Annotated in this window: 59 protein-coding genes and 1 riboswitch (1 of these 60 running past the window's edge); of the genes, 32 read left to right on the top strand and 27 right to left on the bottom strand. The window is 68.4% G+C overall.

Translation table 11 applies throughout. The features are described 5' to 3' along the window. From AB0F41_RS14630 to AB0F41_RS14570, 13 genes are all read left to right on the top strand, one after another. A protein-coding gene (locus tag AB0F41_RS14630; RefSeq protein ID WP_357423806.1) for a SulP family inorganic anion transporter crosses the window boundary here: on the top strand, nucleotides 1-484 show its 3' end. The gene continues 1019 nt to the left of window position 1, outside the view; only the last 484 of its 1503 coding nucleotides appear in the window; the start codon falls outside the window, past its left edge; it ends in the stop codon at nucleotides 482-484. Nucleotide 485: 1 nt separating this feature from the next. Then, nucleotides 486-905, top strand: a complete 420-nt coding sequence (locus AB0F41_RS14625; RefSeq protein WP_357423804.1) for a MerR family transcriptional regulator — start codon at nucleotides 486-488, stop codon at nucleotides 903-905. Between the two features lie 44 nt (nucleotides 906-949). Further along, nucleotides 950-1990, top strand: coding sequence for an aldo/keto reductase (locus AB0F41_RS14620; protein ID WP_357423802.1), 1041 nt, complete (start codon nucleotides 950-952; stop codon nucleotides 1988-1990). Nucleotides 1991-2285: 295 nt separating this feature from the next. Further along, nucleotides 2286-2861 carry a hypothetical protein gene (locus AB0F41_RS14615; protein ID WP_357423800.1) on the top strand — a complete coding sequence of 192 codons (576 nt, stop codon included), beginning with the start codon at nucleotides 2286-2288 and terminating at the stop codon, nucleotides 2859-2861. A gap of 3 nt (nucleotides 2862-2864) precedes the next feature. Next, complete coding sequence (locus AB0F41_RS14610; RefSeq protein ID WP_357423798.1) at nucleotides 2865-3992, top strand: SRPBCC family protein; 1128 nt, start codon at nucleotides 2865-2867, stop codon at nucleotides 3990-3992. Next, nucleotides 3989-4381 (top strand): gas vesicle protein GvpJ, encoded by a 393-nt coding sequence (gene gvpJ, locus AB0F41_RS14605; RefSeq protein ID WP_357423796.1) that lies wholly within the window; start codon nucleotides 3989-3991, stop codon nucleotides 4379-4381. The genes AB0F41_RS14610 and gvpJ (AB0F41_RS14605) overlap by 4 nt, the downstream gene beginning before the upstream one ends. Then, nucleotides 4381-5163 (top strand): GvpL/GvpF family gas vesicle protein, encoded by a 783-nt coding sequence (locus AB0F41_RS14600; protein ID WP_357423794.1) that lies wholly within the window; start codon nucleotides 4381-4383, stop codon nucleotides 5161-5163. Before gvpJ (AB0F41_RS14605) ends, AB0F41_RS14600 begins: the two co-directional genes overlap by 1 nt. Nucleotides 5164-5166: 3 nt before the next feature. Continuing rightward, nucleotides 5167-5421 (top strand): gas vesicle protein GvpG, encoded by a 255-nt coding sequence (locus tag AB0F41_RS14595; RefSeq protein ID WP_357423792.1) that lies wholly within the window; start codon nucleotides 5167-5169, stop codon nucleotides 5419-5421. A gap of 5 nt (nucleotides 5422-5426) precedes the next feature. Continuing rightward, nucleotides 5427-5726, top strand: coding sequence for a gas vesicle protein GvpO (gene gvpO, locus AB0F41_RS14590; protein ID WP_357423790.1), 300 nt, complete (start codon nucleotides 5427-5429; stop codon nucleotides 5724-5726). Next, nucleotides 5723-6112: a gas vesicle protein GvpJ gene (gene gvpJ / locus AB0F41_RS14585; protein WP_357423788.1), complete on the top strand. Its 390-nt coding sequence runs from the start codon at nucleotides 5723-5725 to the stop codon at nucleotides 6110-6112. The genes gvpO and gvpJ (AB0F41_RS14585) overlap by 4 nt, the downstream gene beginning before the upstream one ends. Before the next feature lie 16 nt (nucleotides 6113-6128). Next, complete coding sequence (locus tag AB0F41_RS14580) at nucleotides 6129-6893, top strand: GvpL/GvpF family gas vesicle protein (protein WP_357423937.1); 765 nt, start codon at nucleotides 6129-6131, stop codon at nucleotides 6891-6893. Then, nucleotides 6890-7111 (top strand): gas vesicle protein, encoded by a 222-nt coding sequence (locus AB0F41_RS14575; RefSeq protein ID WP_357423786.1) that lies wholly within the window; start codon nucleotides 6890-6892, stop codon nucleotides 7109-7111. The genes AB0F41_RS14580 and AB0F41_RS14575 overlap by 4 nt, the downstream gene beginning before the upstream one ends. Then, nucleotides 7104-7397, top strand: coding sequence for a gas vesicle protein K (locus tag AB0F41_RS14570; protein WP_357423784.1), 294 nt, complete (start codon nucleotides 7104-7106; stop codon nucleotides 7395-7397). Before AB0F41_RS14575 ends, AB0F41_RS14570 begins: the two co-directional genes overlap by 8 nt. Before the next feature lie 22 nt (nucleotides 7398-7419). Here the strand turns inward: AB0F41_RS14570 and AB0F41_RS14565 are convergent, their stop codons facing one another. Further along, nucleotides 7420-8118, bottom strand: a complete 699-nt coding sequence (locus AB0F41_RS14565) for a TetR/AcrR family transcriptional regulator (RefSeq protein ID WP_357423782.1) — start codon at nucleotides 8116-8118, stop codon at nucleotides 7420-7422. Between the two features lie 130 nt (nucleotides 8119-8248). Here AB0F41_RS14565 and AB0F41_RS14560 point away from each other — a divergent pair, with 130 nt between their 5' ends. From AB0F41_RS14560 to AB0F41_RS14550, 3 genes are all read left to right on the top strand, one after another. After that, nucleotides 8249-9340: a homogentisate 1,2-dioxygenase gene (locus AB0F41_RS14560; RefSeq protein WP_357423780.1), complete on the top strand. Its 1092-nt coding sequence runs from the start codon at nucleotides 8249-8251 to the stop codon at nucleotides 9338-9340. A gap of 97 nt (nucleotides 9341-9437) precedes the next feature. After that, the gene (locus tag AB0F41_RS14555; protein ID WP_357423778.1) at nucleotides 9438-10613 is read left to right on the top strand and encodes an alpha/beta hydrolase; all 1176 of its coding nucleotides are present in this window, start codon (nucleotides 9438-9440) and stop codon (nucleotides 10611-10613) included. 96 nt (nucleotides 10614-10709) lie between these two features. Beyond that, the gene (locus AB0F41_RS14550) at nucleotides 10710-11921 is read left to right on the top strand and encodes a CoA transferase (RefSeq protein WP_357423776.1); all 1212 of its coding nucleotides are present in this window, start codon (nucleotides 10710-10712) and stop codon (nucleotides 11919-11921) included. Nucleotides 11922-12013: 92 nt separating this feature from the next. Here AB0F41_RS14550 and AB0F41_RS14545 read toward each other — a convergent pair whose 3' ends face one another. Further along, nucleotides 12014-13183, bottom strand: a complete 1170-nt coding sequence (locus tag AB0F41_RS14545) for an acyl-CoA dehydrogenase family protein (RefSeq protein ID WP_357423774.1) — start codon at nucleotides 13181-13183, stop codon at nucleotides 12014-12016. A gap of 127 nt (nucleotides 13184-13310) precedes the next feature. On the opposite strand from AB0F41_RS14545, the gene AB0F41_RS14540 reads away from it, so the two are divergent. The 4 genes from AB0F41_RS14540 to AB0F41_RS14525 are packed head-to-tail and all read left to right on the top strand — an operon-like array spanning nucleotide 13311 to nucleotide 17969. Beyond that, the gene (locus tag AB0F41_RS14540; RefSeq protein WP_357423772.1) at nucleotides 13311-14093 is read left to right on the top strand and encodes a hypothetical protein; all 783 of its coding nucleotides are present in this window, start codon (nucleotides 13311-13313) and stop codon (nucleotides 14091-14093) included. 8 nt (nucleotides 14094-14101) lie between these two features. Then, a complete protein-coding gene (locus AB0F41_RS14535; protein WP_357423770.1) occupies nucleotides 14102-15196 on the top strand; it encodes a hypothetical protein in 1095 nt (364 codons plus the stop codon). Then, nucleotides 15193-16671, top strand: a complete 1479-nt coding sequence (locus AB0F41_RS14530) for a hypothetical protein (RefSeq protein WP_357423768.1) — start codon at nucleotides 15193-15195, stop codon at nucleotides 16669-16671. Before AB0F41_RS14535 ends, AB0F41_RS14530 begins: the two co-directional genes overlap by 4 nt. Further along, a complete protein-coding gene (locus AB0F41_RS14525) occupies nucleotides 16668-17969 on the top strand; it encodes an AAA domain-containing protein (RefSeq protein ID WP_357423766.1) in 1302 nt (433 codons plus the stop codon). The genes AB0F41_RS14530 and AB0F41_RS14525 overlap by 4 nt, the downstream gene beginning before the upstream one ends. A 7-nt stretch (nucleotides 17970-17976) precedes the next feature. Here AB0F41_RS14525 and AB0F41_RS14520 read toward each other — a convergent pair whose 3' ends face one another. After that, a complete protein-coding gene (locus AB0F41_RS14520) occupies nucleotides 17977-18405 on the bottom strand; it encodes a hypothetical protein (RefSeq protein ID WP_357423764.1) in 429 nt (142 codons plus the stop codon). A 110-nt stretch (nucleotides 18406-18515) separates the two neighbouring features. Here AB0F41_RS14520 and AB0F41_RS14515 point away from each other — a divergent pair, with 110 nt between their 5' ends. The 4 genes from AB0F41_RS14515 to AB0F41_RS14500 all read left to right on the top strand — a co-directional run bounded on the left by AB0F41_RS14515 (nucleotide 18516) and on the right by AB0F41_RS14500 (nucleotide 23410). Then, complete coding sequence (locus AB0F41_RS14515) at nucleotides 18516-19829, top strand: S8 family serine peptidase (protein ID WP_357423762.1); 1314 nt, start codon at nucleotides 18516-18518, stop codon at nucleotides 19827-19829. Nucleotides 19830-19838: 9 nt separating this feature from the next. Next, nucleotides 19839-20087, top strand: coding sequence for a hypothetical protein (locus AB0F41_RS14510; RefSeq protein ID WP_357423760.1), 249 nt, complete (start codon nucleotides 19839-19841; stop codon nucleotides 20085-20087). Between the two features lie 92 nt (nucleotides 20088-20179). Beyond that, nucleotides 20180-21760 carry a serine/threonine-protein kinase gene (locus AB0F41_RS14505; protein ID WP_357423758.1) on the top strand — a complete coding sequence of 527 codons (1581 nt, stop codon included), beginning with the start codon at nucleotides 20180-20182 and terminating at the stop codon, nucleotides 21758-21760. A gap of 471 nt (nucleotides 21761-22231) precedes the next feature. Next, nucleotides 22232-23410: an FAD-dependent oxidoreductase gene (locus tag AB0F41_RS14500; RefSeq protein ID WP_357423756.1), complete on the top strand. Its 1179-nt coding sequence runs from the start codon at nucleotides 22232-22234 to the stop codon at nucleotides 23408-23410. Between the two features lie 36 nt (nucleotides 23411-23446). On the opposite strand, the gene AB0F41_RS14495 is transcribed toward AB0F41_RS14500, so the two are convergent. From AB0F41_RS14495 to AB0F41_RS14455, 9 genes are all read right to left on the bottom strand, one after another. After that, nucleotides 23447-24973: a polyamine aminopropyltransferase gene (locus AB0F41_RS14495; RefSeq protein WP_357423754.1), complete on the bottom strand. Its 1527-nt coding sequence runs from the start codon at nucleotides 24971-24973 to the stop codon at nucleotides 23447-23449. 157 nt (nucleotides 24974-25130) lie between these two features. Next, on the bottom strand, nucleotides 25131-25556 hold the full coding sequence (locus tag AB0F41_RS14490) for a DUF350 domain-containing protein (RefSeq protein WP_357423752.1): 426 nt from the start codon (nucleotides 25554-25556) through the stop codon (nucleotides 25131-25133). Nucleotides 25557-25596: 40 nt separating this feature from the next. Beyond that, the gene (locus tag AB0F41_RS14485; RefSeq protein ID WP_357423750.1) at nucleotides 25597-26025 is read right to left on the bottom strand and encodes a DUF4247 domain-containing protein; all 429 of its coding nucleotides are present in this window, start codon (nucleotides 26023-26025) and stop codon (nucleotides 25597-25599) included. A 50-nt stretch (nucleotides 26026-26075) separates the two neighbouring features. Further along, a complete protein-coding gene (locus tag AB0F41_RS14480; RefSeq protein ID WP_357423748.1) occupies nucleotides 26076-26720 on the bottom strand; it encodes a DUF4178 domain-containing protein in 645 nt (214 codons plus the stop codon). Between the two features lie 63 nt (nucleotides 26721-26783). After that, entirely contained in the window at nucleotides 26784-29195 is a 2412-nt protein-coding gene (locus tag AB0F41_RS14475; RefSeq protein WP_357423746.1) for a hypothetical protein, read from the bottom strand. Between the two features lie 39 nt (nucleotides 29196-29234). After that, nucleotides 29235-29555, bottom strand: a complete 321-nt coding sequence (locus tag AB0F41_RS14470) for a hypothetical protein (protein ID WP_357423744.1) — start codon at nucleotides 29553-29555, stop codon at nucleotides 29235-29237. A 69-nt stretch (nucleotides 29556-29624) separates the two neighbouring features. Next, complete coding sequence (locus AB0F41_RS14465) at nucleotides 29625-29966, bottom strand: hypothetical protein (protein ID WP_357423743.1); 342 nt, start codon at nucleotides 29964-29966, stop codon at nucleotides 29625-29627. Nucleotides 29967-30003: 37 nt separating this feature from the next. Next, on the bottom strand, nucleotides 30004-30345 hold the full coding sequence (locus tag AB0F41_RS14460) for a hypothetical protein (RefSeq protein ID WP_357423741.1): 342 nt from the start codon (nucleotides 30343-30345) through the stop codon (nucleotides 30004-30006). 148 nt (nucleotides 30346-30493) lie between these two features. After that, on the bottom strand, nucleotides 30494-31162 hold the full coding sequence (locus AB0F41_RS14455; protein ID WP_357423739.1) for a methyltransferase domain-containing protein: 669 nt from the start codon (nucleotides 31160-31162) through the stop codon (nucleotides 30494-30496). Between the two features lie 101 nt (nucleotides 31163-31263). Between AB0F41_RS14455 and AB0F41_RS14450 the strand changes: the two genes are divergently transcribed. After that, nucleotides 31264-31788 (top strand): TetR/AcrR family transcriptional regulator, encoded by a 525-nt coding sequence (locus AB0F41_RS14450; RefSeq protein WP_357423737.1) that lies wholly within the window; start codon nucleotides 31264-31266, stop codon nucleotides 31786-31788. A gap of 70 nt (nucleotides 31789-31858) precedes the next feature. On the opposite strand, the gene AB0F41_RS14445 is transcribed toward AB0F41_RS14450, so the two are convergent. Genes AB0F41_RS14445 through AB0F41_RS14430 form a run of 4 tightly spaced genes read right to left on the bottom strand, consistent with a single transcriptional unit; the run spans nucleotide 31859 to nucleotide 35644 of the window. Next, nucleotides 31859-32830, bottom strand: a complete 972-nt coding sequence (locus AB0F41_RS14445; RefSeq protein ID WP_357423735.1) for an LLM class flavin-dependent oxidoreductase — start codon at nucleotides 32828-32830, stop codon at nucleotides 31859-31861. Further along, entirely contained in the window at nucleotides 32827-33582 is a 756-nt protein-coding gene (locus AB0F41_RS14440) for an ABC transporter ATP-binding protein (protein ID WP_357423733.1), read from the bottom strand. Before AB0F41_RS14440 ends, AB0F41_RS14445 begins: the two co-directional genes overlap by 4 nt. Beyond that, on the bottom strand, nucleotides 33582-34619 hold the full coding sequence (locus AB0F41_RS14435; RefSeq protein WP_357423731.1) for an iron ABC transporter permease: 1038 nt from the start codon (nucleotides 34617-34619) through the stop codon (nucleotides 33582-33584). The genes AB0F41_RS14440 and AB0F41_RS14435 overlap by 1 nt, the downstream gene beginning before the upstream one ends. After that, nucleotides 34616-35644 (bottom strand): ABC transporter substrate-binding protein, encoded by a 1029-nt coding sequence (locus AB0F41_RS14430; protein ID WP_357423729.1) that lies wholly within the window; start codon nucleotides 35642-35644, stop codon nucleotides 34616-34618. Before AB0F41_RS14430 ends, AB0F41_RS14435 begins: the two co-directional genes overlap by 4 nt. A gap of 1 nt (nucleotide 35645) precedes the next feature. Continuing rightward, nucleotides 35646-35795: riboswitch (adenosylcobalamin (AdoCbl) riboswitch) on the bottom strand. A 146-nt stretch (nucleotides 35796-35941) separates the two neighbouring features. Between AB0F41_RS14430 and AB0F41_RS14425 the strand changes: the two genes are divergently transcribed. Then, nucleotides 35942-36136, top strand: a complete 195-nt coding sequence (locus AB0F41_RS14425; protein WP_357423727.1) for a helix-hairpin-helix domain-containing protein — start codon at nucleotides 35942-35944, stop codon at nucleotides 36134-36136. Between the two features lie 124 nt (nucleotides 36137-36260). On the opposite strand, the gene AB0F41_RS14420 is transcribed toward AB0F41_RS14425, so the two are convergent. From AB0F41_RS14420 to AB0F41_RS14410, 3 genes are all read right to left on the bottom strand, one after another. Then, a complete protein-coding gene (locus AB0F41_RS14420; protein ID WP_357423725.1) occupies nucleotides 36261-36560 on the bottom strand; it encodes a hypothetical protein in 300 nt (99 codons plus the stop codon). Next, nucleotides 36557-36985 carry a VOC family protein gene (locus tag AB0F41_RS14415; RefSeq protein ID WP_357423723.1) on the bottom strand — a complete coding sequence of 143 codons (429 nt, stop codon included), beginning with the start codon at nucleotides 36983-36985 and terminating at the stop codon, nucleotides 36557-36559. Before AB0F41_RS14415 ends, AB0F41_RS14420 begins: the two co-directional genes overlap by 4 nt. Before the next feature lie 156 nt (nucleotides 36986-37141). Then, a complete protein-coding gene (locus AB0F41_RS14410; RefSeq protein ID WP_357423721.1) occupies nucleotides 37142-37360 on the bottom strand; it encodes a DUF4287 domain-containing protein in 219 nt (72 codons plus the stop codon). Nucleotides 37361-38007: 647 nt separating this feature from the next. Here AB0F41_RS14410 and AB0F41_RS14405 point away from each other — a divergent pair. Next, nucleotides 38008-38610 (top strand): hypothetical protein, encoded by a 603-nt coding sequence (locus AB0F41_RS14405; protein WP_357423719.1) that lies wholly within the window; start codon nucleotides 38008-38010, stop codon nucleotides 38608-38610. Nucleotides 38611-38806: 196 nt separating this feature from the next. Here AB0F41_RS14405 and AB0F41_RS14400 read toward each other — a convergent pair whose 3' ends face one another. Both AB0F41_RS14400 and AB0F41_RS14395 read right to left on the bottom strand, forming a co-directional pair. After that, a complete protein-coding gene (locus AB0F41_RS14400; RefSeq protein WP_357423717.1) occupies nucleotides 38807-39733 on the bottom strand; it encodes an EamA family transporter in 927 nt (308 codons plus the stop codon). Between the two features lie 219 nt (nucleotides 39734-39952). Next, nucleotides 39953-40321: a cupin domain-containing protein gene (locus AB0F41_RS14395; RefSeq protein WP_357423715.1), complete on the bottom strand. Its 369-nt coding sequence runs from the start codon at nucleotides 40319-40321 to the stop codon at nucleotides 39953-39955. Between the two features lie 295 nt (nucleotides 40322-40616). Between AB0F41_RS14395 and AB0F41_RS14390 the strand changes: the two genes are divergently transcribed. Further along, nucleotides 40617-41561 (top strand): MerR family transcriptional regulator, encoded by a 945-nt coding sequence (locus AB0F41_RS14390; RefSeq protein ID WP_357423713.1) that lies wholly within the window; start codon nucleotides 40617-40619, stop codon nucleotides 41559-41561. Between the two features lie 362 nt (nucleotides 41562-41923). On the opposite strand, the gene glnA is transcribed toward AB0F41_RS14390, so the two are convergent. After that, on the bottom strand, nucleotides 41924-43360 hold the full coding sequence (gene glnA, locus AB0F41_RS14385) for a type I glutamate--ammonia ligase (protein ID WP_357423711.1): 1437 nt from the start codon (nucleotides 43358-43360) through the stop codon (nucleotides 41924-41926). A gap of 259 nt (nucleotides 43361-43619) precedes the next feature. Between glnA and AB0F41_RS14380 the strand changes: the two genes are divergently transcribed. Continuing rightward, complete coding sequence (locus AB0F41_RS14380; protein ID WP_357423709.1) at nucleotides 43620-44075, top strand: RDD family protein; 456 nt, start codon at nucleotides 43620-43622, stop codon at nucleotides 44073-44075. 77 nt (nucleotides 44076-44152) lie between these two features. On the opposite strand, the gene AB0F41_RS14375 is transcribed toward AB0F41_RS14380, so the two are convergent. Further along, nucleotides 44153-44890 carry a DUF4191 domain-containing protein gene (locus AB0F41_RS14375; protein WP_357423707.1) on the bottom strand — a complete coding sequence of 246 codons (738 nt, stop codon included), beginning with the start codon at nucleotides 44888-44890 and terminating at the stop codon, nucleotides 44153-44155. Between the two features lie 135 nt (nucleotides 44891-45025). On the opposite strand from AB0F41_RS14375, the gene AB0F41_RS14370 reads away from it, so the two are divergent. Then, the gene (locus AB0F41_RS14370; RefSeq protein ID WP_357423705.1) at nucleotides 45026-46519 is read left to right on the top strand and encodes a M20/M25/M40 family metallo-hydrolase; all 1494 of its coding nucleotides are present in this window, start codon (nucleotides 45026-45028) and stop codon (nucleotides 46517-46519) included. A gap of 77 nt (nucleotides 46520-46596) precedes the next feature. Next, the gene (locus tag AB0F41_RS14365) at nucleotides 46597-47457 is read left to right on the top strand and encodes a lysophospholipase (protein WP_357423703.1); all 861 of its coding nucleotides are present in this window, start codon (nucleotides 46597-46599) and stop codon (nucleotides 47455-47457) included. 44 nt (nucleotides 47458-47501) lie between these two features. Here AB0F41_RS14365 and AB0F41_RS14360 read toward each other — a convergent pair whose 3' ends face one another. The 4 genes from AB0F41_RS14360 to AB0F41_RS14345 all read right to left on the bottom strand — a co-directional run bounded on the left by AB0F41_RS14360 (nucleotide 47502) and on the right by AB0F41_RS14345 (nucleotide 55203). After that, complete coding sequence (locus AB0F41_RS14360) at nucleotides 47502-48941, bottom strand: metallopeptidase (RefSeq protein WP_357423701.1); 1440 nt, start codon at nucleotides 48939-48941, stop codon at nucleotides 47502-47504. Between the two features lie 246 nt (nucleotides 48942-49187). Next, a complete protein-coding gene (locus tag AB0F41_RS14355) occupies nucleotides 49188-52199 on the bottom strand; it encodes a bifunctional [glutamine synthetase] adenylyltransferase/[glutamine synthetase]-adenylyl-L-tyrosine phosphorylase (protein ID WP_357423699.1) in 3012 nt (1003 codons plus the stop codon). Between the two features lie 108 nt (nucleotides 52200-52307). Next, nucleotides 52308-53645, bottom strand: coding sequence for a glutamine synthetase family protein (locus AB0F41_RS14350; protein ID WP_357423697.1), 1338 nt, complete (start codon nucleotides 53643-53645; stop codon nucleotides 52308-52310). A gap of 64 nt (nucleotides 53646-53709) precedes the next feature. Beyond that, complete coding sequence (locus AB0F41_RS14345; protein WP_357423935.1) at nucleotides 53710-55203, bottom strand: alpha/beta hydrolase; 1494 nt, start codon at nucleotides 55201-55203, stop codon at nucleotides 53710-53712. 214 nt (nucleotides 55204-55417) lie between these two features. Here AB0F41_RS14345 and AB0F41_RS14340 point away from each other — a divergent pair. Next, the coding region (locus tag AB0F41_RS14340) for a 3-methyl-2-oxobutanoate hydroxymethyltransferase (protein ID WP_357423933.1) at nucleotides 55418-55778 on the top strand (361 nt) is incomplete at its 3' end.

Raw genomic sequence — 55778 nt, 5'->3', positions numbered from 1 at the left:
GGTGGGCACCATGGACTGGCATTCCCTCGACCCGCGGACCCTGCGCCGGATGCCGATCGCCGAGACCACGGTGATGCTGGTGACGGTCGCGGTCACGGTGGCCACCCACAACCTCGCCTTCGGCGTTATCGCCGGTGTGCTCACCGCCATGGTCGCCTTCGCGCAACGGGTCGCGCATTTCACCGAGGTCGCCGCGGTGGACGACGCGGAGTCGGACGGAACGCGCGTCTACAAGGTGCGCGGAGAACTGTTCTTCGCCTCCAGCAATGATCTCGTGCACCGGTTCGACTACGCCGGCGACCCGGCCAATATCGTGATCGATATGTCCGATACGCATATCTGGGACGCCTCGACCGTCGCCGCGCTGGACGCGGTCACCACCAAATACGCCGCCAGGGGTAAGACGGTGGAGATCACCGGACTGAATTCCGCCTCCGTGGCCCGGCACCGGCAACTGTCCGGTCACCTGACCGCCGCGCACTGAGATGCCGAGCGATACCGCGGGGTACCTGCAGATCGGGCAGGTCGCCGAGCGGACCGAGCTGTCGCTGAAAACCATTCGCCACTATGACGAGGTCGGCCTGGTGCAGCCCTCGGCGCGGTCGGCGGGCGGATTCCGGCTCTACACCGAGGCCGATATCGACCGGCTGCTGGTGATCCGCCGGATGAAACCACTGGGATTCAGTCTCGCCGAGATGAAACAACTCCTCGACGCCGTCGCCACCCTCGACGACCCGGCGGTCGGCGCGGAGCAGCGTGAAACCGCGAACGCCGACCTGCTGGACTACCGCGACAGGGCCCGCGAGAATGCCGACCGGCTCGCCCGGCAACTCGCCTACGCCCGCGAATTCACCGAGCTGCTCACCGCGCGCGTGTCGGAGCGGCAGGTTCCGGAGCGCCGGTAGCGTCGGTGCGGCAGGAGTTTCACCGACGAGGAACGGGGCATCGCGTGAAGTACCGTCAGCTCGGCAACTCGGGTCTGCGGGTCTCGACGTTCACCCTGGGCACCGCGACTTTCGGCAATACCGATCCGGCCGGATGGTCGTGTATCGACCTGCCGCAGGCCCGTCGCCAGATCGACCGCTGCCTCGACGCGGGCGTCAATGTCATCGACACCGCCGACGCCTACGCCGAGGGGCGCTCGGAGGAAATCATCGGTGAAGCGCTGGGCGCCCGCCGCGACTCGGTGGTCCTCTCGACCAAAGTGCGTTTCCCGGTGGGCGCGGGCCCCAACGACGCCGGCCTGTCCCGGCACCACATCCTCCGCGCCATCGAGGCAAGCCTGCGCCGGCTGCGCACCGATCACGTGGATATCTATCACGTGCACGAATGGGACGGCCGGGTCCCGCTCGAGGAGACACTGCAGGCGCTGGACTCGCTCGTGCAGTCGGGCAAGGTCCGCTACCTCGGGGTCTCCAATTACGCGGGCTGGCAACTGATGAAGGCCCTGTCCGTCTCCGACCTGCACGGCTACCAGCGGTTCGTGAGCAATCAGGTCTACTACTCATTGGAGAGCCGCGACGCCGAATACGAGCTGCTGCCGCTGTCGGTCGACCAGGGTCTGGGCGTGATGGCGTGGAGCCCGCTCGCGGGCGGGCTGCTCACCGGCAAGTACCGGCGCGACCGGCAGCCCGAGCAGGGGCGTCACGTCGGCGGGTCGAGCGAACCGCCCATCCGCGACCGGGACCGGCTCTACGACACCGTCGAGGCGCTCGTCCGGATCGCCGACGCCCGTGGCGTCCTGCCCGCCCAGGTCGCCCTCGCCTATCTGCTGACCCGTCCGGCCGTCAGCTCGCTGGTGGTCGGCGCCCGCAACGAGGACCAGCTCGCCGAAACCCTGCAGGCCGGCGAGATCGAACTCGAACCCGACGAACTGCATTTCCTGGATCGGGTCAGCGCACCCGAATTGATCTACCCGCACTGGCATCAGGACGCCATCCCCGCCGAGTTCCGCGGCGCCTCCGACAAGGTCCTGCACCCCGATAGGTGAGCTGATCGACGCCGGCCTCCTCGGCACCGGCACACCGGACTCCACACCCATCGCTCGTGGCGCAGACCGGCGCGGCGGATCGGCACGCGGCATCGTTCGTGAGGTGCTCGGTCCCGACGACGGAGCGACGACCTCGGATCTTCGCGCTGCCGACCCGACCGGCGGGTTACGCCGACTCGCCCGGGGGCGTACGGTCGGACTAGACCGCTTTAGTGTCGTAGGCCACATTTCCATTCCGGTGGCTATATCAAAGCCCACCCCTTGTGAGCGGGCGTCGCCGAGCAGGGAGTAAGTCATGAAGTGCGGAATGAGGATGGCAGGGGCGGTGGGAGTCGGCTATGTCCTGGGCCGTACCCGCAAGATGAAGTTCGCCCTGATGCTCGCCGGCTTCGGCCTGGCCAGGCAGGACGGGGTGCAGGGGTTGCGGGAGCGGGCAACCTCGCTGGTCGGCTCCTCGCCGGAGCTGGCCAAGATCACCGAGTCGGTCCGCGGCGAGTTGCTCGACGCGGCCCGCACGGCCGCCATCACCGCCGCCGGCAACCGCGTCGACGCGCTGAACGCCCGGTTGCAGCCGCACCCCGGCGACGCCGAGGAGCCCGACGAGGAGGATCTCGCCGGAACTGCCGACGAGGACACCGGCGAAGACGAACCCGCCGACGGCGAGAAAGCGACCGAGGGGGACGCCGAGCCCGAGGCACGCCCGCGCCGGGCACCGGCGCGCGGCCGAACGACGGCTGCTCGCCGCCGAACGACCGAGCAGCCCGCCCGGGCCTCCGCCCGATCCGGAGAGCGCAGGTCGGCCACATCGCGTCGGCCGCGGGCCGGAGCCGAGAGCGCGGACAGCGCACCGGTCCGCCGCACGAGGAGATGAGCCATGGCCACGAAAACCGGCAAAGATGTCCTGAACAAGGCCGGCGCGAGTGCCACTCCCACCGACCAGCTGCGGCAGTCGCTGCAGGCGCTGGGCGCGACGCTGGCCGGGCGCGCTGTTTCCGGGGTCTCCGACAAAGTGTCCGGCACGGCCGAACGCCTCAACCAGGTCGCCGAAGGCGGCGGCGGGACGCTGAAGTCGGCAGTGACCGGCGTCGAGAAGATGGCGGAGGGAAAGTCGCCGTTCGCGGCGGTCATGAGCGCCGGGGCGAGCAAGATCGGACACAACATCAAGGAGAAGTTCCAGGGCGCCAAAGAGGCGTTGACCGGCGGGAAAGGTAAGGGTGGCGGCGGTAAGAAGCTCAAGCTGACCAATATTGTCGAACAGCTCGATGTGGGTGTTCCGATCGACCTCGTCTACGACCAGTGGACCCAATTCGCCGACTTCCCGAAATTCATGAAAAAGGTCGAAACCGTCGACCAGGTTTCCGACGAGAAACTCGATTGGTCCGGCAAGGTGTTCTGGTCCAAACGCAGCTGGCAGTCCACCATTGTCGAGCAGGTGCCGTTCGAACGGATCGTGTGGCGGTCCAAGGGCGAAAAGGGCTTCATCGACGGCGCGGTGACCTTCCACGAACTGACTCCGGACCTCACCCGCGTCATCGTGGTGCTCGAATACAACCCCGGCGGGTTCTTCGAGAAAACCGCGAACCTCTGGCGGGCGACGGGCCGCCGGGTCCGGCTGGAACTGAAACATTTCCAGCGGCATCTGATGACCGAGGGCCTCCTGCACGCGGACGACATCGTGGGCTGGCACGGCGAGATCCGGGACAACGAGGTCGTCGTGGACGACGAGACGGCACGCCGCGACGAGGAAGACGGCGAGACCCCCGAAGCCGACGACGAATACGAGGAAGCCGACGAGGAGGGCGAGGACGAGGAGGACGGGGACAGCGAGGACACGGAAGCCGAAGGCACCGGAGACGCGGCCGAGGCCGAGAACGACCCGGACGAGGACGAGGCATCCGGCGAACCCCGGGCCGACGAGCCCAGGCCGCGGCGCCGGCCGGCCCCGCGGCGACGCACCTCGACCGGATCCCGATCGGCACCCGCACGAGGAGGCCCGCGATGACCGTCGAACCGGTCGGCGGAGGTGGCGCGAGCACGATGGCTCGCCCCAACTCGTCGAGCCTCGCCGATGTCGTGGACACGATTCTGGACAAAGGGCTGGTCATCGACGCCTTCGTGCGGGTGTCACTGGTCGGGATCGAACTGCTGACCATCGACGCCCGCGTCGTGGTGGCCAGCGTCGACACCTATCTGCGGTTCGCCGAGGCCGTCAACAGGCTCGAGATCTCCAGCAGTGAACCGACCGGCCTGCCCGGCCTGGTCGGGGATATCACCGAGAGCGGGGCGCAGCACAAGACCAAAGGCGCGCTGGACGCCGCGGGTGAGAAGGTGATGGGCTTCTTCGACGAGATGGAGGAGAAGCACCGGCCATCCGGAAAGCGATCGGACTGATGTCCACCGCCCGCGACGACAGCACCACCCGCACCTCCGGCGGGCTCTATGTGTACGGCATCGTGCCCGCGGACGTGGAGCCGCAAGAGCACGCCACCGGCGTCGGCGACCCACCGGGCGAGATCGCGGTGGTGCGGCACGGCGAAATCGCCGCACTCGTCAGCGATATCCCCGACCGCCCACTCGGCACACCCGAGGATCTCACCGCGCACGCCGAACTGCTGGACGGTTCGGCGGCCGTCGCGCCGGTACTCCCGCTGCGGTTCGGTGCCGTCATGCGGGGCGCGGAATCGGTGGCCGAAGAGCTACTCGGAGCCAACCTCGACGAGTTCCGCTCGGCACTCGAACAATTGGAGGGCCGCGCGCAGTTCGTCGTGAAAGGGCGCTATTCGGAGCAGACGATCCTGCCGGAGGTCCTCGCCGAGAACCCCGAGGCCGACCGGCTGCGCGAGCAGATCCGCGCCAACGGACCCGATGCCGCCCGCGATGCCCGGATGGCGTTGGGAGAGCACATCTACCACGCGCTCGAGGCCAAGCGGGCCGCCGACACCCGGCGGGTCGCCGACGCGCTCGAATCGCTGCGGTTCGTCGTCAGTGCACGCCCACCGACGAACGACCTGGACGCCGTCCACCTCGCGGTCCTCGTCGAACTGTCCCGGCAGGCCGAATTGGAACAGGCCCTGTCCGAGCTGATCGCGCAATGGGACGGCCGCGTCGAGGTGGAGCTCCTGGGCCCGATGGCGGCCTACGACTTCGTCATGAAACGCGAACCGGAGGGCTGACCGATGGGCTTGCTGTCATCGCTGTTCTCGTTGCCGCTGGCACCCGTGCGCGGCGTGATCTGGCTGGGCGAGGTGATCCAGGACCAGGTCGACCAGGAGCTCCACGACCCCGCGAGCATCCGGCGGGAACTCGGCGAGATCGACCGGGCCGCGGCGGCGGGAGAGCTGTCCGAAGAAGAGCACAGGCGCGCACAGCAGGAGCTGCTCGACCGGATGATCCGGCCACCGGGCGACCCCACCGACGCCCCGGAGGAGTGATTCTCGTGAACGACGTCGAATCGGAACCGCCGGTACTGAGCGCCGCGCAGGCGGGTTCGGCCGCGATCGCGCAACTCGGCGAACTGACCCCGAAACAGATTCTCGGCGCCACCTCGACGGAACCGACGGAGGACGGCTGGCTGGTGGAGATCGAAGTGCTGGAGGACCGTCGCATCCCCTCGTCGTCGGACATGCTGGCGCTGTACGAGGTGGAGATCGACGAGGACGGGAATCTGCTGGCCTACCACCGGACCCGGCGCTACGCCCGCGGCAGCGCCGATATCGGCGGAAGGGGGCAGCGATGACGGTCGTCGGGGGCGGAGGAGGCTACGCGCCGCAGCCGTACGGCGGCGGGCATCAGTCGAGCAACCTCGGCGACATCCTCGAACGAGTTCTCGACAAGGGGCTGGTGATCGCGGGAGATATCCAGGTCAACCTGCTCGATATCGAACTGCTGACCATCAAGCTGCGGCTGGTCGTCGCCTCGCTGGAAACGGCGAAGGCGGTCGGGATCGACTGGTGGGAGACCGATCCCTGGCTCAACAGCAACGCGCGCCGCGTGCAGCAGGCCGACCACGACCTCGAACTCGAGAACCGGGAACTCCGCGACCGCATCGCCGAACTGGAAGCCGGCCGCCGGCCGTCCCTCGAACGCAACCGCGAACTCGAGGAGGAACAGGACGGTGGATGACGACACCGGGGTCTGGTTGTACGCGGTGGTCGGCGGCGACGAGATCCCGGCGACGCTGGACGAGGTTGCCGGGGTGGCAGGCGAACCACCGCGCACCGTGACCGCGGGCAGGCTCGCGGCCGTGGTCGGGTCGGTGCCGCTCGAGGTGTTCGGGGACGCGCCGCTGCGCCGCAATCTCGAAGATCTGGACTGGCTGGAAGCGGTCGCCCGCACACACGACGCGGTCGTCTCCGTGCTCCTGCGGCAGGGCGCGGTCGTACCACTACGCCTGGCCACCGTTTTCCTCGACGACGACCGGGTCCGGGATCTGCTCCACGAACGGCGCGACGATTTCGAATCGGCGCTGGCGCTGGTACGAGGCCGGACGGAATGGGGTGTCAAAGCCTACTGCGACCGCGCCGCCCGCACCGCCGCGGTGGCGGAGTCCGATTCGCCCGGCACCGGCACCGGGCGGGGTACGGCCTATCTGCGGCGGCGCCGCGCCCAGCTCTCCGCCCAGGAGACGGTGGAACGCGACGCGGCGGCCCGGGCCGAGGACATCCACCGCCGCCTGGTTCGCGGGTCCGCCGCCGGCCGCTGCCAGCCGCTCACGGATCCGGTGCTGAGCGGCACCCGGGACTGGATGGTGCTCAACGGCACCTACCTGGTCGACGACACCCGTACCGACGAGTTCGCCGACACCGTGCGTGAACTCGGCACGGCACTGACCGGTATCCGGCTCGAACTCACCGGCCCGTGGCCGCCCTACTCCTTCGCGGGGGTGGAGCGGGACACCTCATGACCCGCCCCGACACCGAGCGCCGGGTCGCGCTCGTCGATCTGCTGGACCGGGTGCTGGCCGGTGGCGTGGTCGTCTCCGGCGATATCAGGCTCTCCATCGCCGATGTCGATCTGGTCCAGATCTCGTTGCGGGCGTTGATCTCCTCCATCTCCGCCCTCTCCGGCGGCGCGGTCGACGCGGTGCCGCGGCCCGCGCTGGAGACCACCGCCGATGACTGAATCCGACAAACTCCGGCCGCGGATCGACGCCGATCCGGAATCCGTCGAGCGGGGTCTGGTGACACTGGTCCTCACCCTGGTGGAACTGCTGCGCCAGCTCATGGAACGGCAGGCCCTGCGGCGCGTGGACCAGGGTGATCTGAGCGAGGACAAGATCGAGCAGATCGGTACCACGCTGATGCTGCTCGAGGAGCGGATGGACGAATTGCGCGAGCACTTCGGGCTCACCCCCGAGGATCTCAATATCGACCTCGGGCCGCTGGGCACCCTCCTGCCCCGGGATTGAGAGGTGTCGCGCGACCCTCTGCTCAGCCCTCGGCGCCCGGGACCCGACCGGCCGCACGGACTTCGATACCGGCGACGATGGTATCCGCCACCAGCCGGGCATGCCGCCGGACCGCCGCCGCGCCGCGTGGGTCGGCCGGGGCCATCCGCTGCGCCATGGGCAGCATGGAGAAGGGGGCGGTCGCACCGTGCGCGATGAGGAAATGCAGCGAGCGCAGATCCGCCCGGCTCAGGACCTTGTTCTGGATCAGCGGTTTCAACGGTTCGGCCAGCAGGATCAGCATCGGCTCGATATGCCGGTCGTAGAGGTAGGTGAGGCGGGGGCCCTCGATGGCCGCTTCCATACTGATCAACCGCACCACGTCCGGGTATTCGGCCTGTAGTTCAAGGAAGCGGATGATGCCCGCCCGGAACTCCTCCAGCGGCGGTAGATCGGTTTTCTCGGGCCGGATCTTCAGCAGGGTGAACGCATTGTCGAAGATCCAGTCCACCACCGAGTACCAGAGCGCCTCCTTGGATCCGAAGCGCTGATGGATCAGATTGTGGCTCACCCCCAGTTCACGGTTCACCGCGGCGACCGAGGCGCCCGCGAAACCGTCGCGGGCGAAAACGCGCAGCGCCGCACCCAGGATCTCATCCGCGGAGGCCGGCGAATCCCCGGCGGGCGGGCGCCCACGGGTTGTGCGGCGGCCGCGCGGCTCGGGCGCGACGGAAGTGTCCATCACGTCATTATATTGACACTGATCAATTTCCCTGCGAGGGTGACTGCCATCACTTCGCTACGCGGTGTAGCGGATCGCGGCGCCTCGCCGCCGCCGACCGCTCCGCGCCCGACCAGGACGGGATGCTGCTATGGAATCCTTTGTGCACCTGCGGAAAGGCACCACACCGAACCGGCTGCACGCCGATCTCGACGGTCTCAAGGACGATGAACTCGGGCGCGGCGGATTCACCGGTCGCACCGCCCAGCTGTACCGCCGCAATGATCCGGTGAGCTATCGCGCCGAAGGTCCGCTGGCACCGATCGATGTGCTGGCCGACGCGCTGAAACCCACCGATTCCACCGATCCCGCGGGCGCCCCGCTGCTGTTGTTCTCCAACGCGGACTGCCGGATCCTGCTGAGCCGCCGCACGCAGGAGATGCCGTTCCTCGTCCGCTACATCGACGGGGACCTGCTGTCGTTCGTGCACAAGGGGTCCGGGCTGCTGGAAACCGAATTCGGCCCACTGCGTTACCGCGAGGGCGACTGGATCTACCTCCCGAAAGCCTGCACGTTCCGGCAGATTCCGGACAGCGAAACCACCTTGCTGATGGTGGAGGCCACCGAGGAGTTCCGGGTGCCGCCGGCCGGTCCGCTGGGGCGGCACTTCCCGTTCGACCCCGCCCGCGTCGTCATCCCCGAACCGCAGGCGCTCGAGGGCGACGGTCGCGACGAATACGAGGTGCGGCTGATGCACGAGGGCGGGCCGACCTCCCTGTTCTACCCGCACCACCCGCTCGACGTGGTCGGCTGGCAGGGCGACAACTTCCCCTTCACCTTCAATATCGCCGACTACAACGTGGTCCTCTCCGATACCGTGCACCTGCCCGCCACCGTGCATATGTTCATGCAGGCCACGGGCGTCTACATCATGAACTTCCTGCCGAAGCGCGCCGAATCCGCGCCGGGCACCGAAACGATCCCCTGGTACCACCGCAACGCCGACTACGACGAGATCGCCTTCTTCCACGGCGGCGATATGTACGGGGTGCCGATGCCTCCGGGACTCATCTCGCATGCGCCGCAGGGGGTTCACCACGGGGCCCCGGAACGGATGCGGGAACGGGCACGACGCAAACGCGAGGAGTTCACCACCATCGGATGGACCACGATCGCCGTGGATACCCGGCGCAGGCTGGTCCCCTCCCCCGAGGTCATGGCCAACAACCTCGGCGCCCACTGACACCATCCGGCGCACCACCACCGGATCCCGCCCGGCCGGCGTCGCGATCCGATGCGCCACCACACATCTCGCACCGAAGAACGAAGGCAGGCAATCGATGTCGCATCATGTCGAACGCGTCCCGTATGTCATCGCGTACGCGAACACCTCCGGGACCCGGGATGCCTACGGGGGTCTCACCGAAGTGGTCACCCTGGATTCGATCCTGGTGAAACCGGAGGGCGTCGAATCGGACACCCTGCTGGTACTGATGCACCCGGTCTCCAGCGGGACCTACCTGCCGATCGTGACCGCGCTCGCGAAGGCGGGCCACCACATCATCGTCTGCAACAGCCGTTACCGGGGCGCCGACGCGGCCCTGCTGATGGAGAAGGTGGTGCAGGATCTCGGCGAATGCGTCCGCGACGCCAAACAACGGCTCGGCTACCGCAAGGTGGTGCTGGCCGGGTGGAGTGGCGGCGGCTCGCTATCGGTGTACTACCAGCAGCAGGCCGGGCATCCGACCGTGACAGCCGCCCCGTCCGGCGACGGCCCCGACCTCACCGAACTCGGGCTGACGCCGGTCGACGGCATCCTGCTGATGGCCGCGCACATCAGCCGTCACCACACACTCACCGAATGTATCGACCCGTCGATCCTCGACGAATCCGATCCCACCCGGCGCGATCCGGAACTGGACCTCTACAACCCGGACAACCCGAATCAACCGCCCTACAGCCCCGAGTTCGTCGCCCGGTTCCGGCAGGCGCAACAGGACCGGAACCGGCGTATCACCGCCTGGGTCAAAGAGAAACTCGCCACGATCCAGGCCTCCGACCGTCCCCAGGACGAATACTGTTTCGTCGTCCACGGCACCATGGCCGATCCGACCGTGCTCGACCCCACCCTCGACCCCAACGACCGCACGCCCGGCGAGTCGTATCTGGGCGAACCCCAGGAGGTGAACACTGGCGCCTTCGGGCTGGCCCGGTTCACCACGCTGCGCAGCTGGCTCTCACAGTGGAGTCTCGACGACGCCCGCGGCGACGCGGTGGCGTGCGGGCCGGATATCCAGGTGCCGACCCTGGTGCTCTACAACGCCGCCGACAACGTCTGCACCCCCTCGCACGCCCACCGAATCCACGCGGCACTCGGTTGCGCGGATAAGGAACTGCACGAGATCCCCGGCGCCAACCACTACTATCTGGGCCCCGACCAGCGGGAACCGCTCGCGAAGGCGATCGGCGTCGTTGACGGCTGGCTGCGCGCCCGCGGTTTCGGCCCGGCCGAGTGAGCGGCCACCCTGCCCCCGGACCCACGCCCGGTGACACTCCGGCGACTCCGCCCACCCCTCCACACCGCCCCCGGCGACCAGGGAGATAATGCCGCGATGGACTCCGCGACAACCGGCGCTCTGGACGGTATCCGGGTACTGGAGATCGGCACCCTGATCTCCGGCCCCTTCGCCGGACGCCTGCTCGGCGATATGGGTGCCGAGGTCATCAAACTCGAACCGCCCGACGCCCCGGACCCGCTGCGCACCTGGGGCCAGGCCGAACTCGACGGACACCATTTCTTCTGGACCGTCCACGCCCGCAACAAGAAAGCCGTCACCCTCAACCTGCGGGAGGACGCCGGCCGGGACCTCTTCCTCGATCTCGCCGAACGATCCGACATCATCGTCGAGAATCTGCGGCCCGGCACCCTCGAACGCTGGGGTCTCGGCTACGACAAACTGCGCGAACGCAATCGCGGCATCATCCTGGTGCGGGTCTCGGGATACGGCCAGACCGGCCCGGAAGCGCGGAAGGCCGGGTACGCGTCGGTCGCCGAGGCGGCCAGCGGCCTGCGGCATATGAACGGATTCCCCGGCGGCCCGCCCCCGCGCCTAGCACTCTCCCTCGGCGACAGCCTCGCCGGGATGTTCGCCGCACAGGGCGCACTCGCCGCGCTGTACCGGCGCACGGTCACCGGCGAAGGCCAGATCGTCGACGCCGCACTCACCGAGGCCTGCCTCGCGGTGCAGGAATCCACCATCCCCGACTACGACATCGGCGGTGTGGTCCGCGGCCCGTCGGGCACGCGCCTGGAAGGAATCGCGCCCTCCAATATCTACAAAACCGCCGACGGCAGCTGGGTGGTGATCGCGGCCAACCAGGACACGGTGTTCCGGCGGCTGTGCGGGGCCATGGACCGCCCGGAACTGGCCACCGACGAACGCTTCGCCAACCACACCGCCCGCGGCCGCAACCAGGACGAACTCGACGAGATCATCGGCGCCTGGGCCGCGAAACGGCAACCGGCCGACATCATCTCCACCCTGAGCGAGGCCGGAGTGATCAGCGGACCGATCAACACCGTGGCGCAGGTGGTCGAGGATCCACAGTTCCTCGCCCGCGGCATGATCGCCGACCACTACGACGAGCGGATCGAGCGCAATGTGAAGGGGCCGGGTGTGGTCCCGGTCCTGTCGGCGACACCGGGCACCATCCGCAACGCAGGGTCGGTGCGGCCGGGGCAGCACAACGACGAGGTCTACGGCGGGTTGCTCGGCAAAGCAGCCGAACAACTCGAATCCCTCCGGGAGGAAGGGATCATCTAGTGCCTCGTCCAGACAAGTTGCGCTGGTAGTCCGGGTTGGGAACGGCACCAATCACCGCAGTCGGCGGATCGGCCGGGTCACATCCGAGCAGATCAGAGCAGTGCGGTCCGGGGGGTCTTCAGGCCGAGCGCGGTGGAGCCTGCCAGTTCACGGGTGGTGTCGTAGTCGAAGATCACGTGTCCGCTCAGCACGTCGATATCGCGTTTCAGGCGCTGCATCGGATGGTCGGTGAAATGCACGCTGCCCCCGCTGGCGTGCACCAGGTCGGCGATGATCGACCGGGATTCGCGCACGATATGGGCGGCGGCGAGGCGGGCGTCGGCGCGCACCCCCACCGCGACCGGGACACCGGCGTCGAGCAGGCCCTCGATCTCGGCCACCGTATCGTCGAGCAGGCCCCGCAGCGCCCGCAACCGGACCCGGGCCTGACCGAGGTGCGCCCGGGCGATCGGTTTGTCCTGCTGCGAGGCGCCGCCCTCGTAGAGGATCCGCCCCTCGAGGCGGTCGGCGTAGAGCGCGGTGGCCCGTTCGGCGGCGCCGAGGGCCGGCATCGAGGCGGCCAGGGCCAGCGCGGGAACCAGTGGCCAGCGGTAGGTGGTGGCATCGTGCAGGGCGGATCCGGGAGCCGATCCGCTGTTGATATCGGCGGAGCGCACCAGCCGGTGATCGGCCACCGGCGCATCGGTGATCACGACATCGTTCGACCCGGTGGCCCGCATCCCCTCGGTATGCCAGACATCGTCGATGGTGATCTCGGAGGCGGGGAGCAGCGCCAGCGCCGGATACAGCCCGTCGGCCGGACCGCACACCGCGCCCACCATGATCCAGTTCCCGCCCATCACACCGGTCGCCCACGACCACCGCCCGGACAGCCGCACCCCACCCTCGACCGGGGTGCCGCGGCCGGTCGGGGCCAGCGGGGCGGGGCAGAGGAAGGGCCGGGCGGCGGACGCCTCGATCTGGGCCTGTTCGGGAAAGAGGGCGAGCAGCCAGTTGTGCAGGGAGTAGAAGCCGAGCGTCCAGGCACTCGAGACGCAGCCGTGGGCCATCCGGCGAATGGGGTCGAGGATCGCGGGGAACTTCGCCTCGCGCCCGCCGAACCGTTTCGGCGCCAGCAGTTCGAAGAATCCGGAAGCGGCCGCGGCATCGAGGGTGGCGTCGGGCAACCGGCGCAATTCCTCGGCCTCGCGCGCCCGTGCGGCGAGTTCGTCGACGAAATTCTGGGTGATCACCGCCGCGTTATCCGACTCTGCCGCAGTCATATCCGGGACCGTACCATACCCAAAAGTATGGAGCGCCGGGTTCGGAAATTGCCGACTTTTCCGACACACCGCGGCAAATACTGGCATTTACTGGACTTCCCTGGAATCGCCGTTTAGATTCTCCCCCATGCCCACCGCCGAGGCGCTGGAACAGCGCATAGCCGAGCTGCGCGCCCAAGTGCGCCGCGCCGCCGGATCCGGAGACCGGACCGCGGCCCGCCGGCTGCGCGCCGAACTCCGTGCCGCCGAAGCGGAATGGGATACCGCGGTGCTCGGCGGCGCCGAGAATCCCGAGCCACCCCGGCAGCCCTCGGCCGCGGTCCCGGTGCGCGAACATGTGCACCGGGCACTCACCCTCCTGTCGGTGCCCGCCGCCCCCAAATTGGTCCTCGCCGTGCACGAGGCCTTCTTCTCCGGCGATCTTGTCGCGGCCCGGCTCACCAGCCTGCGCCGCGACGAGGAACGCTCCTTCCGGGCCGCCCCGTTCGCGCGGCCGTACTACCTGTGCGCGGCCATGACCACCGACCTGCTGGCGCCCGCCCGGGGCCTGCTGGCGGTGAGTACCTGGCCGTTGGCGCAGCGTATGGTCGGACCGTTGAGTCCGCGGGCGGATCTGCTCACGGCGGCGATCCGGCTCTCGCGGTACACGGCCGATCACGGGTGCACCCCGGCCGCGCAGCGGGTGCTGTGGCAGCTGGCGGTGTCGATTCCCGGGGCGACGGACGGGAAGAATATCGACCCGGATGTGGTGCTGGCGGCCGCGGCACGCGAACTAGAGGTACACAGAGACGACGACACACAGCAGCGGGCCGACGCCGCGGAGCGGGCACGGCGGCAATTGGCGGATCCCGCGGCGCAATTGTTCGGCGTTCGGCTCGCGGTGGCCGAGCGGCGACGGAACGGGGCCTGAAAGAAATGATGCCGGCCGAGAAATCGCTGACCGCCCGCTTGGACGAGTTGCGTGGGGCGGCGGCCACCAGCCGCCACAATGCCCGCACCATCGCGGCGCTCACCGCCAATCCGGGGTGCGCCCGCCGGGCGTTACTGGATGCCGCCGCCGTGGACAAAACGGAGGTGGCCCGGGAACTCGGATTCCCGGCGCAATTCGGGCAGTCGCCTTTCGCGATCACCCGGGGTAACGCCTTCGAGGCCATGGTGAAAGCGCACGGATGCGCGGAACTGCTACGCCTGCTGCGGGAGGAATTGGAACTCACCATTCCGGAGGTGGGGTACCACGATCTGGCGACCGTCGGCGACAACGCGACGAATTCGATTCGCTACCAGCGCACCAAACAGCTTCTGGGCCAGGCACTCGCCTCCGGCCAGGGCACTCTCTTCGACCATCCCATGTTGCGCCTGGAGATCGCCGGCGCCCCCGCTTATCTCGAACCCGATGTCGTGGCGCTGCAGATCGGCGGGAAGTTCTACGTGGTCGAGATCAAATCCTTCGCCGTGGTCGACGGCCGGGCCGATCCGGCGCAGGTCGCCTCGGCGGCCCGGCAGTCGGCGGTGTATGTGCTGGCGATGCGGGAACTGCTGCGCGAACTCGGGCGCTCTCCCGACGATGTTGCCTACCAGGCGATCCTGGTGGCGGCCCGGGATTTCACCAACCGCCCGGTCGCGGCCATGCTGGACCTGCGCAAACAGCTCGCGGTGATCGGACGCCAGCTGTCGCGGCTCACCTCTGTCGACACCCTGCTCGATCTCGTGCCCCCGGGCGCCTCGTTCACCCCGGGTGAAGGGCTACGCGACACCGTCGCCGCGATCCCGCCCCGGTACGCGCCGGAATGCATGTCCAGCTGCGAACTGGCCTTCTCCTGCCGGTCCGAGGCCCGGGACAACGGTTCGGTGGACACCCTGGGTCGCGGTGTCTGCGACGATCTCGGCGGTATCGACAACCTCGACACCGTGCTGGGATTGGCCGAGGGCGCGCTGACCCCGGGTCCCGAGCACGCCGATATCGCCGAAACGCTGCGGCGGGCGCACGCGCTGCGCCTGGAGGTCGCCCGATGAGCGTGCTCGGCGCGCTCGCGAAGGCCACCGCGGCCCGTACCGGCCGCGCCGAACCGATCGCCGACCGGCGGCACTACCACCTCTCCGCGCGCCCGCTGGTGCTGGTCCCGCTGCGGCTGGCCGGTGAAGCGGCCGCACCGCTGGCGGTGATGTTCGGGACGGGCCGCCACGATTCGACGGTGCTGATCGTGGCCCAGCCGCGCGACCGGGTGCTGCGCCTGCGATTCATCGAACAGCTCGCCGACCGGGTACTCCCCTATATCTCGGCCTTCTGCGAAGACGCCGAGGAACTCACGGTGAAATCGACCGGCGAAACCTATCTGCGCTACCTCGACGCGCCACAATTACTGCTGCCGAACCCCGGGGGAATCGAATTCCTGCGCCTGCTGGGCCGTTCGGTGCGTTTCCATCGCACCGAGGGCGATAACGCCGTCGTCGAATCGCTACCGCTGCTGGGCCGCTGGCTCACCTGGTTCGGCGACCGCTCCGATTTTCCGGGGTCCAGTGCCTGCCTGGCGATGACCTCGGTACTCACCACCCATTGGGCCTCCGGTCAATCCGCGCTCGAGGACGGCAACCTGGCCGCCCTGCTCGGCTGGATCGACCCGCCCGCCGGGCTGACCGGCCCGCAGGCCGCCGCGCTCGCCGAGGATCCGCTGGCGTCGCCGCCCGCGGGCCCGGCCACCGATCCCGGTTTCGACAACGAGGAACTGGCGCCGCTGATCGCCGCCTACGACGGCGCCGAACACGAATGGGCGAAAGTGATCGCGGCGGAACGGCTCGAACAGGCGCTCCGCGGGCAGCTGGAACCGACCTGGGAGTTGATGTGGCGGGCGGTGGACCTGCTGCGCGCCCTCCCCGAGGGGGCGAGTGTGGAGAAGCGCTGGACCGACGACCGGTCGGCGTTCTCCTGGTTCGTCTCCGATATCCCGGAGGGCTACCCGCAGGCCCGCCGGGATTCGGCGGTCTCGGCGACCCGCAGGCTGCTCAAACAGGAACAGGCCCTGGACACCTTCCAGGCGCAGCGGGCGTTCGACGATCCCCGGGTGCTCATCGAGTACCGGCTGGTCGGCGAGGCGTTCCAGGGCACGGTCGCCGATTGCGAACCCGACCGGCGGGCCAAACCCAAATCCCGTGAGGTGCCGCGCCCCTACCTCTGGGTGCAGACGACCGACCCGTTCCGCGGGCGGGTGGGGGAAACGCTGATCCGCATCGACCGGCCCGCGCAGAAAGTGGAGGTCGTCGCGGTCGAGGACGGGGTGATCCAGCTGGAATTGGTGAGCGGTATGGGTCAGGGCAAGAACCCCGCCGCGGGCAGCGTGCCGGAGGAGGGCGACGCCATCGGTTTCGCCCGCTTCTCCCCCACCGGTTTCGCCGGTCCGCCCGCCAAACTCCCGCCCCGCGAGGAAACCCCGTGGACCCACGGCGGGCCCCCGCCGGAACCGAACCTCGAACCCGTGGAGGAATGGTCATGAGCACCGCGGACGAGGTCATCGGCCGGATCCTCGCCGATCTCGACGATCCCGCGCATCGCGCGCTGGTGGTCGATTCCCCGCCCGGCGCGGGTAAATCCACCCTGGTGGTGCGGGCCGCGCGCCAGCTGGCTGCCGCCGACGACGAACAGCGCATGATCGTCGCGCAGACCAACGAACAGGTCGACGATCTCATCGACCGGCTCGCCACCGCCGATCCGGCGCTGCGAATCGGTCGCCTCTCCGCGGGCGACTACCGGCCCAGCGCCCGCATCGATCGCGAGAACGTCGACGTCGCCAACCGCGCCGCCGATCTGGAGCGCTGCGCGCTGGTGATCGGGACCGCCGCGAAATGGGCGACCCTGGACGACGGCCGCTGGACGTACGCGATCGTGGACGAGGCCTATCAGATGCGCTCGGATATGTTGCTGCGCATCGCGAACCGGTTCGAACGCGGGCTGTTCGTGGGCGATCCCGGCCAGCTCGACCCGTTCGCCACCGTGGACGCCGATCGCTGGGCGGGCCTGTCCTGGGATCCGACCATGAGCGCGGTCGCGGTGATGCTCAACCACAACCGGGGCATCCCGGTGCACACCCTGCCGGTGTCGTGGCGGCTGCCGCCCTCGGCGGCGGAGGTGGTGTCCTCGGCCTTCTATCCGTTCGCCCCGTTCGCGGCCGGCACCCGGCCCGAACAGCGAAGTATGGAGTTCACCACCCGGGGGCTGCGGGGTCCGGTGGACGAAGTGCTCGACGAGGCGGCGGCGCACGGCTGGGCGTATTACGAACTGCCCGCCCGGCATACGCTGCGCACCGATGCCGAGGCGGTGGCCGCCATCGCCGACCTCGCCTGCCGGCTACTCGAACGCGGCGGGGTGGCGCATTCCGAGCACGGCACCCGCGAGATCGACGCGAACCGGATCGCGGTCGGCACGGCGCATCGCGATCAGGCCCAAGCGGTCCGTGACGCGCTGGCCGGTACGGTCGCCGCCACCGTCACCGTCGATACCGCGAACCGCCTGCAGGGCCGCGAATACGACGTCACCGTGATCCTGCATCCGCTGTCGGGCCGCCGCGACGCCGGCGCGTTCCACCTCGAGGCCGGACGGTTGTGCGTGCTGGCGTCCCGGCACCGGCACGCCTGTATCGTCGTCGGCCGCGCCGGTATCGGCGAACTACTGGACGCGCATCCCTCGGCCGAACCGGTCTACCTCGGGGTGCCGGTGAAGTTCCCCGACGGCTGGGAGGCCAACCAGGCCGTACTCGCCCGGCTCGCGGCCCATCGCGTCCCGGCGGCGGTGTGACCGCGGGTCACAGCGGTAGCGGACGCAACCACAGACCCGCGGGATACACCACTGCCGAGGTGCCCGCGATGGTCACGCGTCCCTGCCAGAAGCCCCGTGTGGCCTGCGGGGTGAGAGCCAAACCCAACGGGATCGCGCCGAACGTCAGATAGCTCTCGTTCGGGCCGTGCGGGGTCTGCCGCCCGGCGAAACGATGCGCCCCGCAGACCAGCTCCACCCCGGCCGCGTCGGCCGCCGCGAACACCCGGCAGTTCTGCAGCGGGGTCCCCGAGAAGGTGGTGGGAATCGGACCCTGCGGCGGTGTGATCACCAGATATTCCCCGGGCGGGACGGTATTGCCCGGAATCCAGGGTTCCTGCGCACCCGCCACCGCGGGTAGTCCGGACACGGCCGCGCAGAAAAGGCCCGCGGCGGCGGCGATACGTCGAATTCTCATGGTGTGACTCCTGATCCCTCGGCGACGGCGGACGATAACGAGTCTGCCCCGCCGCCGGACGGTATGCCCAGCGATTGCCAACTCCGGGCGCGGCGGGCACTATGGCGGGCATGCGAGTCGTGATCGAGCTCCGTCCTGCGCCCGAAGTAGTCTCCGCCGCAACCGAATCCGCCTCTCCCATCTCCGCCGCCGATATCACCGGCGCGCTCCCCGGATTCACGCTCGACCCGGCCTTTCCGCCGGTGGCCCTGCCCGGCGCCACTCCGGTCAGCGACTCCGCGCAGCAGCAGACCGGGACCCTGCTGGTCCGTGGCGAGATCCCCGACGACGACCGGGCGGCCCGCACCGCCCTGGCCGGAGCCGCCGGCGTCACCGGCGTTTTCGCGGATCCGGTGATCGAACCGGTACTCACCTGCGCCGACGACGGCCCGGTCGGGAACTGGAACGATGTGGCCGCCCGGCTCGGCCGCGACACACTCACCGAGGCCGGGCTCACCGGCGCGGGTGTGGCGCTGGCCGTGGTGGACACCGGGATCAACGCGGCGCAGGTGAATCAGGTCAGTGGCGCCACGATCACGATCGACGCGGCCCGCAGCTGGAATCCCGCCGGGGTGGCGGGCAAGGCGGGCGAGTTCCCCGTCGACCACGGCACCATGTGCGCCTTCGACGCGCTCATCGCCGCCCCGCGCGCCACCTTCCTCGATATCCCGGCGCTGCTCAGTACCCGTACCGGGGGCAGCCAGATGGACGGGCTGCTCTCCGATGCCATCGCCGCCTTCGCCCACCTGCGCACCGTGCTCACCGCGCAGCCCGAGGACCGGCGCGCGCTGGTGGTCAGCAACAGCTGGGGATCGTTCTCCCCGCAATGGGATTTCCCGGTCGGCGATCCGGGCAACTACTCCGACAACCCCAACCATCCCTTCAATATCATCGTGGGCTCGCTCGACGCGGCCGGCGCCGACATCCTCTTCGCCGCCGGAAACTGTGGCCGCGACTGCCCGGACGGCCGCTGCGCCTACCCCGAGCGGCCCATCACCGGCGCCAATTCGCATCCGGCCGCGCTGTCGGTGGCCGCCATCGACACCGCGGGCGGGCGGGTCGGCTATTCCTCGCAGGGCCCGGGGCGGCTCAGCGACCGCAAACCGGATCTCTGCGCCTACTCCCATTTCCTGGGGTCCACCGCGTTCGGCCCCCAGGCCCCCGATTCCGGCACCTCGACCGCCTGCCCGGTCCTGGCCGGGGTGGTCGCCGCGTTCCGCACCCGATGGTCGGCCACCGAGGTCCCGCCGGCCCGGTTGCGTGAACTCCTCCAGCGCACCGCCGCCGAGGGTGGGGCCGCGGGGTTCGACTACGACTTCGGGTACGGCATCGTCGATCCGGGCTCCCTCCTGACCGAACTACAGAAGGTCGCCGCACGCGCGTAACGTGAAGGCATGCCGCTGCTGACCGTCGTTCTCGCGCCCGGCTCGGTTCTCGCCGACGCCGTGCGCGCGCTCGGTCTCACCGACGACGAGGTCGACAGCGATTACGGCCTGATCGAGCTCGACCCCGACACCGGTCGTTTCGCGCTCCGGGTGCAGGCCCGGGTGGCGGCGCGTCTCGCGGCCGATCCCGCGGTCACCGTTTTCGCGGATCCGCCGATCGGCCCGGCGGAGCCGGACCGACCCGGGGAGTCGAAATAAGCGTTACCCACGGGGATTCGAGAAGTATCCCCGCTCCCGTCCCGCCCCCGCGCGGTGCTGTGACGTGTCACGGTTTGTGGTATCGGTAGCTCGTGGAAGGTACACCGTTCGGTCGCTATCGGCTGCTGGAACCACTCGGGTCGGGCGCCATGGGCGAAGTGCACCGTGCCTACGACACCGAGACCGACCGGGTGGTGGCGGTGAAGGTGCTCGCCCCGCAGTTCGTCGACGACGAGGTGTACCGCAGTCGGTTCCAGCGGGAAGCGCGCGCCGCCGCGCGGCTGCGCGAACCGCATATCGTCCCGATCCACGATTTCGGGGAGATCGACGGCCGGCTCTTCCTGGAGATGCGGCTGGTGGAGGGCCCGAACCTGGCCCGGCTGCTGGCCGACAGGAAGCGGCTCGACCCCGCCGCCGCGGTCGCGGTGATCGGCCAGATCGCGGCCGCCCTGGACGCGGCGCACGCCGAGGGCCTGGTGCACCGGGATGTGAAGCCGTCGAACATCCTGGTCGCCGAAGACGATTTCGCGTATCTGATCGATTTCGGGATCGCCCGCAGCGACGGCGACACCACACTCACCGCCACCGGCGCGATGATCGGCACCTTCGCCTACATGGCTCCGGAACGCCTCACCGACGACGACTCCGGGGTGCCCTCGGATGTGTATTCGCTGACCTGCGTGCTCTACGAATGCCTCACCGGCGCGAAACCCTATACGGGTGAGAGCGTGCAACGTCAGATCGCGGCGCATCTCAACGAGAAGCCGCCGCGGCCCTCCGCCACCGGGATCCCGGCCGCGTTCGATGGAGTGATCGCCAAGGGATTGGCGAAGAAACCGGCGGGGCGATACGGGTCGGCCGGTGAATTGGCCGCGGCCGCGCGCCGGGCACTCGACCGGATGGATGCCCCGCCACACCGGCCGCACCGCACCCTCGGGGTCGCGGCGGCGGTGCTGGTCTTCGCGGTCGCCGGGGGTTCGGCGCTGGCATTGACCCGCACCGGATCCACGCCTGTCACCGACGCACCCGTGACCGGCGCACCGGTCACGGCCACGGGGGCCCCGGTCACCGCCACCGTGGCCCCGCCGGCGCCACTCGGTGAACGCGTCGCACCGCTGCCGGGCGGCAACACTGTTCCCACCGTGACGATTCCCGCCGAAAGTCCCGCTCCACCAACGCAGCCCGCGCCGGAGACCGTGACACCCACACCCGGCGCCCCGGCGGCCCCGCCGACAACGGTCACTTCGCACGTGGTTCCCGGCAGCGCCGTGGCCGAACCCGAGACAACCGTCCCGCCCGCCACGACACCACCCGCACCACCGCCGCTCCCGCCACCCGCCACGAGCACCTCCCCGCCACCACCGGCCACCACGACCGCCACCGCGACCCCGACCGAGACCACCACATCCACCCCGACAACCACATCGGCCGCGCTACCGTCCGCAAAGGGCACTTCGGCCAGTGCCGGAGTGACGAGCGACGCGGCCGGAGGGCACACCACGCCCACGGCGGAACGTGGCGCAACCCCCACAACGGTGGACGTCACGACACCCACCTCGGGGAACAGCACCCCGCCCGCCTCGGGCGGCCGCACGACACCGGCCCCGGGCGCCGGCACCATCGCGACCACCGCAGGAGGCAGCGCGACCGTCGTGACGCCGACGGCGCGCTGATTCGCTCACTGCGACGGCCGAAACGATCGGACCATCGGCGCGCGACGCACCGGCGCAGCAGCGCGCGGCAGAGTCGCGGTGATGCGGGCGCGACCACACTGCCGGGCCTGGCGGGCACACCGCTAGACGTTGCACAGACCATCGGCTTCCTGACCTCCGACGCCGCCGGACCCGGGCAGCGCCGATGAACAGACTGATCATTTTCGGCCCGTCGAGTCTCCTTCGAACATCGGGACCATCAGGAGAACGCGATGCCGTCACCCCGACCACCGCGAGGCACATACCCATCGCGAGTGCCCAATGCGGTGCGCGGCAGTCCATAATCGGACCCGGCCCGGGCAGTGGGGCAAGCGGTAGACGGTGGGAACGCCCATCAGTGCGGGACGGCGCCGCGCGCCGGGCACAGCGCCGGGGCCTCGGCCACTGTTCCGTCCCACCCGAGCAACCGCACCCGACCCCTCGGAGGTACCGATGACCCAGGAACCCCGCGGCAGCGACCGCCGCGCCGTGATCGTCGGCGCCGGCGTCGCGGGACTCACCGCTGCCCTGGCCCTGCGGCAGCGTGGATGGCAGGTCGAGGTTCTGGAACGAGCGCCCGGGATCGAACCCGCGGGGTCAGGACTGAGCCTGTGGCCCAACGGTTTACGAGGTCTCGATGCTATCGGCGTCGGCCCCGCGGTCCGCGAGCAGGCCCTGTCCGCCACGGAGGGCGGCATGCGCGACACCAGCGGCCGGTGGCTGACGCGTATCGATATCGCCGACCTGCGCCACCGCTACGGAGATCTGGTGATGATCCACCGGACCGCGCTCTCGGGGATCCTGCGGACCGCGCTGGGAGCCGAACATCTGCGACCGGGCACCCTGGTCCGCGCGGTGGAACCGGCGGGGCGGACAGTTCGCGTCGAACACGACCACGGCAGCTCCGATGCCGATCTGGTGCTCGGCGCCGACGGGATCAACAGCACGGTCCGCGCCGCACTGTGGCCGGACGCCGCGGAACCGGTCTACGCGGGCTACACCGCCTGGCGCGCCATCGTCACTCCCGCGGTACCGGTGCGGTCGGGCGGTGAGACCCTCGGCCGCGGTGCGCGTTTCGGTATCGCCCCGATGCACGACGGCCGAGTCTATTGGTTCGCCGCCGCGAATACACCTGCCGGACAACAGAGTTCCGAAGGTGAACTCACCGCGCTGCGCGCCCGTTTCCGCGACTGGCACGACCCCATCCCCGCACTGCTCGACGCGGCCGAGCCGGACGCCGTGCTCCACCACGACATCTACGAGCTGCCACCGCTGCGCACCTACGTCCGGAGCCGGGTGGCCCTGCTCGGCGACGCCGCCCACGCCATGACCCCCAACCTCGGTCAGGGCGCGAACCTGGCGATCGAGGACGCCTCGACTTTGGCCGCGATGCTCGACCGGATACCGGAGATCCCCGCCGCGCTGGCCGAATACGACCGCATCCGGCGGGCCCGGGTCGAACCCCTGCGGCGGCTCTCGCGCCGCATGGGGGTCGCGCTGCAACTGCCCTGGGCGCCGGCGGTAGCGCTGCGCAACACCGTATTGCGGCTGGCGCCCGGCGGCGCCGCGCTGCGCGCCCTCGGGCCGGTCCTGTCCTGGGAGCCGCCGGACGACCCCGGCCGGCCCCGTTAGCCCTGTCGGCCCCGTCGGCCCTGCCTGCTCAGCGGATCAGACCCATTCCTTGCGGGCGAGGTCCAGGATCACCGGGTGCATGAGGGTGGAGGGCTGTTCACCGGTATCCCGGCGGTCCGGGGCGAAAACGGTGGCCGCGGGCAGACTCTGCCGGTCGATCGAACGCAAGGGGGCCGGTGGTTCGAGTGCGAGCCGGGGGTCCGGTTCCCGGGTGACCAGGAAGAAACCCCAGTCCCCGAAGCTCGGCACATCCACGTGATACGGCAGCACATGCAGTCCCGAGGCGCGGATCGTCGCCCCGATACACCAGTACGAATGGGGCGCGAAGAACGGCGAGCCCGATTGCACGACCATCGTCGCCCCGGGCGCGAGCACCTGGGTGGTCATCGCGTAGAACTCGGTGGAGTAGAGCTTGGCGATGGAGGTCTGGTCCGGGTCGGGCAGGTCGACGATCACCGCGTCGTAATCGGATTCGGCGGTGCGCAACCAGGAGAACGCGTCGGCGGTGACGGCCCGGACACGAGGATCGGCGAACGAATTCCGGTTGAGTTCGGTGAGGCGGGAGTCGGTGCGGGCCAGCTCGATCATGACCGGGTCGAGTTCCACCAGCGTGACGGTTTCCACGTCCGGGTATTTCAGGATCTCCCGCAAGGCCAGACCGTCACCGCCACCGATGACCAGCACATTCTTCCGAGGTCCGGCCAGCGCCGGATGCACCATCGCCTCGTGATACCGGTACTCGTCCACAGAGGAGAACTGCAGATCGCCGTTGAGGAACAGCCGGGTATCACGGTTCCCGAACGGCGACACCGATTCGGTGAGCACGATCTTCTGGTATTCGGTCTGCCGCTGCCAGACGATCGGGTACGTGAACAGCGCCTGCTGAGCGGTGGCCTCGAAACGATCGGCGTAGACGTAACTACCGAGCAGCACGCCGGCGACGAGCAGGGTCACCGCGCCCAGCGCCACCCGGAGCAGACGCGAGAGGTCCCGGCGGAACCAGACGACGATCAGCACCAGCCCCGCGACCGCGTTGACCACCCCGACGATCAGACTGCCGCGGATCTGCCCGAACACCGGCAGCAGCAGGAACGGGAAGGCCAGCCCGCCGAGCAGCGCGCCCACGTAATCGGCGGCGAACAGATCCGCCACCGCACTGCCGGCGTCCTGGCGCCGGATCCGCTGCAACATCTCCATCAGCAACGGAATCTCCGCGCCCACCAGCGCACCGATCACACACGCCGCCAGTACCAGCGCCGCCGTGTACAGGTTCAGCCAGGCGTAGGCGGCGTAGAGCATCAGCACCGACAGCCCACCGAACAGCGCCAGCGCCAGTTCGACCGCGACGAACGCGGCGGCCGCCCGGTGCCGCAGCGGTTTCGCCGCGAGCGCACCGATTCCCATCGCGCAGACCATCACACTGAGCGTGATGGACGCCTGGGTGGCGGTGTCACCGATCAGGTAGCTGCCCAGCGTGACCAGCGACAGCTCGTAGACCAGCCCGCACGCCGCGCAGACGAAAACCGTGGTCAGCAACGCCACCCGCGCGAAACGCCCCGGCACGCCCCCGGACGGGTGGTCGCTCCCGGCTGCCCCGCCGCTCGCCGGCACCCCGCCGCGCCCGGACGCACCGTCGGCTCCCCGCATGTGGCCGGCCCCGGAGACCGCGGTCTCCGGCTCGGCCCCGACCGGGGCCCCGGTCGTATCCTGTGCCGTCAACTCAGGTGAGGGCGGACGCGACCACCGCCGCGACCGCGATATGGATGGCCGCGCTCACCCACACCCCCGGATGCAGTTCGTGTTCGTTCACCACACCCCGGAATTCACCCGGCGTGGTGAACTCCAGGATCAGGAACGCCAGCGCCATCGCGATCAATCCGATGATCCCGTAGACCGCGCTGGACACCAGCGCCCGGCCGATCGCGCCCTCGGAGGTCCAGATCGCGGTGGCGACGATGATCCCCACGCCCAGCATGTTCGCCGACACCAGCAGCGCGGCGTTGCGGTTGCGTTCGATCCAGATCTGATGCCGCAGGTTACCGGGGGTGAGCACATCCACCAGCACGAATCCGAGCACCATCAGCACGATCCCGAGGCCGGAGTAGGCCGCCGCGGCTCCGGCGTTCGCGGGCAGGTCTTCGAGCATTGTTTCCTCCTGGAAATGGAATCTGTCTGCGAGGTGGCGGCTATTTTCCGTCGCCGGAACCGCCGCCACGGAAACCGCTGTTATCGCTGGGCCAGCCGAACGCGCTGACATAGGAGTGGTGCCGGCGATGGCCGGTGCGGTAATCGTCGACCAGGATCTTGGCGCCCGACCCGTTCGGCGAGACGGCGATGATGTCGTCGCGATACTGCAGGAACGTCATCGGCCCCGAGGTGCGCCGGTCCAGCGGGCGCGAGGCGCGGGCGATCTCGTCGGCCGCCGTATTCGGCGCCTTGTTCGCGGTGTAGGCCGTCCCGTTGTTGGCCTCATCGAGTTTGGCCGCCCGGGTGTAGTTCGAGGAGACGTAGGAGCGCGCGCTGCTGCCGTCATCGTCGTCATCGGAGCCGCAGCCCGCGAGCACCACGGCCAGGATCGCGCACAGCGCAGCGATCACCCAAGATTTACGACTCACGGAAAACCTTCCCCCGTCCGGCACACAGCCCGTCTTTGTTACGCAGTTCCTCAGGACGGTGACTGCGGGTAGATCATAATCGCACTCCGGTACAGCACCTGCCCGATCGCGGCTTCCTTTTTGCCGGATTCGCCGAAATCCTCGAACGACAGCCGTGTTCCGTCCTCGGCCACATAGTCGTGATAGGCCAGCGTGCCCGACGGCGTGAGCCCGGTGGTCGCCTCACTCAGGTACTGCGCGTTCCCCGACTCGTCCAGCCGGAACCGCTTCCCATCGTGCTCGATCTCCTTGCCGCCGGGCGCCGGGATACCCGGCGTCTCCGTCCACAGCACGAGTTCGAGGTCGGGGTCTTCTTCCACAGACAGCCACTTGCGGGTGCCCTTCGCGGTATCGAGCAGATGCTCACTCCACTGGTATCCGCCCTCTTTCAGGCGCAACGACCCGCGAACCGTGTAGGTGTCACCGAAGATATCGACGATATCGCCCGCCTTCAGCGCCCGCGGGTCCCCGCGCAGCGCATCGGAATCCTTATCGGCGAACGGATCGACCGGCCCGGACGGCGCGGCGGGCGCCTTCCGCTTCCGGACCAGCAAATACACCGCGACACCTGCCACCACGAGCACGATGATCAGCAGGATGAGCAACAGCGCGTCGATGGCAGCCTCCCTCTGGCGATCTTCAGCGGAGAGTAGCATTCGCCGCCGCGGCTTTCAGACCACCGGTGGGGATCCGAGCCCTCTGATATTCCCCCCGCGACCTCAGGTCGACTGAGGCGCCTGCACCGGGGGCGGCGCGGGCGGCGCCGACTGGGTGACCTTCGGGTCCGGCAGTTCGGTGGGCGCTTCGGGAGTCGCGGCGTCCGCGGGACCGGAATCGAGACCTCTCGGATGGTAATAGTTCTCGAAATTCCCGTGTACCGGGTGGTCCAGGTTGTTCTGATCCAGCGGAATCAGCTGCCCGTTTTCCAGGTAATGCGGGCCGTTCCCGTTGTCGATCACGATCGCGCTGTAATCTTCCCAGGCCACCACATCACCCGTCCGCAACTGAGAGGCGTCGGTCGCGTCCCACTGGTTGTCCTCGGCGCGCGCGACCGATGTATCGGCATAGGCCTGACTGGCGTTGAACGCCGGATTCTCCGCTACCTTGGTCAACGCTTCGGCGACAGGCTGCGGCACCTCCACCGTCGAACCGTCGGGTAGCTTGTGATCGACTGGGGCGCCGGGGGTATCCACCTTGAGCGGGGCGCCGGGATCGCCCTCCGGTGCGAAGACCGCTTGCTGTGCCTGATTCCCCTGGTCTCCCTGATTCCCCTGATCAACGGCGGCGACCGTACCCGGAGACTGCTGACCGGCGCCGGGAATCGGCTTGTCGGTGTCGTCCTCGGCGTCTTCCTTTTCCTTGTCGTCCTTGCCGGCGGCATCACCGTTGGCGCCCTGCGCCAACGGACCCGCGAGTGAGGACATCATCGCGGCCTGTGCCAGGCCCGCCATCGGATCCTGGCTGGGTTGGGGAGCCGGCTGCACCTGCTGCCCAGGCCCCTGCTGCTGCTGTTGCTGCTCGCCGGGACCCCCATTGATGGCTTCGATTATCCGATCCTCGAGGCTGCTGGGATCGCTCTCGGGGCTCCCATCCTCCGTGGCATCTTCCGACTCCGAGCCATCGGCCGAGCCTCCGCCGACGATCTTCGAGAACTCGTCCTCGACGTCGATCGGCTTGGTATCGGGCTTCTCGGTGTCCTCTTTGCCGTCTTCCTTGCCGTCGCCCTTGTTGTTCTCGCCGCCGTCACCGAATGAAGGATCCTTGCCCTTGTCGCCACCACCCGTATCGCCACCACCCGTATCGCCACCCCCCTGATCGCCACCGCCCTTGTCACCGCCACCGGTCTTGTCACCGTCGCCGGTCTTGTCACCGTCGCCGGTCTTGTCACCGTCGCCGGTCTTGTCACCGTCACCGGTCTTGTCACCGTCACCGGTCTTGTCACCGTCGCCGGTCTTGTCACCGTCGCCGGTCTTATCTCCCTTGTCTGCGAGGTCTTCCGCAGCTTTCACGTAGTCCGAGACGATCTTCGTGCAATCTTTGATCGCATCCTTGAGCAAGGGGAAAATCGCGGCCTCTTCCGCGACGTTCTGCAAGCCGGGCTCTGCGTATTGCGTGGATAGATCACTACCCCAGTAGCGGGTAACACCACCCTTCAGTGACGCGGCGATATCGTCGTTCGCACCGTCCACAGTGGTCCAGATCTTCCCGTAGGCCTTCTCATTGGCCTCGGATAGCGTCTCCACGCGCTTCACGAACTTGAAATCTTGATCCTGCCACCAGTCGGCATCCGCGGAGAGAGATTTGACGACAGCCTTGTACCCCTCTTCCGTTTGCCCGGCACCTTCGCCCCTGCTCTGCAACTTCTCGATGGAGGTGTCACGGAGATCGTTGTCATGGGTGTTCTTGTCCTCACCCTCCTTGGGGGAGATGAGGAGATCGGGCTTCTTGCCTTTCTCGGTTCCCATTTGACCCGACAGATAGACCAAGCGATAGTTGGCGAGGTCAACGGCGAGCACGAGGTCGGAGGACGGCTTGCTTCCTTCGGGTAGCTGCAGCTTCTTCGGAAGCTTGTCGATCTCCGCCTTGGCCTTGGCATCGAGCCCGGGGGATTTCTTGGCGATATCCTTCGGATCACCCCAATAGGACAGGGCTCGGCTGTCCTTCTTGGGGTCGAGTTTTCCGTCCCATTCCGACCCTGGATTGTCGCGCATGGCGATGAGCAATCCATCGTTGGTCAGAGCAAATACTTCGGGCAGCTCGTCATCGGCGAAATCGTCGTTGAAATCTTTGACGTCGTGATTTCCGCCGGTTCCGGTTTCCCACAAACCGTTGGAGTAACTGCCCTGTTTGTTCTTACCCTGCAGGGCTAGTTGATCCGCACCACCTTGCGCCCAGTCTTCGGTCTCGAACTTGATGGACTCACCCTTGATGTCCTTCTCGTTCGACAGCTGGGTGACGACATTGCCACTGCCGACATGCTCGACGACGGCGTTACCTTCCCGGATACCCATCCGGTAGTCGCCGTTGGGTGAGTAGAGCCACTCCCCCTTCTTGATCGACTGGCCCTCGCTCAGATATCCGGCGTAGCCATCATCCAGATCCTGGCCGGCTTTGTATTTGTTCTCACCCATGAGACCGTCCCCGAATTCAAACGACTAGCGGACGCGAAATCACGCTTCCGGATACGACCGTCGTATGTGTTGGTAGCCATCGATATCCATCGTCTCGATCGTGGTACCGGCAGCGTCCGAATGATCGCCGTTGGTGTTGAGGTCGTCTCCGATTCCGGTCCATCCCACCGCACGGTCCTTCATATGGCGCTCGGCGTCGAGAACCTTGAATACGTTGGCCGCCTTGCCGAACTGGGCCTCGAAACCGGCCAGCCATTCCGGGTCGCCCACGGCACGCGCATACGCGGGATCGCTGGCCGCCCTGTTGGCGCCGGCACGGCGGCGCTGCACGTCCGGATCCTGTATGAATTCCTGCGCCATCGCCCAACCTCTCCCGTCCGTTGCTCTCATTTTTCAGCATCCCCACTCCTGGGGATGGGTCATCGGCCGTCAGAACCCCCGCCCGAACTCTTCATGCAACTGCCGCGAGAATTCCGCCTCGGTCGGAAGACCCAACCTGTCGGCGCTGTGGGGAAGCGCTCCGTTAGCCAGCATCTCCGCCCTGCGACCCACCTGAGATTTCATTCGGGCGAGGCGGGCGACGCGTACGAGTTCGGCGGCCAGCCACAGGTCGGTGTTCTCCCATACCTCGTCGCCCAGGTGTACGCCCACGATCCATCCCGCGCCATCGCATGCCACTCCGACCGAGTAGTCGGGATTGAATACCTCGAACACGGGGTTGCGACGCTCGGTAACCGCTTGCGCGGCGGCAGAGTCATTCGGTTCGGTCATACGACGTGTCCGTTGATCCGGGTGATATCCGTGCCGTTCACGCCTGCGGCTCCCGTAGACGCGGCCAGGTTGTTTCCTGGAGGGCGAGCCGGTGCTGACGCGCGGCGTCCACCGTGCTCTCCTGTATCGCCGCGAGGATATCGGCCGCGAGCTCCACCTGTCCCGCCGAATGGGCGATGGTGCCCGGGGCGATGTACAGATCGGTGAGCCGTCCGTATCCATCGACCTCCGGAATCACACGCGAACTGGGCGATGGCCGGCGGGCACGAATATCGTCGACTCGTTCCATCATATCGTCGACAGCGTGGACGAAATCCTGGCCGGATTCCAGCGCAGCTACCGTCTCGGGGTGCGTATACCGCGACCAGTCGTCCGCCACCGCAGCACCTCACCTTTCTCCTGCCGGACACCACCCACGAATCTCTCATAGGCCGATGCGGGTTCCCAGGAATGGGGGCAGGACGGCACAGGCCATGACGTGGAGGCCGCCGCCGGCTCCGGCACTCACAGCCCGTGCCCGGCGGCGCTCAGTGGGGCTTGGTCGACAGCAAGGTCGCCGTGTGGTGCCCCACAGCGACGAATTGCGGCTCGGCGAATCCGATCTCGGTCAGACGAGGGACGTATCGACGAATATCCACACCCGCGAGCGGGTCGATCGGTTTCCTTCCGCGAATCCTCGCCCACCCGCCGGCCACCGCACGCACGAATCCCGACGAGTGCGCATCGGCGAGCAGCAGGCGTCCGCCCGGGCGCAGAACCCGCCACATCTCGTTCAGCGCGGCGTCCCGGTACGGCTCGGCAATATGGTGCATGACGAACGTGCAGGTGACCACGTCGAAACCGTCGTCCGGTAGCGGGAGTTGCTGGGCTGGGGAACGCAGATAGCGGTGGTGTGGGTCCCGCCGCTGGTTGTAGGCGATCGCCTCGGCGGAGGGATCGACCCCGGTGACGCTGCCGCCCGGGCCCACTTGCCGGCCCATCGCGCGGACGAGTTTGCCCGGGCCACAACCGATATCCAGCACGTCCTCGCCTGCCCGCAGGTCGCTACGGGACACCAGCCGGGACAGGAGTCCGCGTTGGCGGCCGAAGAAGAACAGGGCCGTGAAAAGGTTGTACCGGCGCAGGCCGGAGATGACGAGGCCCGTATCCGGCTCGTCGACGAACATGGGGGTGCGTACCCGCTGATCTGATGTCATGGGTCGATCGTCGCCACCGCATCGATTCCGGACCAGAATCAAAACCGCCGGATCCGTCCGTTTCCGTACAGATCCGCGGAAACTGTCCAGCGAGGAGAACGATGACCACCCCCGACCGCCGGGTCCGCAGAACCCGCGACGCTCTGCACGCGGCCCTGATCGGGCTGATGATGGAGCGCGCCTACGACCGCATCACCGTCAGCGATGTCATCGAGCGGGCGAATATCGGTCGCTCCACCTTCTACGCCCACTACCGCGATAAGGACGAGCTGCTGGTGGTGAGCTGCACCGAGTTCCTGCGCGCCGAGATAGGCCGGGGGCCCGATGACGGCCCGTGGGCACCGGTGCGGGTGATGATCGCGCTGGCAGCCGGCCATCCCGACGTCTACCGGCCCCTGGTCGGCCCGAAGAGTTCCGCGGCGGCGTTGCGTGGCTATCGGCGCAGCGTCGCGACGATTCTGCGGGAACATCTCAGCGCGAATCCGGGACTGCGCTCCGACGATCTCATGGTCGGCGCACTGTCGTGGGCGATCATCGGACTGCTCACCGAGGTATCCGATACCGCCACGCCCGCCGATCCGGCGGCCGCGTGGCATCTGTTCGAGTCGATGGTGTCGGGACTGTGAGCGATCCAGAGATCCGCGGGGGCGGGTGACAGCTGGGAGCCGCGCCGCGCACGGCAGCGAATGAACTCGGCTAACCGCCGATTTCGGCCGTCGGAGACTCGTGGAATATCGCGCCCACCTCGGGCCGGACCCGCTCGGCGAGCAATTCCAGCCCGGCGATCTCGATACGCGGCGGCACGGTGAGCGGGCGGGTATGGATGAGGAGGTGGTCGACGAGGCCGCGTGCCGGGTCGTCGCGGAGCCCGGCCACGATGTCGTCCGGGTGACCGATGAGCACGCTCGCCGGAGCGCCCGGTTTCCCGCGTTCGCCGCGCAGCCGCTGTTCTCGGTCTCGCAAGCGGCCTGCGAGAACACCGTCGGTGGTCGCGAGGAGCGGCCGCGAGATCGCGACCCGCGCGTTACTCCCGGATTCCTGCCGGTACTGCTCGATGAGTTCGGCGACGCGGCGGTCCTCGGCACGAGGTCCGCGTTCATCGACCGTGCGGCGTCCGACGATGAGCCCCGCCCGACGCGCGGCCGCGGCCTGTGCGCCCGCGGCGCTGCCGGTGGTCAGCCAGACCCGGTCCGCCAGACCCGCCGCGGAGGGCACGACCGGCAACCGCTCACCGTGCCCGATCCCCGACCGGATCCCGTCCAGGACCGAATCCACCGCGGACCAGTGCCACTCGTGTCGCGATTCGTGTTCGAAACCCCAGGCCGCCGAGGCCTGCGGCGATGACCCGCTGCCCAGACCGAGTTCCAGCCGGCCGCCGCTCAGCGCGTCCAGCACGGCGGCGTCTTCGAGCAATCGCCGTGGGTCCTCGAAGGCGGGTGCGATCGACGCGGTGCCGAGCCGGATGCGGGTGGTGTGCTGGGCGACCGCCGCCAGCAGTATCAGCGGGCTCGGCATCACACCGCCCTGATGCCCGAATCGGTGCTGGGCGACCCAGAAGGATTCGTAACCCAGCGATTCCGCGGCGCGGGCGAGCTCGATAGCGGCGGCAATGGATTCGGCCGCCGCCGGCCCGGCGTCGACGTGGGTGAGCACACCCCACCCGCTCACAGCAGGACCACCATCGGGCTGCCGTCGACCGGATGGGCGGCGATATCGGCCCGCACCCCGTACACCTCCGCGAGCAGGTCGGGCGTCAGAATCTCACCGGGAGTCCCGATTCCCCAGAGTTTCCCGCTGTTCAGCACCGCGATCCGATCGAAGAAACGCCCTGCCAGCTGCAGATCGTGCAATGCGACCACCGCCGTCCCGGGATGAGCGCGAACGAGTTCCATGAGCGCGAGTTGATGCCGCAGGTCCAGGTGGTTGGTCGGTTCGTCGAACAGCAGCACCTGCCCACTACCGGCGAGCGCCTGCGCGACCATGGTGCGCTGGCGCTCGCCGCCGGACAGGGTCGAGAACGCGGTCTCCGCGCGACCGGCGAGCTCGACGGCGTCGAGGGCGTGGGCGACCAGCTCGTGGTCGTGCGCGGTATCGAACTCGAGGAGACGTTTGTGCGCGGCGCGGCCCAGCAGTACGACCTCGGCGACCTCGAGCGGGAAATCGGCGAGATGCTGCTGCCCGACGACACCGGTGCGCTGCCCGATCGCGCGGACCGGGGCACGCCAGACATCCAGGCCGTCGAGAACTACCGTGCCCGAATCCGGACGACGGGCCCGGTAGGCGGTGCGCAGGAGCGTCGACTTACCACTCCCGTTCGGCCCGACCAGCGCCACCCGCTCCCCCGCCGCGACCTCGAGACTCACCGCGTCGACGAGCGTCGTCGCTCCGGCGCGTACGGTCACCCGGTCGAAGCTCAGCATCACCGGCTCCCGGTGCGGCGCAGCAGCCAGACGAAGAACGGGCCGCCGACCAGCGCCGTGACGATCCCCACCGGGATCTCCTGCGGGATCATGACCGTGCGCGCGGCCAGATCGGCGGTGATGGCGAACGCGGCGCCCACCACCACGGCGACCGGCAGTACCCGGCGGTGATCGGAACCGGCCAGCATGCGCGCGATATGCGGGATCATCAGGCCGACGAAACCGATCACCCCGCTCACCGCGACCAGCGCGCCGGTCAGCACGGCACAGAGCACGATCAGCCCGAAGCGCAGGCGCCGCACGTCGAGTCCGAGCGCGGTGGCGCCCTCGTCGCCTGCCAGCATCACATTGAGACCTCGGGCTATCGGCACGAGCACCACGCACGACAGCCCGAGCACCACGGCCGGTACCACCAGCCGATCCCAGCTCGCGCCGCCGAACCCGCCGAGGGTCCACTGCAGTACCTGGGTGGCGAGGCTCTGATCCGGTGACGTGAGCACCATCAGCGAGGTCAGGGCGCTGAGCACCGCCGACACCGCGACCCCCGCGAGCACCAGCCGGGCCGGTTCCGCGCTGCCGCGCCCGCCGGCGACCAGCAGTACCAGCATCATGGCCGCGAGTGCGCCCGCGAACGCCGCGAAGGGCAGCACAACCGTCTGGCCGACCGGCGCGAAGCGGAGTACCGCGACCGCGCCGACCGCGGCACCGGACGACACCCCCAGCACCCCCGGGCCCGCCAGCGGGTTACGCACGACCGCCTGGATTGTGGTCCCCGCGAGCGCCAGCCCGGCGCCGACGATACCGGCGAGCAGTACCCGTGGCAGCCGGGTGTCGGCGATGATCAGATCTTGCGACCGCGTCCAGTCCGGTGTCACCAGGGCCGGGCCGGTGAGGCGATGGGCGATGATCCGCCATGCGGTCGCCGCGTCGATTCCCACCGACCCGATGAGAATTCCCGCGGTGGCGACCACCAGCAGCAGCACGGTCGCCACCGCGAGTACCGCCGGTAGCCGGACCCGGCCGTGGCGGCCGGTCACCGGAAAGCGTCGGGGTGCAGCTGCCGCGCCAGATGCTCCACACCGTCGATCGAATACGGTCCGGGCTGCAACTGCGAGAGCGTGATCGTCGAGAACGCCCGGTTGCGGATGGCCGGGGTGTCGGCGATGACCGGAACCCGCGACAGGTCGCCGATCTTCGTTTCGACCGAGGGCGACCTGTACTGCGGTGTGGTCCCCTCTTCCCGTACGACGATCACATCCGGCTTCCGTTCGGCGACCTGCTCCCAGGAGACGTTCATCCAGCGCTCGGGCACATCGGCGAAGACGTTCACGCCGCCGGCCGCTTCGATGAGGGCGGTGGCCATACTGTTGCCGCCGGTGGTCGCGGCGGTGGCGGCGCCCGAGGCGTAGAGGAACACCCGGACCGGCTCGCGGTCGCCCACCCGCTCCCGCACCGCGTCCAGCCGGGCGCGCAGTGCGTCGACCGAGGCGGCGGCGCGATCGGGCACCCCGAAGATGGCGCCGATGGTGGTGATCTCGGCGAAGATATCGTCGATCCGCACCGGCCCGGTCGCACAGCCTTCGCTGTTGAGGTGGGTTTTGATACCGAGGTCTCCGAGCTGCTGCCGGGTATGGCCGGTCTTCTCGCTGAACCCGTCCGGATAACCCGAATAGACGAAATCCGGTTCGCTGTCGATCAGCTGTTCCATCGTCGGCTGTTCCGAGGACAGGATCGGCACCCGCTGGTAGTCGCCGGTGTAGGCGGGGGCGATCTCCCGGCCCCGCAGATACGAGGTGCCCACCATCCGATCGGCGAGGCCGAGTTCGAGCATCGTCTCGGTGGCATTGGAGGTGAGGGTGACCGCACGTTCGGGAACGCCCGCGTACTCGGTGGTGATACCGCAGTTGCCGGAGTCCACGAAATGCGCGCCCGCGGCGGACGCGGTATCGGTGTCCTGCACCGCCTGACCGCACGCGACCAGCGTCAGCGTCGTTCCGAGGGATAGGGCTCCGGCGGCCAGCCGGCGCGTGAGGGCCGGGGAGGCGGGATTTTTCCGGGACACGATGTTCCTTCCCGAGGTCACACGCCTCGAAAGCGGAGCCCGGCAGCTGAGCGACCTGGCTTACCGCATCCGAGGATGCCGATCACAGTGGCGGGACCGCGCCGGATTCACACCGGACTTCCACTCATGATTGCTGCCGGAGTGGATGGGACCAGGTGATGATACCGAGCTCCGAACTGGACGGTTGATTCAGAGTGTCCGCGTGGCGATGCGCCGTGAACAGCCGGGGCAGGCCTTCGGTCAACGGTGAGCCGTCGCAATCCGCACTCAGGGGTCGCCTCGGGTAGGTTTCGCCGTATGACGTCTGCGGATCGGGGTCCGGTGTTCGACGGCGTGCAGATCGGCCGACCGGCGACCGGGGCGTTGGTCGACGCCGGATACCGGTCGATCACCGACCTACCGCCGAGGCTCGAGGAACTGCTTGCCCTGCACGGTGTGGGTCCGCGGGCGATCCGGCTCCTCGACGACGCTCGCCGCGGAGAAGCGACCTGATCGACACCACACTGCCGCACCCGGACCGTTCCGGCCCGGCCTCGACGCCATCATCGACGCATCCCGGCAATGCCTGCGGAAATCTGTGCTGACCCTCCGAGAGCAGCGATAGCGGTATAGCGGATCAGCGGTGAATCCGCAGGTCCGGCCAGGGTGGGCGGCGCAGGACGGCCAGGCTGCCGATCACGGCCGCCAGCAGTCCGATCACCTCCCCCAGCAGGGCGATGCGGTTCACGTCGACGGCCGGAACCCAGGTCGCCGCGCCGTCGTGGACGACGAAGACACCGGCCGGTCGCATGGTGGTGCTCAGGATGCTGCGGCGCGAGACCGTGATGACGATCGCCCCCTCGGCCGTTTCGAACGGTTCGCCGTAGATCGGCGTGGTGTCGACGGCCGGTATGCCCAGTCGTTCGCGCACGGTCACAGCACAACCTTTCCGTCCGGATCGATACGCCAGCCCGGGTTGTGCGCGATCTCCCAGACGACCCCGTTCGGGTCGGCGACGTGACCGTTGAAGATCCCGCCGAATTCGCTCTCCCGCGGCGTTTTGAGGATCGTGCCGCCCGCGGCGACCATGGCCTGCACCGTGCTCAGTACCTGGTCGCGATCACCGACGTTATGCGAGAGGGTCAGCCCGGAGACCGCCGCGCGATCGGACCCGTCGGCGATATCGGCGTTGAATTTCTCCGCGAGGAAGAATCCCAGCACGAGTCCGGACGCGATCTGAAAGAAGATGATCTCACCCGGCACGTCCATCAGCGGTTCCCAGCCCAGGCCGTCGACGTAGAAACGCCGGGCCGCATCGAGGTCGGCGGTCGCGATCGTCAGGAAATGCGCCTGCTGCTCCACGAATCCTCCTCGTCGTCCGGCCGGCAGCGAACCGCCGCCAGCCTACCGCCGCATCCCTGTCGAGACGCCGAATCGGCGCGGAGGCGCGGCACATACCGTCGGCGGAGAGGCACACCCCGCGGAGCCTCTCCCGCCCGGCTCGCTACCCCGGACCGTTCAGGCGGCGGCCCATTTCTCGGGGTGCAGGTAGTGCTGGGTGAGGGCGTTGGCATGCCCGTGGCCGAAACCGTGTGCGGTCTTCAGGAGGTCGACGAGTTCCTTGTGCGACGACAGCCCGGATTCGCGGAGGACGGCTTTCCATTCGTCGATGCCGCGCCCGTATTTCGCTTCGATGGACGGGAAGTAGGACGCGGGGCCCTTGGGGGTGTTCGGCATCGTCGATCTCCTTGCTCGTGTGAATCCTGATCAGAAGACGAACGACCGAGCAGGGATTCATCGGAGGACCACGGATTGTGTCAGGCGTCACTCTCGGGACGAATGAAGCGGCAGGTTGTTCCGTGGGGTCCTGCGCACGGCTCGATCTCGCGCGCGGCGTGCCGTTCCACAGGGTCCAGAAGTCGTAGTCGGCAGCTCGAGATCATGGCGGGCACTGGAACTTCCCCTCTCGGGCGATACTCGACACGCGCGTCATGCTCAGCTCCGGTAAATACGTGGGCTGTGGAGACTGTCGCTGCCGCCGATCGGGCAACCGATGCATCCGGGTGGCCGGCTGGTTCCTGTCGGCTCCCCTTGCCGCGGAACCTCCTCCTACGTCGATGGTCGCCCCCGCAAGGGGCTCGATGCTCCGCCCTGACCAGCTCGGCCTCGGACTCGGCGGGCAGGATCGCGTTTTCCCTGAGCGACGGAGCCCATTCCATTGCCGTCAAATGCGGTGGCCAGGACGGCCGTTGTCGACGAAAGGAGTTCGCTGGCCGAAGGATTCGGCCTGGTAGGCACACACCCTGCAGTTCGTTCATCGCCTATACAGAATGGGCGCAGATAAAATCACACCCGATATGGTAACGATCAAAAGGAATTAGCGAATGTCCGACGATATGGACGATTGGAACAGCATTGTACGAACCCTGCTCAACCACGTCCGGTTCGAACCTCGCATCGATGAGGCAGTAGCGCGCAATGTGGCGGTCGCTCTCGTCGAAGACCCCCTGTGGAAACTCACTCCGGACCAGGAGTACGAAATACTGTCCACTGCACTCCGAAACCTGTACCCGGTGCCACCGGAGCGCCCTTCGAAGATGGATGATAGAGAAGTCCTGGACTTTCTATCCATGATCGTCTCCCAGATGGACGCATTGCGGCCGTGGCCGATCAGGCCGTACGACCTGCTGCCGGAGGAGAGGCTGTCCGAATTCGCCACGCTCACACCCATAGCAGCCGTCGATCTCGCCGTAGACGAGATCGAAGATCGGATCGATCAACTCTTCGACTTCGATGAGAATTACGGGGAATTCCTGTTGATACGGCTGAAGTCGGGGCACGAGGTCGGATTCCTGAGTCCGGACGAATCAGCGGACGGGACGGTCGCCGTGGTCGGTACCGCCGCCGGTGACCCGGCGAGAGAAATCCTCGACGAGCTGGCAGCGGCATCGGGGCTGGACAGGGCACTGTTCGCCGCACGCGGGTGAACTACAGCCGATAACGACGAATCCACCCGCCGGTGACCACTACTGTGGCGCCGAGCGGGTGGGCTCGGTACCGGTGTTCTCAAGGACTGTCAGCCCGTTCGAGACCCGGTTGCCGTCCGCGCGACTGCCGCCGGCCGCCCCGGCGCACTACGGGGCGGCATGGGCAACCCTCGCCGGCGGGTCGGCGCTCCGTTCCCTATGGCGTGGCCCGTTGCACGAGTAGAGCACAGGCCAGCAGTATCGCGGCCCCGGCCAGTTGCGCCGGGCGAAGCGCCTGGCCGAGCAGTATCCAGGCCAGCGCGGCGGCGACGAGCGGTTCCAGCAGGCCCAGCACACCGGCGAGGGGCGCCGGCAGATCGCGGAGCGCCCGCAGCCCGGCCAGGTACGGCAGTACGGTGCCGACCACCGCCAGCACCAGCAGCACCAGCCACACGGGAACGTGCAGTCCACCCAATACCGCGGAGACAGGGAGCAGGTGGAAAGGCAGCGTCCACGGCGCGGCGACCGCCCCCACCACGACCGCCCCGATCACCAGTCCGGCCGCGGTCATGCCGAATGGGTCGTGCCGGCGGGCGCCGTGCTCACCGAGCAGGAAGAACCCGGCCGAACAGGCCGCCGACCCCAGCCCGGCCGCGACACCGACCGGGTCCGGCCGGGCACCCTCCCAGGTTTGCGCGATCAACACCAACCCCACCGGCGCCAGCCCGATACCCAGCCATACCTGCCCGGGAAGCCGCGTCCCCCGCACCACCCGGACCCACAGCGCGACCAGCGCAGGCGCCGTATTGACCAGCACCATCGCCACACCCACCGGTACCCGGGCCACCGCGACGAAGAACAGCAACTGCACCCCCGCGACGCCGAGCACTCCATACCCGAGCAACAGCCAGATATCGGCGCGTTCGAATCGCAGTGCCCGCGGCCGCCATACCGCGACCACGACAACCAGCAATACCGCGGCCGTTCCGATCCGCACGAAAGTCACCGCGGCCGGGTCCCAGCCCACCACCATCACCGCGGCCGCCAGCGAACCGGAACTCGCGAACAACACCCAGGAGAACAGACTCAACCCGGTGGCACGCGCCCGGCCCGGTACCCGCAAACCCTTCTCGACTCCGACCACACTCGCAGCTTCGTCCAGTGAACACCGCGCACCAACCGAATTTCGGCGGTAGGTAGGAGCCGGGGTGCGTCAACATCGAGTGTTCCTGTACCCGGCAGATGGTCGTGGTGATCCGGTCAACGCCGGTCCCCCCTCTGCCCGTTACCTTTGGCGACCGTCCGATGACCAACGGCACTACCGACCGTGGGGCCCATGCAGAGGCAGCGTGAACCCCCTGTGTCAGGTCAGTGAGTCGTCGTATTCCGCAGTCAGCGGGCCACCCGCATCCCCGGTGTTCACAACGCCGGCAGGCTCGATGAGCATCGCGTGCACTTCGCCGTCGGCCACGGGGCAGTGCTCAACGCCTCTGGGTACCACGAACAACTGGCCCGGCCGCACTCGGACGTCACCGTCACGCATCTGAATGGTCAGTTCGCCTTCGATGACGAAGAAGAGCTCGTCCGTTTCCTCGTGTTTGTGCCACACGAACTCACCTTCGAGTTTGACGACCTTGATCTCGTAGTCGTTGACCCGAGCAACAACCTTCGGCGACCAGTGCTCGGAGAACAACGACAGCTTCGTGACCAAGTCAACAGCATCCTTCGACATAACCCGATCCTGGCACTACTCGGATCCTCGCGCCGCGCGCCCCATGCTCGCTTCGAAACTTTCTGCACCAACTCGCTGACGAACACCATAGGACACCCCGTTACCTTTTTCGTGGGTCGAGCCGGCGAAGCCGACCGGGTCCATCGATTCACTGCACGATCTCCTCGATGTGGTCGGCCAATACTCCAGCGCGACTTCGTGATCGTTTCCGTTGGTGCCGGTCAGAATGGTGCTGGGGGGTGGATTGCGGTGTCGGCTTGAGTCTCCATCGGGGGGAGACATCAAGCTTGTGGGCATGGACGACGAGAACCTCCTCACGATCGGGGCTTTGTCCGAGCGGACCGGTTTGACGGTCAAGACGATCCGGTTCTACTCCGACAAGGGGATCGTTCCGCCGACCTGTCACAGCCCGGCCGGCTACCGCCTCTATGACGTGCACGCTTTGGCGCGCCTGGAACTGGTCCGGACGTTGCGTGAGCTGGACATCGATCTGGCCACGATCCGACGCATCCTGGTTCGCGAGATCTCGGTGACCGAGGTCGCTGGAGCACACGCAGCGGCCCTCGACGTGCAGATCCGCGTGCTTCGTCTTCGGCGTGCGGTGTTGCTAGCGGTAGCCGAACGGGGTTCGAACCCACAGGAGATGGATCTGATGCACAAACTGGTGAATCTGTCGGAAGCCGAACGACACCGCTTCATCCACGACTTCATCGACGACACCTTCGGCGGCGTCGACGCCAATCCGGCCATGGTGGAGTTGCTGCGCTCGAGTATGCCGGAGCTTCCGGACGACCCCACGCCCGAGCAGGTCGAGGCATGGATGGAGCTCGTAGAGTTGGTGCAGGACAACGACTTCCGTACGGCAGTGCGGAAGATGGCCGAATATCAAGCCAAAGAACGCGCCGAGGGCGACACCACGGGCCTCCATCACGATCTGACCGAGACTATGTGTGCGGAAGTCGGTCGGGCACTCGCGGCGGATATCGCGCCGGATTCGGCGAGTGCGGCCGACATTGTCGACACGCTGACCGCACGGTACGCCGAGACCTTCGGTCGGGCCGATGACGACCAGCTGCGGCGGTGGGTGCTCGAGCGGCTCGCAGTCGCCAACGACCCTCGCGTGGCGCAGTACTGGCAGCTGGTGGCCATTATCAACGGCTGGCCGCCGCTTCCGGATCTGGGACCGGTGTTCACCTGGTTCGGACAAGCGCTGCACACCTATCTCGACAAGCAGCACTGAGGGCTGCGTGCGACGCAGCGGCTGGAGCGGTGCGCGCGGCGTCGGGTGATGTGGGCGCGAGGAAACAGTGCGCAACCCGACTGGATCAGCAGCGGTCGGTGACGCGGTGGACCCGGTCCGGTGGCGGCGGGAATTCGAGAACCTGGTTCGGCGGATCGGCTCACGATTCGCGCGGGTGGAGACCCCGCCGCACCACAGCGGTGATTCTGACCGGTACCCAAAACCGGCAGCCAGGTCTCCGACGGCCGACACAGACGAGTCCACCCGCCGAGTGATCGCATGTGTGATCACTGAGCGGGTGGAGTCGATGCCGAACACTACGTACCGAAGGGGCTATTCAGCCCCATTCGTGCAGGTCAGGCTTACACGTCGAAGTAGAGCTCGAACTCGTAGGGGTGCGGGCGCAGGTTCACCGGGGCGATTTCCTGGTCGCGCTTGATGCCGATCCAGGTTTCGATCAGGTCCTCGGTGAAGACATTGCCTTCGGTGAGGTACTCGTGGTCGGCCTCGAGGCGGTCGATCACCGACGCCAGGCTGGTGGGGGCCTGCGGGATGTTCTTGGCCTCCTCCGGCGGGAGCTCGTAGAGGTCCTTGTCGACCGGGGCCAGCGGCTCGATCTTCTTCTTGATGCCGTCCAGGCCGGCCATCAGCATGGCGGCGAAGGCCAGGTACGGGTTACCCGAGGAGTCCGGCGCGCGGAACTCGATGCGCTTGGCCTTCGGGTTGTTGCCGGTGACCGGGATGCGGACCGCGGCGGAGCGGTTGCGCTGCGAGTACACCAGGTTGATCGGGGCCTCGAAGCCCGGAACCAGGCGGTGGTAGGAGTTCACCGTCGGGTTGGTGAACGCCAGCAGCGACGGCGCGTGGTGCAGGATGCCGCCGATGTAGTGGCGGGCCAGATCCGACAGGCCGCCGTAGCCGGCCTCGTCGTGGAACAGCGGCTTGCCGTCCTTCCACAGCGACTGGTGCGCGTGCATACCCGAGCCGTTGTCACCGAACAGCGGCTTCGGCATGAAGGTGACGGTCTTGCCCTCGGCCCAGGCGGTGTTCTTGACGATGTACTTGAACAGCTGCAGATCGTCGGCCGCGCCCAGCAGGGTGTTGAACTTGTAGTTGATCTCGGCCTGACCGGCGGTGCCGACCTCGTGGTGGCCGCGCTCGAGCTCGAACCCGGCGTTCTGCAGGTTGGTGGAGATCTTGTCGCGCAGGTCGACGTAGTGGTCGTAGGGGGCGACCGGGAAGTACCCGCCCTTGTTACGGACCTTGTAGCCGCGGTTCGGGGAGCCGTCGGGGTTGGTCTTCGCGCCGGTGTTCCAGGAACCGGAGATCGACTCGACCTCGTAGAAGGCGCCGTTCATGCCGGAGTCGTAGCGGACCGAGTCGAAGATGTAGAACTCGGCCTCGGCGCCGAAGAACGCGGTATCGGCGATACCGGTGGAGCGCAGGTACTCCTCCGCCTTGCGGGCGATGTTGCGCGGGTCGCGCGAGTAGGACTCACGCGTGAACGGGTCGTGCACGAAGAAGTTCATGTTGAGCGTCTTCGCCGCACGGAACGGGTCCAGCTGCGCGGTGCTGTAGTCGGGCAGCAGCAGCATGTCGGACTCGTCGATGGACTGGAAGCCCCGCACCGAGGAACCATCGAAGGCCAGGCCTTCCTCGGCGAGGTCGGTGGTGAAGGCCTTCGCCGGGATGGAGAAGTGCTGCTGCACACCGGGCAGATCGCTGAAGCGGATGTCGACGTACTCGACATCCTGATCCGCGATGTACTTGATGACCTCGTCGGCCGTGCTGAACGTCACTTAGTTCTCCTTACGGATAGATTCCCAGCCAGTATCGAGTGCAGGGCGTCGCGCCCCGACGCTATGGACAGGGTGTTTCCCGCCAGTCAAGAGTGTGTTTCGCCAGTGTTACACGTCGTGTCGGCGGGGTGTCTTGGGCCACGCCACGAACAGCGGGTTCGGCTCCGGACCCGCGATCGGGCCGCCGACCGGCAGCTACGCCGGTTTTGTCCGGATATCCCGTCGGAGGGAAACCGGAGGCTACCCCTATCCTGGGAGCATGGCACGTATCACCGGTTCCTGGCTGTCCGGCCCTCCCGTCGCCCCCGGTACGGGTGCCGCCGACGATTACGCGGGAGCCGAGCTGGGGTTGCCGCGCGACGGCGCCGGATCGCTGCCGGGGATGTTCCGGCGGGTGGTCGCGATGCTGGTGGACTGGCTGATCGCGGTCGGGATCTCGGCGCTGATCGCCCAGGGTATGCCGGCCTCGTCGGTGAACCTGGGCCTCTGGTTCGTGATCGGGGTCGCGGCGGTGACGCTGTTCGGGTTCACACCGGGCCAGTACTTCCTCCGCATCCGGGTGACGCGGGTCGACGCCGACGCACCGGTCGGATTCCTGCGGGCCCTCGGGCGTCAGGTGCTGCTGGTGTTCGTGATCCCCGCGCTGTTCACCGACGCGGACGGGCGCGGTATGCACGACCGCGCGACCGGGACCGCCGTAGTCCGCTCCCGCTGACGCGTACCGGTCCACCACCCGCTCGGCGACGACCGGGTGGTTCCGGCCGTCGCAGCTCCGAAGCCCCCGGCCGCGGATCAGCGGCGGCGGATGGTGCGCTGCATTCCGCGCATCTTGGCATTGGTGGGCATCGGGCCCTTCGGCATCGCCGGACCGCCGCTGCGCGTGCTCAGCGCGCTGAGCCGGCCCTCGATCTGGTCCATCCGCTTGGTGTCGATATTGCGCGGGAGTTTGGTGAGGTAGCGCTGGAGCTCCTTGAGCGGAACCTGGCCCTCGTCGTTGCCGACGACCACGTCGTAGATCGGGGTGTCACCGATGAGGCGGGCGGTGCGCTTCTTCTCCTGGGCCAGCAGCGAGCGGAGGCGCTGCGGTGAGCCCTCGGCCACGAAGATCACCCCGGGCAGGCCGATCACCCGGTGCACGGCGTCGAGCTGGGTGGTGGCGGCGATCCCGTTGCTGACCCGCCATTTGCCCTGGAGGTTGTCCAGGACCCAGGCGGCGGCGCCGGCCTGACCCTCGGCCTTGCCGTAGACGCTCTTCTGCACCCGGCGGCCGAAGATGATGAACGCGAACAGCACACCCAGCAGCAGGCCCAGCGGCAGCAGGAACCACTGCACACCGAAGAGGAAACCCACGCCGAACAGCACCAGGGTGGTGACCAGGACGGCGCCGATCATCAGCGGCAGCAGCAGCTTGTCCTCTTTGCGCTGCATCTGGAACGCCTGCCAGATCTGCTGACGACGTTCCTTCGACTGTGCCTTGCGCGCCGCTTTCGCGGCGGCTTTCGCCTCTTTGTCGGCTTTGCCTGCTGCCATGGCTCCCAGAATAATGCCCACGCCGCGAGCGTCCGGCCACGGGACAGGGCTCGGGAGCCGGGCGGGGCGGGAAGCGACCGGCATACCGCCCCGGAATCGTGCCGGCGGGCTTGCGCGGCGGAGGAGAATGCAGGAATGTCTGCGAACCTCGAGTCCCGGCCGGTCACCGGAGAACCGGTCGACGATGCCACCGCGGAACGGCTCGCCGTCGCGCTGCGCTGCGTGACCGTGTCCCGGGAAGAAACCGCCGCGGCGACCGGTAACGACGCGGCCGCTGTGTCGCGGGAGGACGTCTCCCGCGCCGCGGAGGGTTCGAGCACCGGGCCGGCCGCGCCCGGAACCGCGCAGCCGGCAGACCGCACTCCCGATGCGGAGTTCATCCGTCTCGCGGCGCACCTCGAGGAGTCGTTCCCCCGGGTACACGCCGAGCTGGAGCTCGAGAGATTCGGCCACAGCCGGCTCTACACCTGGCGCGGCGCCGACCCCTCACGCACGGCCGCCATCCTGCTCGCACATCAGGACGTCGTCCCCGCCGGCGAACCGTCCCGATGGACTCATCCTCCGTTCGCGGGAGTGGTCGACGAGGAGTTCATCTGGGGCCGCGGCGCCATCGACGACAAGAGCCGGGTACTGGCGATCCTGGAGGCCGTGGAGTCCGCGCTCGCGGACGGCGCCCGGCCACGGCATACGATCTACCTCGCCTTCGGCCACGACGAGGAGGTGTTCGGCGATTCCGGCGCGGTGCTGATGGCGGCCCGGCTGCGGGAGCGCGGGGTGCGCGCGGATCTGCTGCTGGACGAGGGCGGGGTGATCACCGACGGCCTGGTCGACGGTGTGCGGGTACCGGTGGCGACGATCATGCTCGGCGAGAAGGGGTACGCGACGATCCGGTTGTCGGTATCGGAGAAGGGCGGGCATTCCTCCATGCCCGGGAAGCAGACCGCGATCGGGCGGCTGAGCCGCGCGGTGAGCCGGATCCAGGATCATCAGATGCCGCTGCGGGTGACACCGGTGGTCACCGATATGCTCGCCCGCCTGCGACCCCATCTACCCGCGGCCAAACGGCGGCTGCTGGGATTCGCGGGGTTCGCGGCGCCGGTGATCGGCCGGATCATGGCCGCGACACCGCAGACCGAATCATTGGTGCGCACCACCACCGCGCCCACGGTGATCCGGGGCGGTGTGAAGGCGAACGTGCTGCCGCAACAGGCCGAGGCGCTGATCAATTTCCGTATCCTGCCCGGGGATTCGGTGGATTCGGTGCTGGCGCACTGCCGCCGGACCGTCCGCGACGAGGGGGTGCGGATCGAACTCGTGGGGATGTCGTCGGAGCCCACCCCCACCACCGCGCCCGGACCCGGGTTCGATCTGATCGCCCGGATCACCCGGCAGGTGGACCCCGGTGTCGCGGTGACCACCGGTCTGGTGCCGGGCGCGACCGATTCCCGCCACTACGACGATCTCGCCGAAACCCGCTGCAATTTCGCGCCGATCCGGCTCACCGCAACGGATCTGGAGCGGATCCACGGTAACGACGAACGACTGTCGCGGGTGAACTACGCTCGCCTCATCGACTTCAACCGGCGCTTGGTCGCCGCGCTCACCGAGCCGGTCCGGACCGCCCGCTGACGGCCCGACACATCAAGACAGCGATGCTGGGTACTCCCACCTTCGCTGACCATGTACCGACCTCGAGGGAGAACGCAGTGACCAGCGACCAGGAGATTTCGGTACGGCGAGGGGAGTTCGAGCGCCGCGGGCGCCGGATCGCCCGGCGTTCCTGGCTACCCGCGACCCCGGCGCGCGGGGTGATCGTCCTCGTCCACGGGGTGGCCGAGCATTCGGGCCGCTACGAATTCGTCGGGCGCACACTGGCGGCCGCGGGGTTCGCGGTGCACGCGCTGGATCATATCGGGCACGGCGAATCGGCGTCGGCCGGCGCCCGCACCAATATCGAATCCGTCGACGATGCCGCCGATAACGTCGCCGCGCTGCTGGAGCTGGTGCGCGCGGAGCATCCCGGGCTGCCCGCCTTCGTTATCGGGCATTCCATGGGTGCGTTGATCACCCTGCACCTGGCCACCCGCGCCCCACTCGATGTGGCGGGTGTGGTGGTGTCGGCGCCGCCGCTGATCATCGACGCGGGCAACCCGGCGCAGCGGCTGCTGGCACCGGTGCTCACCCGGCTGGCGCCGAACCTGGGTGTGCTGAAACTGGATTCGTCGCAGATCAGCCGCGATCCCGCGGTGGTCACCGCCTACGACGAGGACGCGCTGGTGTTCCGGGGCAAACTACCGGCCCGCACCGCGACCGAAATCCTCACCGCCGCCACCCGGGTTCTCGACCGGCTGCCGCAGTTGCTGGTCCCGACCCTCGCACTGCACGGCACCGCGGACGCCATCGCCGCACCGGCGAGTACCGACCGCATCGAACAGCATGCGGGGACCACCGATCTCACCGTCCGCCGGTACGACGGGCTGTATCACGAGATCTTCAACGAACCCGAGCGCGCCCAGGTGCTCGCCGATGTGGTGTCCTGGCTCGACGCCCACCTCCCCGCCGAATAGCGACAACGGGCCGGGGTCGCGACCACACCCCGGCCCGGTCCGGGCTACTGATACTCGTTGAGGCAGGCGCTCGCCCCGTCGAAAACCCCGAGCCGGAACGCTTCCAGGCGCAGATAGCCCTCGGGCACGACGTCGCCGTTCACATCCGCGGCCGCCAGACCGTCGGCCAGCAGGCCCGAGACGGCCTCGTCGAGATCACCGGCGGACAGCCGCAGCGCACTGTCCGGGCGGCTCAGGGCGGTGGTCACCGCACCGGACAGGCACGCGGTGCGCAGTCCGGCCGTCTCCGCGCCCGTGAGCGTCAGCTGCTTGTCGTCCTGGTAGGCGAGGGTGTAGCGGGAGACGAAGACGACGAAGGCGTTGTAATCGCCCGCGACGATCGCCGACAGCGGCTCGTCCGGATCCACGCTTTCGCCCGCGCGCTCGGCCAGGGCATCGACATCGGTACCGATCACCGCCCCGGCCGGGCAGTAACCGACGGGTTCGGCCGGGGTGGCGTCCGCGCAGCGCGCGGGTACGCCGTCGTATTCGTAGCCCGGGGTCTCGGCGACCGGCAGGATATCGGCCAGCGCGTCCGCCATATCCGCCAGCGAATCCTCGGTGACCTCGAGTTGCATGGACTCCTCCCCCGGATCGAAGGTGACCGGGAGCCCGGAGCGGCGCTGCTCGATCTCGTCCTCGTCGATCGCCGCGCAGGACCCGGCGCCGTCGAGGTAGCCCATCTGCACGGCGGTGACCCGCTCGAACGCGCTGCCGTGCACATTATCCGGATTATCCGGGTCGCGGTCACGCACAGCGACGGTCGCGCCCAGGACACCGTTGAGACCGTCGCCGGTGTTCAGGTCGAAATGCCGGGAATTCCCCTCCGCGACGTAACGCAGGAACACCCCGGCCAGGCAGTCGGCCTGCTGTTCGGTGACCAGCCCCGGGGAGTCCTCGGTCGCGATCCCGGCGGGGATCTGGAGGGCGTGGCCGTATTCGTGGGCGAGCACCATCACGACCGCCATCTCACCGAACCGGTCCACCAGTTCGGGCAGCAGCACGCCCCGGTCCCAGCCGATCGTCTCGTCACCGCAGTAGGCGGCGTTCACCAGTTCGTGGGTGCTGATCCCGCAGAACTCGACCGATTCACTTTCGCGGGCGCCGGCATCCCAGGAGATCAGCCGCGATACCGGGCGGAACTCACCGGGAAAGGTCGCCGCGTAGTTCTCCGTCCAGAATTCCTCGATATCGGCGACCGCGTTGAGCGCCAGCCGGTCCATCTCGCCGCCGTCGCTGTTCTCGGCCTGCCGGTCGGTATCGGGCACCCCGTCGCGCGGCCCGCTCGGCCCCGTACTGGTCGTGGCGCCGGTGATCACCCACGGGTTGGCCGGATCGATCGCGTTCTGCGCGGAATTCGCGTCCGAACACGCCGACAGCGCCGATACCGCGAGCATCGCCGCGGCCGACGCGACCACCAGCCGCGACCACCGTGTCCTGGTCATTACTGCCTCCCCGTTTCCCGGCCGGCCCCCGCGGGCCCGGCGCCGCCCGGCCCGCGCAATCGCCGCGGCCGGACCGAGGATCATCGAATCACAGGGCGGGCAACGTCGTACCGGAATGAAGCGCGGGCAGCCGGTTCACCCTGCGGTATAGGGATCACAGAGACGGCCGTTATCATCCCGCCCGGATTACACCGGCCGAGGAGCGACCATGCGACCGTCCGCACCGGACATCCGCTCCGGGCCGATTCAGACTCCGAACACCCGTTCCACCACGGCCCGGGCCCGCCGGGTGACCCGCAGATAGTGATCGAGGAACTCACCACCGTCGTCGTTCGGCCAGCCCGCCACCCGGGCCACCGCCGACAATGTCGTTCCCGGACCGGGCAGCTGATCGGAGGGTTTACCGCGGACCAGCACCAGGGCGTTGCGGGCCGCGGTCGCGGTGATCCAGGACTGCCGCAGCAGGTCGGTGTCCACGGGGTTCAGCAGTTCGGTCCGCTCGATCACGTCGAGCGATTCCAGCGTCGAGGTGTTGTGCAGGCCGGGGATTTCGTGCGCGTGCTGTAGTTGCAGCAGCTGTACGGTCCACTCGATATCGGCCAGGCCGCCGCGACCGAGTTTGGTGTGGGTCGCCGGATCGGCACCACGGGGTAGCCGTTCGGAATCGACCCGGGCCTTGATGCGGCGGATCTCCCGGACCGCGTCGGAGGAGACGCCGCCGGACGGATAGCGCACGGGGTCGATCGTATGCAGGAACCGCAGACCCAGATCCTGGTCACCGGCCACCTGATGGGCACGCAACAGGGCCTGCACCTCCCACGGTTGCGCCCACTGCCGGTAGTAGGCGTCGTAGGCGGTGAGCGTGCGCACCAGCGGCCCGCTGCGCCCCTCCGGACGCAGCCCGGCGTCGACCTGCAGCGGCGGGTCCGTGCTGGGGGCGCCGAGCAGTTTCTGCACCTGTTCGGCGATTCCGTTGGCCCATTTCACGGCGACGTGCTCTTCTTCGCCGGGTCGTGGATCGCAGACGAACAGCACATCGGCGTCGGATCCGTACCCGAGTTCCATCCCGCCCAGCCGGCCCATCCCGATCACCGCGAAATCGGCGGGTGCGGGGGCGCCCCGTTCGAGGACACTGGCCCTGATGACCGCGCGCAACGACGCCTCGAGTACCGCCACCCACACGGCGGACAACGCCGCGCAGACCTGCGGTACGTCGAGCAACCCCAGCAGATCGGCCGACGCCACCCGGGCGAGTTCGTGACGGCGCAGCGACCGGGCGGTGAGGACGGCCCGGCGGGGGTCGGTGTACCGGTCGGCGGCCGTGAGGATCCCACTGGCGACCTCGGCCGGCTGGGTGCGCAGCAGTAGCGGCCCGTGCGGGCCGTCGGCGTACATACGGATGGTTTCGGGCGCGTTGATCAGCAGATCCGGCAGATAGGCCGAAGACCCCAGCACCATCATCAACCGCTGCCCCACCGCGCCTTCGTCGCGCAGCACTCGCAGATACCAGTCCTGGTCCACCAGCCCTTCCGACACCCGCCGGTAGGCGAGCAACCCGGCATCGGGGTCGGGGGTTTCACCGAGCCATTCCAGCAGGGTCGGCAACAGCAGCGCCTGGATCCGGCCCTTACGTGACACACCGCTGGTGAGGGCGCGCAGATGCCCCAGCGCGTGTTCGGGTGCGGCGTAGCCGAGGGCGGCGAGCTGGCGGACGGCGGCATCCGGGCCGAGCCGCAGCGCCTCGGAATCCAGCCGGGCCACCGATTCCAGCAGCGGCCGGTAGAAGAGTTTGGCGTGCAGGCGGCGGATCCGGCCGGTCTGCCTGCGCAACTCTTCCCGCAGCACACCTGCCGCGTCACGTTTACCGTCCGGCCGGATATGCGCGGCCCGGGCCAGCCAGCGCATACCTTCCTCGTCGTCGGTGGCGGGCAGCGTATGGGTGCGTTTGAGCCGCTGCAACTGCAGCCGGTGCTCGAGCAGCCGCAGGAATTCGTAGGAGGCGGTGAGGTTGGCGGCATCCTCCCGGCCGACGTAACCGCGCGCGGTGAGCGCGGCGAGAGCTTCCACGGTGCCCTGGACATGCAGTTTCGGGTCCACCCGGCCGTGCACCAGTTGCAGCAGCTGGACCGCGAACTCCACATCCCGCAGACTGCCGCTGCCGAGTTTGAGTTCACGGTCGCGCAGTTCGGCGGGCACCAGGTCCTCCACGCGGCGGCGCATCGCCTGCACATCGGGGACGAAATCCGGGCGTTCGGAGGCGGTCCACACCAGCGCGTCGGTCGCGGACCGGTACTGCTCGCCGAGTTCGAGATCGCCGGTCATCGGGCGGGCCTTGAGCAGCGCCTGGAACTCCCAGGTCCGGGCCCAGCGCTGGTAATAGGCCAGATGGGAATCCAGGGTGCGTACCAGCGCGCCCGCCTTGCCCTCCGGCCGCAGCGCGGCGTCCACATCGAAGAACGCCGAGGAACCCACCGTCATCAGTTCGGCCGCCAGCCGGGTCGCCACGGCATCGGCGGGTTCGGCCACGAACACGATATCGACATCGCTGACGTAGTTGAGTTCGCACGCACCGCTCTTGCCCATGGCGATCACCGCCAGCCGCACCGGGCAGGGCTCGTCCCGGCACACCCGGGCCACCGCCACCGCCAGCGCGCTGGTGAGCGCCGCGTCGGCGAGGGCGGTGAGCTGCCGCGCCACCTGCTCGTACGGGATCACCGGCTCGTCTTCGACGGTGGCGGCCAGGTCCACCGCGGCCAGCAGCATGAGCTGATCGCGGTACCGCTTACGCAGCGACGCGACCACTTCCGGCCCGGAATCGCCGGCCCGGTACAGCATGGGCGAGGCGTGCGGCCCGGACTCCGGCTCGGCGGCCACGACGGCGAGCAGATCGGCGATCAGCTCGTCGCGGTCGGGCAGTTCCGCGCGGCGCAGCAGCTCCCAGGATCCCGGATCGGCCACCAGATGATCGCCGAGCGCCGTCGAGGACCCCAGCAGCGCGAACAACCGGCCGCGCAGCATCTTCTCGGCGCGGATCGCCGAATCCAGTTCCGCCCACTCGTTTCCGAGCGCCTCGGACAACCTGATCAGCGTGTTCAACGCGAGGTCGGCGTCCGGGGCCCGCGACAGCGCCCACAACACCGGAATGCTGTCGACGTTGTCCCAGCCGAGGGTCTTCAGCGAATCGGCGGCCGTCGGTTCCAGCAAACCGAGACGGCCGGCACCGGGTACGGCGGACCGGGCGGACGGGGGGCGGACCATGAGCTCAAGGTACCGATAATCGGGCCCCGGATGTGTGCGGCCCCCGGGCCGGGTGGGACCTCGCGGCCGCCCCGGCCCGCGAGGTCTGCGACCCCGCGGGTATCCGGCTCAGAGACCCAGGTATTCCCGCAGTTCGAAGGGTGTCACCTGGGCGCGGTAGTCCGCCCATTCCCGGCGCTTGTTGCGCAGGAAGAAGTCGAACACGTGCTCGCCGAGCGTTTCGGCGACCAGTTCGGACCGCTCCATGGCGTGCAGGGCCTCATCCAGGGTGCCGGGCAGCTCCTTGAACCCCATGGCGCGACGCTCGGCGGCGGTGAGCGACCAGACGTCGTCCTCGGCCTCCGAGGGCAGCGTGTACCCCTTCTCGACACCGCGCAGACCGGCGGCCAGCAGTACCGCGAAGGTCAGGTACGGGTTGCAGGCGGAATCGGGGCTGCGGATCTCGACGCGCCGCGAGGACTGCTTGTTCGGGGTGTACATGGGCACCCGGACCAGCGCCGACCGGTTCGACCGGCCCCACGACGCCGCGGTCGGCGCCTCACCACCGTGGATGAGCCGCTTGTAGGAGTTCACCCACTGGTTGGTGATCGCGCTGATCTCGTGCGCGTGTTCCAGGATGCCCGCGATGAAGGCGCGGGCGGTGGTGGAGAGGTTGTCCGGGTCGTCCGGATCGGAGAACGCGTTCGCCTCGCCCTCGAACAGGCTCATATGCGTATGCATGGCCGAACCCGGGTACTGGGCGAACGGTTTGGGCATGAACGTGGCGCGCACACCCTCGTCGATCGCCACCTCTTTGATGAGGTACCGGAAGGTCATCACGTTATCGGCCATCGACAGCGCGTCGGCGTAGCGCAGGTCGATCTCCTGCTGCCCGGGCGCGCCCTCGTGATGGCTGAATTCCACCGAGATCCCCATGGATTCCAGGGCGTCGATGGCGTGGCGCCGGAAGTTCGGCGCGGAATCGTGGACGGCCTGGTCGAAGAATCCGCCGGTATCGGCGGGCACCGGGTCCACGCCGTCGGGCTGGTTCTTGAGCAGGAAGAACTCGATCTCCGGATGCACGTAGCAGCTGAACCCGACATCGGCGGCCTTGTTGAGCTGGCGGCGCAGCACATGGCGCGGGTCGGCCCAGGACGGCGAACCGTCGGGCATGGTGATGTCGCAGAACATCCGGGCCGAATGCTGGTGGCCTTTACTGGACGCCCACGGCAGCACCTGGAAGGTCGACGGATCGGGCCGGGCCACCATATCGGCCTCGGAGATCCGGGCGAAGCCTTCGATGGCCGAACCGTCGAAACCGATGCCCTCCTCGAAGGCGCCTTCCAGTTCGGCGGGCGCGATGGCGACGGACTTCAGATAGCCCAGCACATCGGTGAACCAGAGACGCACGAAGCGGATGTCCCGCTCTTCGAGCGTCCGCAGCACGAATTCCTTCTGGCGATCCATGACCGCGAGAGTATGCACCCGGCGTTAAATCCGTGTTACATGACGCGCTGCGCTGTGTGTCGGATCAACAGCGCAGGCCCTCGGCCGGGCGTTCGAGGTCGACGAGATAGCTGATCACCGCATCATCGACGCAGGTGGCACCACCATTGAGCACCACGGTGTGACTGTCACCGACGTGCGTGATCAGGGCCGCGCCCAGCTGATCGGCCAGATCGACACCCGCCTGATAGGGGGTGGCCGGGTCACCGGTCGTGGACACCACCACCACCGTCGGCAGGCCCTCGACGGAAATCTCGTGCGGTTGGCTGGTGTTGGGTACGGGCCAGCCCGCGCACAGTTCCAGCGGCGCCGCACCGGTGCCGCGCCCGTCGTCGAGGAACGGCGCGGCCGCGCGGTACTCGGTGTCCTGGCGTCCCGCGACCGCCGGATCGGTGACCCGGGGATCGTCCACGCAGCGGATCGCGTTGAACGCGTCGGAGAGATTGCTGTAGGTGCCGTCGTCGCGGCGCCCGTTGTACATATCGGCGAGTTGCAGCAGGGTGTCGCCGCGGCCTTCGCCCAGTTCGGTGAGGGCGACCGTGAGCACCGGCCAGAAGTCGGCGCTGTAGAGCGTCTGCTGGACGCCGGTGACGGCATCCTCATAGCCGAGGCCACGCGGGTCCGTGGTCGCGGCGGGGGTATCCCACAGCGGGTCCACGAGTTCGCGGAACCGGGGAACCACCCGCGCCGGATCGTCGCCGAGCGGGCAGTCCGGGGATTGCACGCAGTCCGCGGCGTAGGCGTCGAACGCCCTCTGGAACCCGGCGGCCTGGCGCAGCGATTCGGCGACCGGATCCTGGGCCGGATCGATGGCGCCGTCGAGCACCATCGCGCGGACATTGCCCGGGTACTTCTCCGCGTAGGCCGCGCCGAGCCGGGTGCCGTAGGAGTAGCCCAGATAGGTCAGCTTCGGATCGCCGAGCACCGCGCGGATGACGTCCATATCCTGGACCACCTCGCGGGTGCCCACATGCGCGAGCAGATCCGCACCGCTGCGTGCCACACAGCGGTCGCTGTACTCGCGGTTCTCGGCCTCGTCGGCCGCGATCCCCTCCGGCGTGTTGGGCACCGGCTGTTCGGCGCGTTCGGCGTCGGCCTCTTGCGGGGTCAGGCAGGTCACCGCGGGTGTGGAGGCGCCGACACCGCGTGGATCGAAGCCGACCCGGTCGAACCGCTCGGCGAGCTCGGTCCCACCGCCGACGGTGACGGTGGACAGCCCCGACATCCCCGGCCCACCGGGGTTGAGCAGCAGCGATCCGATCTTCGGCCCGGAAGCGGGCACCCGCGACAGGGCCAGCTGCGCGGTGGGACCGTCCGGAGCGGCGTAGTCGACGGGGACCTCGATCCGCGCGCACTGGGCGGCCGGTGGCAGTCCCTCGCCGGGAGCGGTGTAGCCGGTACAGGACTCCCAGGCCGGGACCTGGCTGTAGAACCGGCTCAATTCGGCGGGAACCGGTGCCGGCGGGGCGACCGGCTCCGGGGACCCGTCGCCGCAGCCGGTAACCCAGACCGCCGCCACCGCGAGCACACCCGCCAGCACACCACACCCGCTCCGCACCGCCGCAATGCTAGCGGGACCAGCGGCGACACCTGGGGATGTGACCAACCGCACCTGGTCGCGGGCTTAGTTCCGAGTCGGCGGCGGGTGCACACTGGAAGATGTCAACCCCGCCCGGGGACCCGCTCAGGGCCTCGAGGAGACGAAAGGGACGAAGATGTCCGCTACATCCGGCATGTCCGAATCACCCGCGGAAACGCCCGCCTACGGCGCCGCGAAATCCGCAAAACCCGCCCGCCGGCCCACCCGCGTCCAGCATCTCCAGCAGATGAAGGCGGCGGGGGAACGCTGGGCCATGCTCACCGCCTACGACTACTCCACCGCGCGACTGTTCGAGGAGGCCGGTATTCCGGTCCTGCTCGTCGGCGATTCCGCGGCCAATGTGGTCTACGGCTACGACACCACCGTGCCGATCACCGCCGACGAGCTGATCCCTCTCGTCCGCGGCGTGGTGCGGGGCGCCCCCGGACGCGAACAAGCCCGAGGGTGCGGGGACCGTCCAGGAAGCCCTCGGCATCGCGATGCTCTCCTCGGCG

Origin of the sequence: Nocardia sp. NPDC024068, assembly GCF_040638875.1 — a bacterium.
Classification (GTDB): Bacteria; Actinomycetota; Actinomycetes; order Mycobacteriales; family Mycobacteriaceae; genus Nocardia.
This window is presented reverse-complemented; position numbering and strand designations above follow the sequence as displayed.

What these genes read in the sequence shown, in the direction of transcription:
- AB0F41_RS14560 (WP_357423780.1), top strand. Translation starts at nt 8,249, where the DNA reads ATGGAATCCTTTGTGCACCTGCGGAAAGGCACCACACCGAACCGGCTG.
- AB0F41_RS14555 (WP_357423778.1), top strand. Translation starts at nt 9,438, where the DNA reads ATGTCGCATCATGTCGAACGCGTCCCGTATGTCATCGCGTACGCGAAC.
- AB0F41_RS14595 (WP_357423792.1), top strand. Translation starts at nt 5,167, where the DNA reads ATGGGCTTGCTGTCATCGCTGTTCTCGTTGCCGCTGGCACCCGTGCGC.
- AB0F41_RS14625 (WP_357423804.1), top strand. Translation starts at nt 486, where the DNA reads ATGCCGAGCGATACCGCGGGGTACCTGCAGATCGGGCAGGTCGCCGAG.
- AB0F41_RS14440 (WP_357423733.1), bottom strand. Translation starts at nt 33,582, where the DNA reads ATGCTGAGCTTCGACCGGGTGACCGTACGCGCCGGAGCGACGACGCTC.
- AB0F41_RS14405 (WP_357423719.1), top strand. Translation starts at nt 38,008, where the DNA reads ATGTCCGACGATATGGACGATTGGAACAGCATTGTACGAACCCTGCTC.
- AB0F41_RS14360 (WP_357423701.1), bottom strand. Translation starts at nt 48,941, where the DNA reads ATGACCAGGACACGGTGGTCGCGGCTGGTGGTCGCGTCGGCCGCGGCG.
- AB0F41_RS14455 (WP_357423739.1), bottom strand. Translation starts at nt 31,162, where the DNA reads ATGACATCAGATCAGCGGGTACGCACCCCCATGTTCGTCGACGAGCCG.
- AB0F41_RS14425 (WP_357423727.1), top strand. Translation starts at nt 35,942, where the DNA reads ATGACGTCTGCGGATCGGGGTCCGGTGTTCGACGGCGTGCAGATCGGC.
- AB0F41_RS14395 (WP_357423715.1), bottom strand. Translation starts at nt 40,321, where the DNA reads ATGTCGAAGGATGCTGTTGACTTGGTCACGAAGCTGTCGTTGTTCTCC.
- AB0F41_RS14530 (WP_357423768.1), top strand. Translation starts at nt 15,193, where the DNA reads ATGAGCGTGCTCGGCGCGCTCGCGAAGGCCACCGCGGCCCGTACCGGC.
- AB0F41_RS14515 (WP_357423762.1), top strand. Translation starts at nt 18,516, where the DNA reads ATGCGAGTCGTGATCGAGCTCCGTCCTGCGCCCGAAGTAGTCTCCGCC.
- AB0F41_RS14545 (WP_357423774.1), bottom strand. Translation starts at nt 13,183, where the DNA reads ATGACTGCGGCAGAGTCGGATAACGCGGCGGTGATCACCCAGAATTTC.
- AB0F41_RS14470 (WP_357423744.1), bottom strand. Translation starts at nt 29,555, where the DNA reads ATGGCGCAGGAATTCATACAGGATCCGGACGTGCAGCGCCGCCGTGCC.
- AB0F41_RS14520 (WP_357423764.1), bottom strand. Translation starts at nt 18,405, where the DNA reads ATGAGAATTCGACGTATCGCCGCCGCCGCGGGCCTTTTCTGCGCGGCC.
- AB0F41_RS14575 (WP_357423786.1), top strand. Translation starts at nt 6,890, where the DNA reads ATGACCCGCCCCGACACCGAGCGCCGGGTCGCGCTCGTCGATCTGCTG.
- AB0F41_RS14535 (WP_357423770.1), top strand. Translation starts at nt 14,102, where the DNA reads ATGCCGGCCGAGAAATCGCTGACCGCCCGCTTGGACGAGTTGCGTGGG.
- AB0F41_RS14550 (WP_357423776.1), top strand. Translation starts at nt 10,710, where the DNA reads ATGGACTCCGCGACAACCGGCGCTCTGGACGGTATCCGGGTACTGGAG.
- AB0F41_RS14465 (WP_357423743.1), bottom strand. Translation starts at nt 29,966, where the DNA reads ATGACCGAACCGAATGACTCTGCCGCCGCGCAAGCGGTTACCGAGCGT.
- AB0F41_RS14350 (WP_357423697.1), bottom strand. Translation starts at nt 53,645, where the DNA reads ATGGATCGCCAGAAGGAATTCGTGCTGCGGACGCTCGAAGAGCGGGAC.
- AB0F41_RS14500 (WP_357423756.1), top strand. Translation starts at nt 22,232, where the DNA reads ATGACCCAGGAACCCCGCGGCAGCGACCGCCGCGCCGTGATCGTCGGC.
- AB0F41_RS14490 (WP_357423752.1), bottom strand. Translation starts at nt 25,556, where the DNA reads ATGCTCGAAGACCTGCCCGCGAACGCCGGAGCCGCGGCGGCCTACTCC.
- AB0F41_RS14375 (WP_357423707.1), bottom strand. Translation starts at nt 44,890, where the DNA reads ATGGCAGCAGGCAAAGCCGACAAAGAGGCGAAAGCCGCCGCGAAAGCG.
- AB0F41_RS14600 (WP_357423794.1), top strand. Translation starts at nt 4,381, where the DNA reads ATGTCCACCGCCCGCGACGACAGCACCACCCGCACCTCCGGCGGGCTC.
- AB0F41_RS14450 (WP_357423737.1), top strand. Translation starts at nt 31,264, where the DNA reads ATGACCACCCCCGACCGCCGGGTCCGCAGAACCCGCGACGCTCTGCAC.
- gvpJ (WP_357423788.1), top strand. Translation starts at nt 5,723, where the DNA reads ATGACGGTCGTCGGGGGCGGAGGAGGCTACGCGCCGCAGCCGTACGGC.
- AB0F41_RS14355 (WP_357423699.1), bottom strand. Translation starts at nt 52,199, where the DNA reads ATGGTCCGCCCCCCGTCCGCCCGGTCCGCCGTACCCGGTGCCGGCCGT.
- AB0F41_RS14480 (WP_357423748.1), bottom strand. Translation starts at nt 26,720, where the DNA reads ATGCTACTCTCCGCTGAAGATCGCCAGAGGGAGGCTGCCATCGACGCG.
- AB0F41_RS14370 (WP_357423705.1), top strand. Translation starts at nt 45,026, where the DNA reads ATGTCTGCGAACCTCGAGTCCCGGCCGGTCACCGGAGAACCGGTCGAC.
- gvpJ (WP_357423796.1), top strand. Translation starts at nt 3,989, where the DNA reads ATGACCGTCGAACCGGTCGGCGGAGGTGGCGCGAGCACGATGGCTCGC.
- AB0F41_RS14475 (WP_357423746.1), bottom strand. Translation starts at nt 29,195, where the DNA reads ATGGGTGAGAACAAATACAAAGCCGGCCAGGATCTGGATGATGGCTAC.
- AB0F41_RS14610 (WP_357423798.1), top strand. Translation starts at nt 2,865, where the DNA reads ATGGCCACGAAAACCGGCAAAGATGTCCTGAACAAGGCCGGCGCGAGT.
- AB0F41_RS14380 (WP_357423709.1), top strand. Translation starts at nt 43,620, where the DNA reads ATGGCACGTATCACCGGTTCCTGGCTGTCCGGCCCTCCCGTCGCCCCC.
- AB0F41_RS14570 (WP_357423784.1), top strand. Translation starts at nt 7,104, where the DNA reads ATGACTGAATCCGACAAACTCCGGCCGCGGATCGACGCCGATCCGGAA.
- AB0F41_RS14540 (WP_357423772.1), top strand. Translation starts at nt 13,311, where the DNA reads ATGCCCACCGCCGAGGCGCTGGAACAGCGCATAGCCGAGCTGCGCGCC.
- AB0F41_RS14390 (WP_357423713.1), top strand. Translation starts at nt 40,617, where the DNA reads ATGGACGACGAGAACCTCCTCACGATCGGGGCTTTGTCCGAGCGGACC.
- AB0F41_RS14525 (WP_357423766.1), top strand. Translation starts at nt 16,668, where the DNA reads ATGAGCACCGCGGACGAGGTCATCGGCCGGATCCTCGCCGATCTCGAC.
- AB0F41_RS14510 (WP_357423760.1), top strand. Translation starts at nt 19,839, where the DNA reads ATGCCGCTGCTGACCGTCGTTCTCGCGCCCGGCTCGGTTCTCGCCGAC.
- AB0F41_RS14615 (WP_357423800.1), top strand. Translation starts at nt 2,286, where the DNA reads ATGAAGTGCGGAATGAGGATGGCAGGGGCGGTGGGAGTCGGCTATGTC.
- AB0F41_RS14565 (WP_357423782.1), bottom strand. Translation starts at nt 8,118, where the DNA reads ATGGACACTTCCGTCGCGCCCGAGCCGCGCGGCCGCCGCACAACCCGT.
- AB0F41_RS14410 (WP_357423721.1), bottom strand. Translation starts at nt 37,360, where the DNA reads ATGCCGAACACCCCCAAGGGCCCCGCGTCCTACTTCCCGTCCATCGAA.